Source organism: Filibacter tadaridae (genome assembly GCF_900609045.1).
Taxonomy (GTDB): Bacteria; Bacillota; Bacilli; order Bacillales_A; family Planococcaceae; genus Sporosarcina; species Sporosarcina tadaridae.
The window spans coordinates 576,715-622,891 of sequence record NZ_UXAV01000042.1 but is presented as its reverse complement, the minus strand read 5'-3'; the positions used below and the strand labels follow the sequence as shown (position 1 = coordinate 622,891).

General features: G+C 40.9%; 46 protein-coding genes (1 of these 46 cut by a window edge). 31 read left to right on the top strand and 15 right to left on the bottom strand.

Annotated features, from left to right (window positions below):
• Positions 1-472: 472 nt before the first annotated feature.
• From FILTAD_RS12480 to FILTAD_RS12455, 6 genes are all read left to right on the top strand, one after another.
• The gene (locus FILTAD_RS12480; RefSeq protein ID WP_124071151.1) at positions 473-2,047 is read left to right on the top strand and encodes a peptide chain release factor 3; all 1,575 of its coding nucleotides are present in this window, start codon (positions 473-475) and stop codon (positions 2,045-2,047) included.
• Between the two features lie 153 nt (positions 2,048-2,200).
• Complete coding sequence (locus FILTAD_RS12475; RefSeq protein ID WP_124071149.1) at positions 2,201-5,266, top strand: efflux RND transporter permease subunit; 3,066 nt, start codon at positions 2,201-2,203, stop codon at positions 5,264-5,266.
• Positions 5,267-5,615: 349 nt separating this feature from the next.
• Positions 5,616-6,368, top strand: a complete 753-nt coding sequence (locus tag FILTAD_RS12470; protein ID WP_124071147.1) for a TerC family protein — start codon at positions 5,616-5,618, stop codon at positions 6,366-6,368.
• Positions 6,369-6,503: 135 nt separating this feature from the next.
• The gene (locus FILTAD_RS12465) at positions 6,504-7,853 is read left to right on the top strand and encodes a TrkH family potassium uptake protein (protein WP_124071256.1); all 1,350 of its coding nucleotides are present in this window, start codon (positions 6,504-6,506) and stop codon (positions 7,851-7,853) included.
• Positions 7,854-8,252: 399 nt separating this feature from the next.
• On the top strand, positions 8,253-9,686 hold the full coding sequence (locus FILTAD_RS12460; protein WP_124071145.1) for an ATP-binding protein: 1,434 nt from the start codon (positions 8,253-8,255) through the stop codon (positions 9,684-9,686).
• An 89-nt stretch (positions 9,687-9,775) separates the two neighbouring features.
• A complete protein-coding gene (locus tag FILTAD_RS12455) occupies positions 9,776-10,216 on the top strand; it encodes a MarR family winged helix-turn-helix transcriptional regulator (protein ID WP_124071143.1) in 441 nt (146 codons plus the stop codon).
• Positions 10,217-10,282: 66 nt separating this feature from the next.
• Here the strand turns inward: FILTAD_RS12455 and FILTAD_RS12450 are convergent, their stop codons facing one another.
• Both FILTAD_RS12450 and FILTAD_RS12445 read right to left on the bottom strand, forming a co-directional pair.
• The gene (locus FILTAD_RS12450) at positions 10,283-10,912 is read right to left on the bottom strand and encodes a hypothetical protein (protein ID WP_124071141.1); all 630 of its coding nucleotides are present in this window, start codon (positions 10,910-10,912) and stop codon (positions 10,283-10,285) included.
• Positions 10,913-11,039: 127 nt separating this feature from the next.
• Positions 11,040-11,228 carry a YkvS family protein gene (locus FILTAD_RS12445; RefSeq protein ID WP_124071139.1) on the bottom strand — a complete coding sequence of 63 codons (189 nt, stop codon included), beginning with the start codon at positions 11,226-11,228 and terminating at the stop codon, positions 11,040-11,042.
• Positions 11,229-11,894: 666 nt separating this feature from the next.
• Here FILTAD_RS12445 and FILTAD_RS12440 point away from each other — a divergent pair.
• From FILTAD_RS12440 to FILTAD_RS12420, 5 genes are all read left to right on the top strand, one after another.
• A complete protein-coding gene (locus FILTAD_RS12440) occupies positions 11,895-12,065 on the top strand; it encodes an aspartyl-phosphate phosphatase Spo0E family protein (RefSeq protein ID WP_238988237.1) in 171 nt (56 codons plus the stop codon).
• Between the two features lie 57 nt (positions 12,066-12,122).
• On the top strand, positions 12,123-13,058 hold the full coding sequence (locus FILTAD_RS12435; protein WP_124071137.1) for an AAA family ATPase: 936 nt from the start codon (positions 12,123-12,125) through the stop codon (positions 13,056-13,058).
• The gene (locus FILTAD_RS12430; RefSeq protein WP_124071135.1) at positions 13,058-14,248 is read left to right on the top strand and encodes a DUF58 domain-containing protein; all 1,191 of its coding nucleotides are present in this window, start codon (positions 13,058-13,060) and stop codon (positions 14,246-14,248) included. The genes FILTAD_RS12435 and FILTAD_RS12430 overlap by 1 nt, the downstream gene beginning before the upstream one ends.
• Positions 14,209-15,471, top strand: coding sequence for a DUF4129 domain-containing protein (locus tag FILTAD_RS12425; RefSeq protein ID WP_124071134.1), 1,263 nt, complete (start codon positions 14,209-14,211; stop codon positions 15,469-15,471). The genes FILTAD_RS12430 and FILTAD_RS12425 overlap by 40 nt, the downstream gene beginning before the upstream one ends.
• Before the next feature lie 172 nt (positions 15,472-15,643).
• A complete protein-coding gene (locus FILTAD_RS12420) occupies positions 15,644-16,525 on the top strand; it encodes an NAD(P)-dependent oxidoreductase (RefSeq protein WP_124071132.1) in 882 nt (293 codons plus the stop codon).
• 212 nt (positions 16,526-16,737) lie between these two features.
• Here the strand turns inward: FILTAD_RS12420 and FILTAD_RS12415 are convergent, their stop codons facing one another.
• Positions 16,738-17,202 (bottom strand): YkyB family protein, encoded by a 465-nt coding sequence (locus tag FILTAD_RS12415; RefSeq protein WP_238988236.1) that lies wholly within the window; start codon positions 17,200-17,202, stop codon positions 16,738-16,740.
• Positions 17,203-17,682: 480 nt separating this feature from the next.
• On the opposite strand from FILTAD_RS12415, the gene fadH reads away from it, so the two are divergent.
• From fadH to ccpC, 5 genes are all read left to right on the top strand, one after another.
• Entirely contained in the window at positions 17,683-18,441 is a 759-nt protein-coding gene (gene fadH, locus FILTAD_RS12410; protein ID WP_124071129.1) for a 2,4-dienoyl-CoA reductase, read from the top strand.
• Between the two features lie 47 nt (positions 18,442-18,488).
• A complete protein-coding gene (locus tag FILTAD_RS12405) occupies positions 18,489-18,722 on the top strand; it encodes a hypothetical protein (RefSeq protein ID WP_238988235.1) in 234 nt (77 codons plus the stop codon).
• 106 nt (positions 18,723-18,828) lie between these two features.
• Positions 18,829-19,269: a cyclic-di-AMP-binding protein CbpB gene (gene cbpB / locus FILTAD_RS12400; RefSeq protein ID WP_124071125.1), complete on the top strand. Its 441-nt coding sequence runs from the start codon at positions 18,829-18,831 to the stop codon at positions 19,267-19,269.
• 73 nt (positions 19,270-19,342) lie between these two features.
• Positions 19,343-20,836 (top strand): MDR family MFS transporter, encoded by a 1,494-nt coding sequence (locus FILTAD_RS12395; protein WP_124071123.1) that lies wholly within the window; start codon positions 19,343-19,345, stop codon positions 20,834-20,836.
• Entirely contained in the window at positions 20,817-21,710 is an 894-nt protein-coding gene (gene ccpC, locus FILTAD_RS12390; protein WP_124071121.1) for a transcriptional regulator CcpC, read from the top strand. Before FILTAD_RS12395 ends, ccpC begins: the two co-directional genes overlap by 20 nt.
• A gap of 141 nt (positions 21,711-21,851) precedes the next feature.
• Here the strand turns inward: ccpC and FILTAD_RS12385 are convergent, their stop codons facing one another.
• The 7 genes from FILTAD_RS12385 to FILTAD_RS12355 form a co-directional block, all read right to left on the bottom strand.
• A complete protein-coding gene (locus FILTAD_RS12385) occupies positions 21,852-23,045 on the bottom strand; it encodes an MFS transporter (RefSeq protein ID WP_124071119.1) in 1,194 nt (397 codons plus the stop codon).
• A 129-nt stretch (positions 23,046-23,174) separates the two neighbouring features.
• On the bottom strand, positions 23,175-24,248 hold the full coding sequence (locus FILTAD_RS12380) for an ABC transporter substrate-binding protein (protein WP_124071117.1): 1,074 nt from the start codon (positions 24,246-24,248) through the stop codon (positions 23,175-23,177).
• The gene (locus tag FILTAD_RS12375) at positions 24,245-25,045 is read right to left on the bottom strand and encodes an ABC transporter permease (protein ID WP_124071115.1); all 801 of its coding nucleotides are present in this window, start codon (positions 25,043-25,045) and stop codon (positions 24,245-24,247) included. Before FILTAD_RS12375 ends, FILTAD_RS12380 begins: the two co-directional genes overlap by 4 nt.
• The gene (locus tag FILTAD_RS12370) at positions 25,029-25,853 is read right to left on the bottom strand and encodes an ABC transporter permease (protein ID WP_124071113.1); all 825 of its coding nucleotides are present in this window, start codon (positions 25,851-25,853) and stop codon (positions 25,029-25,031) included. The genes FILTAD_RS12375 and FILTAD_RS12370 overlap by 17 nt, the downstream gene beginning before the upstream one ends.
• Positions 25,843-26,949, bottom strand: a complete 1,107-nt coding sequence (locus tag FILTAD_RS12365) for an ABC transporter ATP-binding protein (RefSeq protein ID WP_124071111.1) — start codon at positions 26,947-26,949, stop codon at positions 25,843-25,845. Before FILTAD_RS12365 ends, FILTAD_RS12370 begins: the two co-directional genes overlap by 11 nt.
• A 29-nt stretch (positions 26,950-26,978) precedes the next feature.
• A complete protein-coding gene (locus tag FILTAD_RS12360) occupies positions 26,979-27,521 on the bottom strand; it encodes a helix-turn-helix domain-containing protein (protein ID WP_124071109.1) in 543 nt (180 codons plus the stop codon).
• Positions 27,522-27,727: 206 nt separating this feature from the next.
• On the bottom strand, positions 27,728-29,182 hold the full coding sequence (locus FILTAD_RS12355; protein ID WP_124071107.1) for a hypothetical protein: 1,455 nt from the start codon (positions 29,180-29,182) through the stop codon (positions 27,728-27,730).
• Between the two features lie 76 nt (positions 29,183-29,258).
• Between FILTAD_RS12355 and FILTAD_RS12350 the strand changes: the two genes are divergently transcribed.
• The 4 genes from FILTAD_RS12350 (at position 29,259) to FILTAD_RS12335 (ending at position 31,663) form a co-directional block, all read left to right on the top strand.
• A complete protein-coding gene (locus FILTAD_RS12350) occupies positions 29,259-29,582 on the top strand; it encodes a hypothetical protein (protein ID WP_124071106.1) in 324 nt (107 codons plus the stop codon).
• A gap of 205 nt (positions 29,583-29,787) precedes the next feature.
• Positions 29,788-30,330, top strand: a complete 543-nt coding sequence (locus FILTAD_RS12345) for a peroxiredoxin (RefSeq protein WP_124071104.1) — start codon at positions 29,788-29,790, stop codon at positions 30,328-30,330.
• Between the two features lie 75 nt (positions 30,331-30,405).
• On the top strand, positions 30,406-30,858 hold the full coding sequence (locus FILTAD_RS12340; protein ID WP_124071102.1) for a TlpA family protein disulfide reductase: 453 nt from the start codon (positions 30,406-30,408) through the stop codon (positions 30,856-30,858).
• A 145-nt stretch (positions 30,859-31,003) separates the two neighbouring features.
• Positions 31,004-31,663 (top strand): potassium channel family protein, encoded by a 660-nt coding sequence (locus FILTAD_RS12335; protein WP_124071100.1) that lies wholly within the window; start codon positions 31,004-31,006, stop codon positions 31,661-31,663.
• Between the two features lie 88 nt (positions 31,664-31,751).
• Here FILTAD_RS12335 and rnjA read toward each other — a convergent pair whose 3' ends face one another.
• From rnjA to def, 3 genes are all read right to left on the bottom strand, one after another.
• Entirely contained in the window at positions 31,752-33,419 is a 1,668-nt protein-coding gene (rnjA, locus tag FILTAD_RS12330; RefSeq protein WP_124071098.1) for a ribonuclease J1, read from the bottom strand.
• 3 nt (positions 33,420-33,422) lie between these two features.
• Positions 33,423-33,632 (bottom strand): DNA-dependent RNA polymerase subunit epsilon, encoded by a 210-nt coding sequence (locus tag FILTAD_RS12325; RefSeq protein WP_124071096.1) that lies wholly within the window; start codon positions 33,630-33,632, stop codon positions 33,423-33,425.
• A gap of 257 nt (positions 33,633-33,889) precedes the next feature.
• Entirely contained in the window at positions 33,890-34,447 is a 558-nt protein-coding gene (def, locus tag FILTAD_RS12320) for a peptide deformylase (RefSeq protein WP_124071094.1), read from the bottom strand.
• A 184-nt stretch (positions 34,448-34,631) separates the two neighbouring features.
• On the opposite strand from def, the gene FILTAD_RS12315 reads away from it, so the two are divergent.
• The 8 genes from FILTAD_RS12315 to FILTAD_RS12280 all read left to right on the top strand — a co-directional run bounded on the left by FILTAD_RS12315 (position 34,632) and on the right by FILTAD_RS12280 (position 42,833).
• A complete protein-coding gene (locus FILTAD_RS12315) occupies positions 34,632-35,273 on the top strand; it encodes a YkyA family protein (RefSeq protein WP_124071092.1) in 642 nt (213 codons plus the stop codon).
• A gap of 273 nt (positions 35,274-35,546) precedes the next feature.
• On the top strand, positions 35,547-36,662 hold the full coding sequence (gene pdhA, locus FILTAD_RS12310) for a pyruvate dehydrogenase (acetyl-transferring) E1 component subunit alpha (protein WP_124071090.1): 1,116 nt from the start codon (positions 35,547-35,549) through the stop codon (positions 36,660-36,662).
• 3 nt (positions 36,663-36,665) lie between these two features.
• Positions 36,666-37,643, top strand: coding sequence for an alpha-ketoacid dehydrogenase subunit beta (locus tag FILTAD_RS12305; RefSeq protein WP_124071088.1), 978 nt, complete (start codon positions 36,666-36,668; stop codon positions 37,641-37,643).
• A gap of 54 nt (positions 37,644-37,697) precedes the next feature.
• Complete coding sequence (locus FILTAD_RS12300) at positions 37,698-39,068, top strand: dihydrolipoamide acetyltransferase family protein (RefSeq protein ID WP_124071086.1); 1,371 nt, start codon at positions 37,698-37,700, stop codon at positions 39,066-39,068.
• Between the two features lie 4 nt (positions 39,069-39,072).
• Entirely contained in the window at positions 39,073-40,485 is a 1,413-nt protein-coding gene (gene lpdA, locus FILTAD_RS12295; protein WP_124071084.1) for a dihydrolipoyl dehydrogenase, read from the top strand.
• Between the two features lie 158 nt (positions 40,486-40,643).
• The gene (locus FILTAD_RS12290; RefSeq protein ID WP_124071082.1) at positions 40,644-41,465 is read left to right on the top strand and encodes a polysaccharide deacetylase family protein; all 822 of its coding nucleotides are present in this window, start codon (positions 40,644-40,646) and stop codon (positions 41,463-41,465) included.
• 108 nt (positions 41,466-41,573) lie between these two features.
• Positions 41,574-42,530 carry an NAD(P)H-dependent flavin oxidoreductase gene (locus FILTAD_RS12285; protein ID WP_124071080.1) on the top strand — a complete coding sequence of 319 codons (957 nt, stop codon included), beginning with the start codon at positions 41,574-41,576 and terminating at the stop codon, positions 42,528-42,530.
• Positions 42,531-42,554: 24 nt separating this feature from the next.
• Positions 42,555-42,833 carry a UPF0223 family protein gene (locus FILTAD_RS12280; RefSeq protein WP_124071078.1) on the top strand — a complete coding sequence of 93 codons (279 nt, stop codon included), beginning with the start codon at positions 42,555-42,557 and terminating at the stop codon, positions 42,831-42,833.
• Between the two features lie 82 nt (positions 42,834-42,915).
• Here the strand turns inward: FILTAD_RS12280 and FILTAD_RS12275 are convergent, their stop codons facing one another.
• A complete protein-coding gene (locus FILTAD_RS12275) occupies positions 42,916-43,542 on the bottom strand; it encodes a YktB family protein (protein WP_124071076.1) in 627 nt (208 codons plus the stop codon).
• Positions 43,543-43,701: 159 nt separating this feature from the next.
• On the opposite strand from FILTAD_RS12275, the gene FILTAD_RS12270 reads away from it, so the two are divergent.
• Positions 43,702-43,899: a hypothetical protein gene (locus FILTAD_RS12270; RefSeq protein ID WP_124071074.1), complete on the top strand. Its 198-nt coding sequence runs from the start codon at positions 43,702-43,704 to the stop codon at positions 43,897-43,899.
• 126 nt (positions 43,900-44,025) lie between these two features.
• Positions 44,026-44,817: an inositol monophosphatase family protein gene (locus tag FILTAD_RS12265; protein ID WP_124071072.1), complete on the top strand. Its 792-nt coding sequence runs from the start codon at positions 44,026-44,028 to the stop codon at positions 44,815-44,817.
• 57 nt (positions 44,818-44,874) lie between these two features.
• On the opposite strand, the gene FILTAD_RS12260 is transcribed toward FILTAD_RS12265, so the two are convergent.
• Complete coding sequence (locus tag FILTAD_RS12260; RefSeq protein ID WP_124071070.1) at positions 44,875-45,060, bottom strand: YlaF family protein; 186 nt, start codon at positions 45,058-45,060, stop codon at positions 44,875-44,877.
• A gap of 98 nt (positions 45,061-45,158) precedes the next feature.
• On the opposite strand from FILTAD_RS12260, the gene typA reads away from it, so the two are divergent.
• On the top strand, positions 45,159-46,177 hold the 5' portion of the coding sequence (gene typA, locus FILTAD_RS12255) for a translational GTPase TypA (RefSeq protein WP_124071067.1). The gene runs 811 nt beyond the window's last position; only the first 1,019 of its 1,830 coding nucleotides appear in the window; it begins with the start codon at positions 45,159-45,161; its stop codon lies off the right edge, out of view.

Here is a 46,177-nt window from a genome sequence, read left to right as displayed (position 1 = left end):
CCTCACAGTTTGGGCAATTGCCCTTACAGTTCCGCCGGGCCATGACAGTTTTCGAGATAGCCCTTACAGTTTGGGCAATTGCCCTTACAGTTCCGCCGGGCCGTGACAGTTTACAAGATTGCCCTCACAGTTCGAGCAATTGCCCTTACAGTTTCGCCGGGCCATGACAGTTTACGAGATTGCCCTTACAGTTTGGGCAATTGCCCTTACAGTTTCGCCGGGCCATGACAGTTTTCGGGATTGCCATGACAGTTTGGGAAATAGCCCTTACAGTTCCGCCGTGCCGTGACAGTTTACAAGATTGCCCTCACAGTTCGGGCAATTGCCCTTACAGTTCACCAATTCACCCTTACAATTTCTCCAATCGCCATGACAATTTTCCGAATCCCACCTTTTAATAAGAAAAAACTGTTGAAATCATCCTCTAATCTGTCTATGCTAAGAAAAGCAGAACAGAAGGAGACAACGTAACATGGATAAGCCTATAAATGAAGAAATTGCGGCACGGCGGACATTTGCAATCATTTCCCACCCGGATGCCGGGAAAACGACAATTACAGAAAAACTCTTGTATTTCGGAGGAGCAATCCGTGATGCAGGAACAGTAAAAGGTAAAAAATCAGGAAAGTACGCTACATCGGATTGGATGGAAATCGAGAAACAACGTGGGATTTCTGTAACATCATCTGTTATGCAATTCGATTATGATGGAAAACGTGTCAATATCCTCGATACACCCGGCCACGAAGATTTCAGTGAAGACACATACCGTACGCTAATGGCAGTTGACGCAGCAGTAATGATGATTGACTCTGCAAAAGGTATTGAACCACAAACTCTTAAGTTGTTTAAAGTGTGTAGCATGCGTGGAATCCCGATTTTTACGTTCATCAATAAGATGGATAGACAGGGTAAAGAACCGCTTGAACTGATGGCAGAATTGGAAGAAGTTCTCGGTATTCAATCTTATGCTATGAATTATCCTATCGGGATGGGTAAAGAATTCATCGGACTGTATGATCGGTTCAACAATCGGATTGAGCAAGTCAGGGTTGAGGAAGATAAACGATTTTTGAAATTGAATGATGAGGGTGAACTAGCTGAGCCGCATCCAATGACAGTGACATCGTATTATCAACAAGCAGTAGAAGACGTACTTTTATTAAACGAAGCGGGTAATGAGTTTGATGAAGAACGGATTGCCAAGGGTGAACTGACGCCTGTATTTTTTGGTAGCGCCTTAACGAATTTCGGTGTGCAGACGTTTTTGGAAACATTTTTACAATTCTCGCCACCACCACAGCCACGTATTACAAAAGATGAGACGGTTATCAATCCATATTCCGAAGAGTTTTCGGGTTTCATCTTCAAAATACAGGCCAATATGAATCCCGCGCACAGAGACCGTATTGCGTTCGTCCGAATTGTATCGGGAGAATTTGAGCGGGGCATGACTGTACGTGTACCGCGGATTTCGAAAACATTCAAACTTACACAGACGACTCAGTTTCTCGCAGATGATAGAGAAACAGTCGACGAAGCGGTTGCCGGCGACATTATCGGTTTATACGATACGGGAAATTATCAAATTGGTGATACGGTCATTGGTGGTAAATCTAACTTCCAATTCGATGCATTGCCTGTATTTACGCCAGAACTTTTTGTTCGAGTGACAGCGAAGAATGTCATGAAGTCGAAACACTTCCACAAAGGTATTCTGCAACTGGTGCAAGAAGGGGCCATTCAATATTACAGAACATTGCACACAGAAGAAGTGATACTCGGTGCAGTTGGGCAGCTTCAGTTTGAAGTGTTCGAGCATCGTATGAAAAACGAATATAATGTTGAAGTTCGCATGGAGCATATCGGTTCGAAAGTAGCCCGTTGGATTGAAAATGAAGAAGATGTAAAAGAGGCCATGGCGGGACAACGTGCGATGCTTGTAAAAGATCGCCATGACAATCTTGTATTTCTTTTCGAGAATGAATTTGCAATGCGTTGGTTCCATGATAAATATCCTGAGATCCAACTGTATAGTCTTTTATAAAGAATTACCCGGCAAATCGGTTCACCCGTTTGCCGGTTTTTTTCATATGGCTATTTAATAGTCGTTCATTAGGAGAAAAGTAGTCCCAATTGAAGTCGCGGCGTTATTTGCATATGATTGAGGTAACGTTTTTTGGAAGAAAGGGTCGTGTATATGAAAATTAGTGATTTTTCAATTAGAAGACCGGTTTTTACGATTGTTACGATGTTTCTCGTCATCATTCTGGGCGCAGTATCATTTTTTCGGATTCCTGTTACACTCATTCCAGAATTGAATCCACCGATTGCGGTTGTTGTATCAAGTTATCCAGGCGCATCGCCGATAGAGGTTAGTGAAAAAGTAACGAAACCGCTTGAAACGAGTCTATCGACAGCGCCAGGTTTGAAATCGATGCAATCCTCTTCACAAGAAGGTGCTAATTTCATCCTATTGATGTTCGACTGGTCTACAAATATTGACGAAGTCCAGCTCGACATTATGCAACGGATTGATCAAGTACCGGTTCCTGAAGGGGCGGAGAAGCCTCGCTTTATGAAGTTCGATCCGGCCCAATTCCCCGTTATTCAGCTGTCACTAAGAGCAACTACTGAGGATACCGATATCCGGCGAATTGCTGAACAGTTGGAAACGGAATTACGTCGGACAAAAGGTGTTGCAAGTGTAACTATTTCAGGACAACTTATGGAAGAAGTTCAAATTATACTGGATGCGAAAAAATTGGAGGACAATGGTCTCGTACAATCTGACGTTGTCCAAACAATCCAGTCGAATAACGTTTCAATGCCTGGTGAGCCGATTGAAACGAAAGACGGGAAGCAGTTGACAACCCGTATCGTCAGTACATTGACGACAATTTCAGATATACGGAGTATCACAATCGGGGTGAACCCCCTTACCGGTAAAAAAGTGAAAATTAGTGATGTAGCAGATGTGTCACTTGTTGAAGCCGATTCCACGACAAAGACGCGTGCAAATGAAGAGCAAGCGGTACTTATGTCTGTTTTACAAGAATCGGGTGCCAATACAGCTGACGTCTCCACTTCTTTCAAAGAAGCACTTGACAAGCTACTGGACAAAGAAGAGTTCGAAGGAATCGAATCCGATATCTTATTCGACCAAGGAGATTACGTGAAACTAGCCATTAACAATATCGGGCAATCGCTATTACTTGGTGGACTTTTTGCGATGATTGTCCTGTTTCTATTCCTACGTGGTATTAAGAGTCCTATTATTATTGGAATTGCAATCCCTTATTCAGTCATCGTTACATTTGTACTGATGTATTTTGCAAATTTCTCACTCAATATCATGACGCTCGGTGCCCTTGCACTAGGTATCGGCATGCTTGTCGATAATGCGATTGTCGTTATTGAAAATATCGAGCGGCATCTTGCGATGGGGAAAGAGCCTAAACAGGCCGCGCGGGAAGGGTCGAAAGAAGTGGGAGGCGCTATTACGGCATCCACTTTGACGACACTCGCTGTTTTTGTCCCAGTCATCTTCATCAGCGGGCTAATCGGTCAAATATTCACCGAGTTTGCGTTGACCATTTCCTTCAGCTTGTTTGCATCGCTCATCGTAGCTTTAACTGTAGTTCCGATGCTTGCCAGTCGACTCTTGAAAAAACCGAAAAAGAGTATGGAAGCACGCAGACGACGTTCGAAAACATTAAATGGCTTTGAACGATCTGTGAAATGGGCTTTGAAATATCGAGTTATCGTTTTATTATTTACTATTGTTCTATTAGTACTTAGCAGCTTGAGTTTATTTAAAGTAGGTACAGAATTCCTACCGGCCACTGACGAGGGCTTTGTAAGTATCTCTGTGACATTACCTAACGGATCTTCTCCGGCGGCCACTGACGACGTTGTGAAGCGTATTGAGGCAGAGTTGAAGACGCAAGAAGACGTGGAAGTGTATGTAAGTCTTGTGGGAGGCACACAACAAAGTTTGGCGCAAGGAAGCTCGGAAGCGAACGTTGCTGAACTGTATGTCAAACTTGTGCCACTGGATGATCGGAAACGCTCGGTTTTTGAATTTGTTGATGACGTGCAGCCGAATGTATTGAAGGCAGTTAAAGGTGATGCGGAAATCGGATTCAATTTGCAAACGGCATCCGGATCCACACCCAATACATTAACGTTTTCAATGAAAGATATTGATGAGAAAAGGTTGGATGAGGCGGTATCCAAGCTGAACAGTGAACTTGCGGAACTACCATCCGTTACTGAATTGACGAATACACTTAAAGATACAGTCGAAGAGATTCGAATTGAAGTTGACCGAAATCTAGCGCAAGAAAAAGGCCTGGTTCCCTATCAAATTGCGCAAACTGTTAACAACGTTACACGTGGTTCATTTGCGACCCAGATTATTAGCAAAGATGACAATGTATATGGCGTGTACGTCAAGTATGATAAAAAGTTCCGTAATAGTACGGATCAGTTGAAAAAACTGAAACTCCGCACACCTGCGGGCATATTTGTGACGTTAGGTGAAGTCGCTGCCATTAATGTGTCTGAAGGACCTGTATCGATTCAACGTGTTGACCAGGCACATTCGGTCACATTTGATGTGAAGTATAAATCTTCCCAGTCCTTGGGGGAAATGACTGCTAAAGTGAATGAGGCAATCGAAAAAATGGATTTATCAGATGAAATCGACATCACTTATAGCGGTGATCGGGAATTGTTTGAGAGTGCCATCGATGACATGATTATGGCATTGATTTTGGCTGTTGTGCTCGTCTATATCGTGATGGCAGCTCAGTTTGAGTCATTCAAATACCCATTTGTTATCATGTTCTCCGTACCGCTTATGGTAATTGGCGTAGCGATTGGGTTGTTCGCAACGAATACGCCGATCAGTGTAACAGCAATAATCGGTATTCTTGTTCTTGTAGGAATTGTCGTGAATAATGGAATCGTGCTCGTCGACTACATCAATCAACGGAAAGAGGCAGGGATGAGCTCATACGACGCGATTACCGTTTCCGTTAAAGATCGGGTACGGCCAATCTTAATGACAGCACTGACGACGATTCTAGGCTTATTACCGCTTGCGCTAGGCATCGGTGAAGGAACGGAAATGAACCAGCCGATGGGCATCGCAGTCATTGGCGGATTAATCAGTTCGACATTCTTAACACTTTACATCGTACCGGTTATTTACAGCTTTTTCGATAAAGAAACAAGAAAAAAAGCAGTACCAAAAAAGTAATAGGAAAGCCCTCTTGACGGAGGGCTTTTTCGATGTCAGGATTCGCATAACGTAAAGTAATTGTTTACTTATCCCACAAAGATGGTATACTGAACAGGAAGCAATAAAACCGAATAACTTTTGACTTTATGTCAAAGGGGAGTAGCTGTAGGGAAACCTATTTCATAGTCGTCAATACATGGCTTTTGCCATCGGTTATGATAGCTGGATTTTAGCAATTTAAATTCCGTCTTAGCGAGACCTTTGCCTTTTATTAGGCGACGGTCTCTTTTTGTGCGCCTAATTGATAAAGTCCACTGTTATATCGTTTTGCTTTAATGAACAAAGTATGAAATTGGGAGGAAATGGAATGGAAGCAATCTTATTGGAATACGCATGGGTACTCATTGTACTTATCGTATTAGAAGGACTTCTGGCAGCAGATAATGCTGTCGTCATGGCGGTTATGGTGAAACATTTACCGCGGCTTGAACAGAAAAAGGCATTGTTTTATGGTTTGCTCGGAGCCTTCGTTTTCCGTTTTGCAGCGTTATTCATGATTACAGTTCTTGTTAACTTCTGGCAAATACAAGCGATTGGGGCTGTCTACTTATTATTCATTGCCGTTAAGAGCATCATGGATCAGCGCAAGGACGATAATCCCGATGTAGAATCTAAGCCACGTAAGCAGTCGGGTTTCTGGATGACTGTGCTCAAAGTCGAATTGGCGGATATTGCATTTGCGCTTGACTCAATGCTTGCAGCGGTTGCACTTGCAGTGACACTTCCGGAATTAGGGGATTTCCATATTGGAGGCATTAATGGCGGTCAATTCATCGTCATGTTGTTGGGTGGAATCATTGGCCTGATCATTATGCGTTTTGCAGCTACACAATTTGTGAAACTGTTACAAAAGTATCCATCACTCGAAACAGCAGCATTCCTTATCGTTGGGTGGGTCGGTGTCAAGCTGGCGGTTCTTACACTTGCACATCCCAAGCTTCAAATTATTGATGAAGCATTCCCGCACTCAACAGTATGGAAATTGACATTCTGGATAGTACTCGTTTCGATTATCATCCTGGGTTACTTCTTAGGTGTACGAAGTAATAAAAAGAAATAACATAACAAAATGGAGTAGGTGAATTATCGCTTCATCACAACTTTTGATATTTGGGAAGTTTGTCCTTTCATTTTTACGTAGACTTCTCTAAAATGGGGTCAATAGCTCTTGCTTGTCGAAAGGAACGTGAAGCGATTGAAATTCACACGTGAAAGTTTTCGGAAATTCACGCCTGCACAAATCATTGTGTTCTATTATTTTCTGGCCATCGCCTTTTCGTTTTTTCTGCTGAACTTACCGGGTGTCTATTTACCAGGAGTTGATATCCGTTTTATCGACAGCCTTTTTACGGCAGTAAGTGCTGTTAGTGTGACTGGGCTAACACCCATCAGCATAGGAGGGACATACACGGTATTTGGCATTTGTATGCTTATGCTCGTTTTACAAATTGGCGGGATTGGTATTATGTCGATTGGAACGTTCTTTTGGCTAATCGTGAAAAAGAGAATTGGACTCCGTGAACGGCAATTGATTATGGTGGATCACAATCAATACAGCCTTGCCGGTGTAGTCCATCTAATTAGGCAGATTGTCAAAATTATTTTCTTGATCGAGTTAATAGGCGGTCTGATTTTCACGTTATATATTATGCGGTTTTACGAGTCATTTAGTGACGCGCTACTTAACGGTATGTTTATGTCAGTTTCAGCGACGACAAATGCAGGATTCGATTTAACAGGCGCTTCGCTTAAACCATATTTTGATGATTATTTCATTCAAACAATAACGATGATATTAATTATCCTCGGTGCTATCGGTTTCCCGGTTCTTATTGAGGTGAAAGGCTTTTTTTCAAAAAAGGTTCCAAACTTCCGATTTTCATTGTTCACAAAAATTACTGTAACAACTTTTGGAGGTTTGTTAGCCCTTGGTACGGTGATGATTCTTTTACTGGAATGGTCACATTCTTTCAAAGGAATGGCGTGGCATGAAAAAATTCTTACTTCGTTATTCCACTCTGTATCCTCTAGATCAGCAGGGCTTACTACATTTGATATAACCGGGTTTAGTGAAGCAACAGATATTATGATCAGTTCCCTTATGTTTATCGGTGCTTCGCCAAGTTCAGTGGGAGGCGGAATTAGAACGACAACTTTCGCCATTGCTATCCTTTTTTTGATTAACTTTGCTCGTGGAAACGAAGTGATTCATGTTTTTAATCGTCAAATTAAATTAGTAGACGTATTCCGTTCCTATGCGGTGATTCTTCTAGCTGCTGTAATGGTCATGACGGCGCTTCTTATCATGCTTATAACAGAACCGGGTGTACCGGTCGTTGCGCTTTTGTTTGAAATCACATCTGCTTTTGGAACATGCGGTATGTCGCTCGGCATCACAGCGGATCTGTCCATTGTTGGAAAATCGATTATCATGATACTTATGTTTATCGGTCGGGTGGGACTTATTTCGTTCCTTTTTACACTCGGTGGAAAAACGAAAAAACCACATTATCACTTCCCAAAAGAACGTGTCATAATTGGATGAAAAAGGACTGCTCCCGAATTTGAAGGGAGCAGTTTTATTTTTGTTGAAAGGAAATTTTCTAGACAGCATCGACTTTTAACTGAATATATACTATGATAAAAAGAATTGAAATTGTAAGCTACATAGAACAAGCAGAAAATCCGATTCACTAAAAAGAGCAATTGCATACCAGTCTAGCATGTTTATACGCAAGAACTTGAGACCACTTTGAATTTTTTTACAACGAATTATTCACATTGTATTTTTTGTCGAAACTTAATATGGTTCTAAAAGACTATATCAAGAATACTTAAAATATGGAATAATCCGAACTAGTGGTGATTTGCAAAAAATTGACCTTTCCGCATGAATCATTGTCATTTTTCATACTGTCTTTAAAAGAGTTCAGGGGGAATATACATGAATTTTAAAGAGGAAAAGGTAAGTCAGTACATATCCTTGCTATTGGATGACCCAAATAGGCCATGTGCTGTGTTTGGACTGGACGGGACTATATTGAAAAAAAACGAATCCTTTCGGGAAAAATTGGGTTCTGAACATACAAAGGCAATTCACGATTTTGTGGATGAAGATTCATTACATACCTGGAAAAACTTTTCTACCCAGGTTAGCCAATCGGAACAAACAACAGTGAATATGTGTGTTCAGTTAGCTTCGAAAAAAAAGACTATCGTGAAAGTGAATTTGCTGTATTTTAATGTCGGGCGAAAGATAGTTGCAGTCTTCAATCTTCCTGCAAGTTCTAATGGGACAGCTGGAAAAGCATATGTAAAGGCTTTTCGACATTCGGAAAGTTTTATGGCCGTCATAGATAATAAAGGGATTATCCATGACGTCAATGAAATGCATAGTGAATTTTTTAATTTGCCTCGTAGTTATTTTGTCGGGAGGAAGGCCCACGTTCTAACCCAATTATTAAATGTAGAAGCTGGCGACTTCATTAATTACTATAAGAAAATACAGGAGTACGGTTATGCGGAAGTGTTTAAACGTGTAGAGCTGTCACCAAACGAAGTGAAACAATTTTATATAACGACTTTTTTTGACGAAGAGACAGAAATGTATTTATTTCGGATAAAGGATCGAACAGAGAAGATGTTTTTGGAAGAGCGTTTAGCCCATAAAGCATCTTTGTCGACCGTTGGAGAACTTGCGGCAAGTATTGCACATGAAATTCGTAATCCGATGACAACGTTGAAAGGATTCACTCAATTATTAAGGGGATCTGCAACGGATGAGTCGATTCGGTATATTACGGTAATAGAAGACGAAATTGAAAGAATGGATTCTATATTAAACGAAATGTTAATACTCTCAAAACCAACACATAGTAAAAAATCCGTATTCTCGCTTGAAGCACTTGTTAGGGATATGGCAAGTGTTTTATATCCGAAAGCGATGATGGAAGGTATTAAAATTGTTCAAAACGATAATGGTTTAAAAAACACGTTGATTTCAGGCAGTTCCGATAAAATAAAGCAAGTGCTACTTAATCTATTCAAAAATGCGCTTGAATCAATGGAATCGGGTGGGACATTGACAATCGATATCAACCAAAACGACGCTAAACAACTCGTCGTTTCCATTACGGATACAGGTAAGGGAATGAATCTGCAACAGGTGAATCAAATTTTTATGCCCTTTTTCAGTTCAAAGAGAGAAGGAACAGGCCTGGGCCTTCCATTTGTTTTGAAAACGATTGAAGAACACAAAGGAACGATTACAGTTGAAAGTGAAGTGGGTGTGGGTACAACGTTCACCGTAACTCTACCTAAACTGATTGAGACTACAGAAGCCTTAAAAATTAACGCTGATAAATTATTATTAGGATAGGTTCAAACTTTTCGCCCTTTTGACAGGTAAGCCATGTCATCTATATAATGGAAATGACTGAACAGAGACTCAAAAGGTGGATTGTTACTATGGAAGATGATACGGAACGTGCATTGAAATTATTTATTGTCCTTTCTAGAGCAAGCAAAGTACTTTTGGAAGAGGCGCATAAACCGATTGAGAAACACGGACTTAACCCGACTGAATTTGCGGTCCTTGAATTGCTTTACCACAAAGGAAGACAGCCGATTCAAAAAATCGGACAAAAAATATTGCTTCGAAGTGGCTCTATGACCTACGTTGTGGATAAGCTCGCAGCAAGGGGATTATTGGAACGCGTCTATTGTGAAGAAGACAAACGAGTGACGTATATGTCAATTACAACAGCAGGCGTTGAGCTGATAACGTCCGTGTTTCCGAAACACCAAGAGAATATAAACCAATTACTATCTGCACTCTCAGTGGATGAACAAGAAACTGCAATCATATTACTTAAAAAGCTTGGTTTATCGATTAAAAACTTGTCATAATATTATCTTTATAAAAGAAAAAAGCCGTATGGGTGCATCCATACGGCTTTTCTAATTGGAACCTTTTTATTTTGTTGTAATTGTTTCGCCCATCCGAACGAAGTTTTCAGTATGTTCTTCTTTTGGCGAATCAAATAGTGTTAGTCTGACAATCATATCTCCTCGTTCAAAGACGATGCCTGTTACAGTACCCGTTTCGGTTTGAACTTTAGAAGCTTTGACCGTTGAAATGTCTTCACCAGATGGTAACTTTTCTTCATCTGTCAATTCAACAGGTGCATTACCGTCGCTTGCTGCCTTCAAAATTTCATTCATATTCTCAACGAGATAGTCGAATGTACCATCTTCCTTTTTCATTGTTTCAATGCGCATGAAGATTTCTTCTTCACCTTCGACATACAAGCTATCTCTTCCAGGTTCTTCACTCGTTAATGTATAGGTAGGAAGTAAATAGATAGAATAGTCCTGTTCGTCACTTTCCGTCAATATAGCATCTTTCAATACAACTTTTTGACTTTCAGGTACTGGATCTGTGCCATCGTCGACCGATTCAGTATCTGTTTCTACTTCCTGAGTTGTTCCTGCGGTTCCATTCGTTTTAACGTCCTTGTTTTCATTTTCAGTATCCGTTCCACACGCTGACAAAAGAATAGCGGTAGCGGCTGCTACGTATAAAAGATTCAATTTTCGTTTCATATTCAAAAAACTCCTTCTCTATAGTAGACGTCCAAAACGCAAAGATGTTTCAGCAATGCTGGATTTAAGAAGTGATTTCCTCACTACCGTCCCTCGCGATATCCACCCATTAGAGTACACTATTTTGCTAGTTTCCGCTACCGTGAATAATTGTATAGCGTTTGTGATTGATGACTGTCTTTTCTTCCACCTCAAGCTCGTCAAAGTTCTCCATATACGTTAAATCGACGATGACCGAGTTCTCATTCACTTTTTCCACTACACCTTGTAATCCGTCTTTGAATTCTACAATATTACCAACCTCTGCAATTGTCATTGTAAAATACCCCCCTTTTTAATACTCTACCAGTCCATTCTTTTTTACGTTTAAACTTGAATAAGACCTATAGTTTTCTACGAATCAACTACATTCTCTCTTAGAAAAGAGAGGACGTAAAGTCTTTTCTTTGTATTTTCAAAGAAGTTTCCAACTTGTCGGAATATGTCGCAAACTATTTTGTTATTTGTAAGATCAATCCTGTATAATAGTACCTATATGGGTTGAATTAAAGAATTCCATTGAACCCGTTACGGCGATCGTGGATGCCTCCGACCACAAACGAGGGCACTGAAAAAGCCCGATTTCTTTCAAAACCGTTGATTTCCGTTCCGAGCGGACGCTTTCTGCGGGTACGGCTTGGGCCTACAGGATGTAGGTCATGCAACCGTTGCGGCAGGACGCCGCGAACTTAGGTTGACTTCCTTAAATCAGTCCGGGGTCTTCAGCTCGTGCTGTTCCCGCAGGAGTCGCCGCTCTCCACTACAATCAACTAGTTTTCACTAAAAAAAAGAAATTTTTCAGTGCCTTCAGCGCAGCGACGAGAAGGCTAAGACGACGCCTGCGGAAAGCGAGTACAGGAACGAAAAAGCAACTAGCTTTTTTTGATGTTATAAAATTTCGTTTGTTCTTTATAACTAGGTTTATTCCCTAGGGGGTGTCAAGTTGAGATCGAAAGTAGAGACTGATATCGAGACTACACGAAAAAAGTTAATCGCAATGGCAGAAAAAGAAGGACTTTCTAGCCCTGAAACATTGAAACTTAGCCACAGACTTGATGAACTTATCAATCAATTTCAAACTGCTGAATCTAAACGTTTACCTAATGTTGACTAAATTATAAAACCATACGGTATAGAGTGTTAATGCATATAAGAAAATGGGGGAGTTCAAATGACGACAATACAAAACTTTAAGGATGAATTAAACCAGGCAATCATCGGTAGGGAAAAAGAGTTTGATTTCATGTTGATTGCTCTTTTGCAGCAAGGGCATGTTTTACTTGAAAGTGTTCCGGGATCAGGTAAAACAATGATGGCGAAAAGCTTTGCAAGTGCATTCCAAGGGGATTTCAAACGGGTACAGTTCACACCCGATGTTCTACCATCTGATGTGACAGGTATCCGGTACTTTAATCCACAATCACAGGAATTCGTACTTAAAGCAGGACCCGTTTCCACAAATATTCTGCTTGCGGATGAAATTAACCGTGCGACACCGAGGACACAATCAAGTCTTCTTGAATCGATGGAAGAAAAACAAGTGACAATAGACGGTGAGACACTCAAATTGCCCACCCCGTTTATGGTGATTGCCACTCAAAATCCGATTGAATCACAACAAGGGACATTTCCATTGCCAGCCGCACAACTGGATCGATTCTTATTTAAATTGAATATCGGGTACCCGTCTTTTGAAGAAGAGCATCTTATTTTGCAACAGTACGGAAAAAATCCTGGTGCCGTTACGACGTCATCTGTAATCGACCCTGAAGATGTGGCAAGATGGGCAAAAGGTGCAAGTGAAGTTTCTGTCCATGTAGATCTAGAACGATACATATTGAAAATTGTTCGGGCGACTAGGGAACACCCTTATTTGGAACTCGGTCTTAGTTCGCGTGCTGCGCTTGCTATTTTACAAGCGGCGAAATCATATGCATATATTTCAGGCAGAAGTTTCGCGACACCGGATGACGTGAAAGAAATCCTTGCACCTGCTGCATTACATCGTATGGAATTATCAACGGAAGGCATGTTGACAAAGAATTTGGAGGATGTGTTGAAAGAGATTATCGATTCAGTTCCGGCGCCACTTGAGGCGATTGTCTGATGAAGTGGACCCATTATGAGGAAGGGTTTAAAGAGGTTTATCAGGCAATGGGTATTACTCTTATGTTTTTCTTGGCATCATTGATAGCGAAACAAGCCTTGCTTGGTGCCTGCTTTGCAGCAGGTTTAGCAATTTTGGTTTTCCAAAATATGTACTACTCAAAGGTCGGTAAGGATTTGAAATTGTTGCCGCAACAACAACGTAGTCGATTTCTAATTGGTTCAGAAAATGATTTAGTTTTGGAATTCGAAAACGGTCAGACACCTATCTGGAATGGAATGCTGACACTGTCCATCCAAGATGCTGTCATGCCAGTAGTCGATAAAATGGATCATTTCAGCGGGATATTCGATTTTTCTGTTCCTTTTTCAGCGGGAAAAGGAGAAAAAGTAAAAGTGACGATTCCGTTGACTGGAAGAAAAAGGGGTCTTTCCAGAATTGTTCGATTGACGATTGAAATCCCTCATTTATTCGGCGGAGGATCTATATTGATGGAATTGGATGACTTTGTCAGACAAGAAAGTTTGGTGTATCCGAAAATTGTCCCTTTCACGGGGATTCTTCAACCCGCTGCTTTCAAACCGGGTGAAGTTGAACAACGGCATGCGCTTTTTCATGACGTATTTCAGCCGGTTGGCACAAGAGATTATGTTCCGTCTGACCGTTTCGACCAAATCCATTGGACGGCAAGTGCACGTATGCAGAAGTTGCAAACGAAAGAGTTCTTGCCTGTAACATCACAGTCCGTCATGTTTCTTGTAAACGGGGTGGAGAAATCGAATGCGTTGGACGACTTTGAGAAGAAAATTGAGCGCTTGGCATCTTATGCTGATTACTGTACAAGGAAGAACATTCCTTATTCAATTGCCTTGAATCTACTGGCTTTCGGTGAAACACTTTACATGTATGTTGAGACAGGAATAGGAAAAGCCCATTATCAAAAGACATTGGAAACTTTGGCACAACTGTCGGAAAGAAAAGCTAAGATTCCTTTTGAAAATATGATGCAACGTGTGGAGATGGCTGGGTTACTTCCGCCGACTATCGTGCTAATTACACATGAACCTGAAAGATATGACCAGGTTATAAAAAAGTGGTCAAAATTCAATCATGTAGTGGTAGATTGTTTTTATGAAGGGGGGAAGGGAAATTGGGACAGAATCGACTCGAAAGAAAACGTACTCAATTAGTCAATTCCGAACGATTTCTGCTTGAACTTCTTCTTATCATTTATGGATTTATATATATAGGTGCCAATGTATGGGGAAATCCACAATTTACATGGCTTATATTAATCTCCATCGGAGCAGTCCTTTCATATGTCATTTTTTCGAAAGTCGATTATTCAGTTGGCCCCAGCATTATGATTCCAGCACTTATCGCTGTACCGTTATATGTCATGGGATTACACTTTATCCCCGTATTAATCATTTTTGTGTATACATTTTGGCGATTCAAAGCCAATTTTGGAGATTCGAAAGTAAAAGGATGGCCGTTCATTTTTTTGAATACCCTCATCCTAGCATGCTCCTATCTATTTTCAATGTTCTTATTTGTGAATGATAGTCCCCATGAGGTATTCATGAATCATATCATTTTGTATTGTGCGACAACAGTCTTGTTTATCATTGTACGCTTTCTAGTCATTTGGAAGATGGGACGTATTTATCGCCAATTCAATTTTGTTGAAGCGACAAAGATTTTTGGTAGTCTGCTGGGAATAGGCGCTTTGACGTACATTGTCGTTTATTTTCTTCTTGTACCTGTACGAAATGGAATTATCGCCACTGTAGCATTCCTTTTCAGTGGTATTTTCATGATGTTTGGTAAAGCGGTTACGCCGCTCTTGGATTGGGTCATTGCCCGTTTTGATGCAGCACGGGAAGCTTTTCTGGCCGAAGCAGATCCCCAAAAAATTGCTCCTATGATTGAAATGCAAGAAGAAAGAAAAATTATGGCCACAGAAATGAAAGATATAGACTTGATGATAATGATTGTGATTGGTATTGTCGTTGTGATTGCATTTATTCTCATACTTCGAAATAGAAAAAAGGCGAAGGTTCAACATGAAGATTCCGCGTATACCGTTCGCACATATGGACGAAAAAAGAATCGAAAAAAACCGCAAAAAAGTGCTACATACGATTATTCCTCAGCAACAGATAGTATCCGTCAGGCTTATAGGGATTTTGAGCAACAAGCACACGACTTAAAGATGCCGCGTCTCGCTGGCGAAACAGTAAAGGAATGGTTTTCGAGAATGGGATGGGGACTTCAACAGGGAAATGAAGTGCTTTTCAATACGTATGATAAAGTGAGATACGGTTCTTTTATGATTACAGAAGAGGAAAGAAACCAATTCATCCACCAGCTCGAAAAGCTGAAAGAAAAAATCTTTTCAAAAGACGTTTAACTTTCAAGAATAACGGGTACATTATATATGAACACAGCAACATTCTCATTTCCCCCTTTTAGGACGGAGCCCATTATAGGGCCCCGTCCTCTTTTTTTAGGAAGAAATAATTGAAAATATATATTTGTTTGTTAAGATAATTCTATATACTTATTAATAAGGGGGAATTGGAATGGATATGCAAAGATTGGCGTTCATTGGGACTGGTGTTATGGGGAAAAGTATTGTTAAGCATTTGCTGAAAGCAGGATTCGAAGTTGCGATACATACTAGAACAAAGGAAAAAGCGGAATCACTTATTGAGGAAGGTGCTATTTGGGCAAGTTCAGTATCTGAAGCGGTGTCTGGTGCAAAAATCGTCTTTACAATGGTTGGCTATCCGTTAGATGTAGAATCAGTTTACTTTGGTGAAGAAGGAATCTTGTCTTATGGACAATCAGACCAGGTTGTTATCGATATGACGACTTCTAGTCCATTACTTGCAAAGCGTATTGCAAAAAAGGCTTCCGAGTTGAAAATGGCATCGATTGATGCACCAGTATCGGGCGGAGATGTGGGTGCCCAAAACGGGACATTATCAATTATGTGTGGAGGGGAAGAAAAGACGTTTAAAAAGATTTTGCCTATCCTTTCCCTATTCGGCAAGCAGATTGTCTATCAAGGTGCTGCGGGGGCAGGTCAACATACGAAAATGTGCAACCAGATTGCCATCGCGACAAATATGATTGGTGTTTGCGAAGCGATTGCTTATGCTGAACAAGCAGGATTGACGCCCGAAACCGTTCTGTCATCCATTTCTTCAGGGGCCGCAGGGTCGTGGTCATTATCGAATTTGGCACCACGGATGTTAAAAAAGGATTTTGAACCTGGATTTTATATCAAACACTTTTTGAAGGATATGGATATCGCACTTGCGGAAGCGGAAGCGATGGAACTACATTTACCAGGATTGGAGCTTGCGCGGGGGATGTATGACCAACTTATACAAAAAGGCTATGGGGAAAAAGGCACACAGGCACTCTATCTTACCTACAAACAAAACGGAATTCAATAAGTGGTTTTTTCCATCTCCTAAAGCTCGTTAATGTTGGACAAAGCTAAATAAAGAATTATGCCGAAAGAACGGTAGAGATGCTTATTTCAAAAGGTGGGAAAATATATGCTTTTCAACTTGGGTTTCTATTAAGCTCACAAGTCGCCTCAATTCAAGACACTGTTATTTTTCTTAAAACAAGCTGACTCGTGAATTACACGAGTCAGCTTGTTTTACTTTCCATCTAAATAGGAAGAACGGAATTTTTGGGTGTTTTTTATGGCGTGAATACTTTTTTTGGGTTTTGGTTTTGCCTTAACGGGGGTCTTAATGGACAATAAACCAACGTAATCGGATAGAAGTTCGCGAGCTGTTTTCAAGCTCATTCGCTCTTGGGGATTACGTGAGGAATGATCTTGTTGACCAAGATGTGGAAGTGATTTGAAGTCTTCTTTCTCCGGTATCGAATGGAAGAGGAATTCGCCGCATCGTACTAGTACGGTGGAATGTTGTTTACTGAACTTTGGGTTATCAACGAAATGTAAACCGACTTTTTCTGCATGTGCGCAACGGATAAGTTTGTCGAGTGCCATTTTCTTTAGTGAATACAACTGCCTATTGTCCGGCGCAGTTTTTGCATGCCGATTTACAGTGTAAATGGCGACTGCCAACTGGCGTATTGATTGATTTTTTTCCAAAGTAAACCTCCTTCGTGAGCTACAAAAAGTGATTGCATATATTTCCATGTTACCAAATAGGGGAAGAGTTGTCTAATAGTTTACACAATAATTTGACCGGTCGTTCTACCCACACTCGCATGAATTAATAGATAGAACAGTTTAGGCAGGAAGTAGTGCATGTCTAACTGGATTTTTCGAGAGCAACTAAGGCGACTGCACAAATAATGAAAGTACTCATGGTAAATACTGAATTACCTAACCGACTACATTCAACTATCGGGTCGTATATTCTGGATCATCCATTTCATATGTTTGTTCATATCAAGAAAAATGGTCCAAATGATTTTGATATACTATACACAAATTCTTTGGCAAAGGATTACTTTTCAAGTGAAACGCTTGAGGGGCAACTGAGGATTGTTTTTCCTTATCGTCAAGAAGGATCTTACATGATACAATTATGAGTGATTATTCATTCATTTAGGAGGGGGAATTGGCATGTTTGATGAAAAAGTAATCATTGTAACCGGTGGCTCGAACGGAATGGGGAAATATATGGCGAAAAAGTTTGCTGCGGAAGGTGCACAAGTCGTTATTACGGGTAGAGACGAAGAGCGATTGAAAGCGACACAAGAAGAACTTGGTAAAGGTATTCACATTTTCCAAATGGATGTGCGTAACGTCGAATCTGTTGCAGCACTTATTGCTTTTACAGATGAAAAATTTGGACGTATAGACGGCCTAGTTAATAATGCGGCTGGAAACTTCATTGTCCACGCAGAGGAGCTGTCACCGAATGGATGGAAGTCTGTTATTGATATTGTACTGAATGGGACTTTTTATTGTTCAAGTGCAGTAGGGAAGTACTGGATTGAAAAGGGACAAAAAGGGTCTATTTTAAATATGCTTGCAACGTATGCGTGGAATGCAGGTGCAGGGGTAATTCACTCCGCGGCGGCTAAAGCCGGCGTCATGTCGCTTACACGGACGCTAGCCGTCGAGTGGGGGACGCAGTATGGAATACGCGTGAATGGTATTGCGCCGGGTCCTATTGAGCGTACAGGCGGCGCAGATAAGTTATGGGAATCAGAAGATGCTGCAAAACGTACCTTGGCATCTATTCCGCTTGGTCGTCTTGGTCGGCCTGAAGAGATTTCAGAGCTTGCTGCTTTCATTATGTCCGATAAAGCCTCATATATGAATGGTGAAATTGTAACACTCGATGGTGGACAATGGTTAAACAAATTTCCATTTTGATGATTAAGATTACCACATACGCGCATCCTTTATAAAAGGAGGGATGTATGTTGGATATTTGGACAATCCCGCTAATTATTGTTATCTTCCTCATTTGTGCAATCGGAATAGTAGCGGCACGAAAATCGAGTAAGGCAAACGTTGCGGGCAGTGGACAAGATAGTGCAATTCCGGAAATGGTGGAAGATCATCCTTTTGCATTAAATCCTATTTTGTGGATTTTGCTCGTCGCAACCGCATTTATAGGAATCGTTATTTTTTACTATGCAGCCTCTTCGTAACTGAAGAGGTTTTCTTTTTTGAGTGCGGTTAGAAATGTCTACATATGATATGATAGTAGGGTAGTTTGGAGATAAGGTATAAAGCTACCAGAAGGAGCTGAATCATATGGTTTCTGTGAATAACAGGGATTTTCTTTTCACACCCATTGAGAATTATATTATTTCATCTGAAAAGGTTGCACACGTTCAAATTGGTAACAACGCAGAGCATGCTTTGCTTGTGTTAACGAAAACAGGCTATTCTGCTTTACCAGTTCTTGACTCGAAATATCATTTAAAAGGACTTCTTGGTATTGGTATGATAACAGACTCGATTTTGGGACTTGAACATATTGAATATGAGCGTTTAGGTGATTTAAAAGTGGATGAAATAATGCAAACAGATATTCCTACTGTGAAGACGACTGATCGTTTTCAAAAAGGCTTGGACCTTCTTATCAACCATACATTTCTTTGTGTAACTGAAGAGGATGGTACATTTGCAGGTATTTTAACACGAAGAGTCATATTAAAAGAATTTAAAAAGTATATTTATTCCGCTCAATAAGGGTACGAAATGAAAAAAGGCTCCGTAATGGAGCTTTTTCTATTTGAGAAAAATGAAGAAGGTGAAATGAATAATGAAAAAAAGTAAAGTGACGAACCGTCCGCTTGTCCTCATCTCCGTTATGCTGGCAATGTTCGTTGGGGCAGTTGAAGCGACGATTGTAACGACCGCGATGCCTTCGATTGCATCCGATTTGGGGGGCTTTTCACGCTATAGTTGGATTTTTTCCTCCTACTTATTAATGAGTACGGTGACGGTCCTGATTTATGGTAAACTGTCGGATATATTTGGCCGAAAGCCAGTCTTCTTTGTTGGCCTGTCCATTTTCCTGCTTGGCTCAATCCTTTGCGGCTTTGCCGTGTCAATGGAACAGTTGATTGGATTCCGACTCATTCAGGGATTCGGAGCTGGAGCGGTTATGCCAATCGCATCGACAATCATCGGAGATATTTACTCAACGGAAGAGCGGGCGAAAATCCAAGGTTATTTATCAAGTGTGTGGGGAATTTCAGCTGTTTCGGGTCCTGTAATTGGTGGATTAATCGTCCAATATACTAGTTGGGAATACGTTTTTTGGGTCAACGTTCCTTTGGGATTACTGGCAATGGTTGGTGTATTCTTATTTCTACATGAACCATTACGCGAGAAGAAGGTTTCCATCGATTATAAAGGTGCTATATTGCTTACCTTATCACTGTCAGCCATTCTCCTTTGGTTAGTTGAAGGTGGACAATCATTCGAACGACTTTCGTTCTACAGCATTGCATTGATAGCCTTTGGGATAGGGTTACTCCTCCTTTTTGTAAATACGGAGCGCAAAGTTGAAAATCCTATCATGCCATTTTCTATTTGGAAAAACCCAGTCATATTATATGCCAATCTTGTTTCGTTGACGACAGGTGTAATATTGATCGGTGTCTCCTCCTATTTACCGACTTTTGTATCGGGAGTAATGGAACAGCCTGCCATTATTGCTGGTTTTACACTATCCGCAATGTCGATTGGTTGGCCAATTGCTTCATCCTTTGCGGGTCATTTACTCCTCCGTTACGGAACATTTCGTGTCTCGTTTGTCGGGGGCTTATCACTTGTTGTCGGCGGGCTGTTGTTTGTTATGATGGATGCAGGTTCGAGTCCTTGGTGGGCGGCGATGTCTAGCTTCTTCATCGGCGTTGGTATGGGACTGACAAGTACGTCGTTTATCGTCACGATTCAAAGTGCTGTGCCACGTGAAATGCGGGGGAGTGCAACTGCTGCCAATATGTTCATGCGGAATTTGGGTAATACTGTTGGAGCTGCATTATTTGGTGCAATATTAAATAGTTCGTTGCTTATGCGTTTAAATAAGGAACAGATTGATTTTAAATTGGATGATATCAATCTCCTCTTAACGCAGGAGAAAAGACAAACGCTATCCACGGAACATGCACATTTGCTGCAAACTGCGCTGGACGTCTCTTTACAATGGGTGTATGTGGGTGTATTTGTATTCGCTTTTATTAGCTTACTTCTTATATTAAAGATTCCACGTGGAAAGGGGATACTTTATGACGACGACAGAACTTGAAATACTGAAAGCGTTAGCTGAAGAGGGAAATATGCGAAAAGCGTCTGAACAATTATTTCTTTCACAACCAGCTCTTTCTCAAAGGTTGCAATCGATTGAGAAGGAATGGGGAACGTTGTTATTCATCCGTTCACAAAAAGGGCTTGAACCTACTCCTGCTGGGGAACTTGTTATTGCTTACGCACGTGAGGCCATTCTGAAAAGGGAAGAAACATTTGAGATGATTGCCTCTATGGCGGAGAAAGTGCATGGTACCTTGAAAATCGCTTGTGCGTCCATTGTTGGTCAGACATGGCTACCTCAAGTGCTAAAGGAATATGTCCAGCTCTATCCTGACGCGAAGATTTCACTGATGACCGGATGGAGCTCGGAAATCGTCAAAGCGCTTTATGAAGGAGATGCGCATGTAGGGATTGTGCGGGGACAGGTTGACTGGAAAAGCAGTAAAAAGTATTTGTTCAGGGACCGTCTCTATCTGGTTGACCGTGAAATTATGTCCATTGATGAATTAAAAGATACAAACCGTCCTTTTATTCAATTCAAGAGTGACTCAAATTATCATATGGAAATACAGCGATGGTGGCAACGTCATTTCGATCAAAATCCGGGTAGGCAAATTACAGTGGATCAAATCGAAACATGTAAGCAGCTTGCGCTAAATGGAATTGGTTACGCTATTTTGCCATCAATCACATTGACTGGCGAGGAAAAGATTAATAAACTGCCCTTATTAAACAGTGAGGAGGAGTTTGAATTGACACGTGATACATGGTTGATAGGCTATGAGTCTTCTTTCGAGCTAAAACAGGTGGAGGCTTTTATAGAGATTGTGCAAAAGCATGCGGACCGTTTGCAAAAAGAGCAGGATTATTAAGAATGAAAACCACCATTCCAACGGCTAGTAACCGTTGGAATGGTGGTTTTTTGTGTAGGATACAACCCGGTGCCAGTTACTGACACCATTTGTGCCCTTCAAATTGTGGCAGCAGCTGGCACCGACTTCAAGCGTATTCCTTTATAATCCCGTTAACAATTCTCCGTTACGCTTTGACCAAAATGATGCGATGGTAAAGCAGATGAGCAGGATAATCGTTCCGATGATATATGGGTAGGCGATATTAATATCGAACATGATACCAGCGAGCGCAGGGCCTACCATATTGCCAAGGCTCATGTAAGCGGTCATCATACCTGCTGCAAAGCCTTGCTCGCTACCAGCAAGCTTCGAGACTAGCGTGTTGACTGCGGGTCGCAGGAGAGACGTCGCCGTAAAGAAGAGGGTTGCAACTAAAAGAATTGTCCAGAATGAATCGACAGCTAAAATACCGATCATCGCAATCGCCGCAACGACAAGGTTTACTAAAATAACACGCATTTCTCCGAACCGTTTAAACAACCGATTGATGACGAATGTCTGGGCTATGACGCCGACAAATCCACCAACCGTAATAAGAACGGCAATTTGCGAGGGAGTATAGCCGTATTTCTGATCGACGTAAAGTGAAATGGTAGCTTGGAAATTTGCTAATCCAAATGAAAATACAAACATGACAATCAGCATTATAAAATAGGGTTTTGTTGCTGAACGTTTCAATTGCATAAGTAAGTTTTCCCGCTTTTTCTCTGTTCCCGGTTCTGCTTTAATATGCGGAGCCGGATTAGGCAAAGCGAAAAAGGAAATAGTAGCAGCCGTCAGTGCCGCTGTAGTTGCGACGTAGAAAGGGAACTCAAGACTAATCTTTGATAGGAATCCGCCAATTGCAGGTCCAATCATAAAACCAAGTGACATGGAAGCACCGAGGAGCCCCATGCCTCTTCCGCGTTCCTCGTACGTTGTGACGTCTACGACAAACGCCATCATCGGCGGCACAAGAAAGGCTGATCCGAGTCCGGAGAAGAAACGTGATGCATACAACATCCACAGTTCAGTGGAGAGTCCGAAAGTGAGTTGTGATAAACCGAAAATGATTAAGCCAAAAATAATTAATTTTTTTCGACCATGCTTATCTGATAGATCACCGGCAATCGGTGAAAAGATGAATTGAGAAAAAGAAAACATCGCAATCATAAAGCCCAGCGCCTGGCCAGCGACGCCGAATGTCCCTAAATACTCTGGCATGATTGGAATGATAAGACCGATACCTGACATAGTGATGAACATATTGAACATTAAAATATATAAAGCGAAATTATTTGATTTAGCTGCCACTCTTATCCCAACCTTCTAACTATTTCGTGCCACTAAAGTATAATAGCATAGAAAACTAGATGATTGCACCTTTCGTTAACCTATTTTGTGGAGAAAAAATATCCCTGCACATGTACAGGGATAAATCCTTCATTTCATATCCATTTTGAATTCTAGGAATAATTCATTGTAATGCCCCAACATTTCAAGTCCTAGATTTTTATAGACCTCCAAATGGTCGCGTGCTTCCTCATCGGGATAGAAACGCTCGTCGGAAGTAACTTCGGGGTCCATAAGGTCCAAAGCCGTTTTATTTGGCGTGGAATAGCCAACGTAATCAGCATTTTGTGCAGCGACTTCTGGATCCAGCATGAAGTTGATAAATGCATAGGCCCCTTCGAGATTTGAGGCTGTACGTGGAATGACCATATTGTCGAACCAAAGATTTGAACCTTCTTCAGGAACGATATAATCAATATTTTCATTCTCGTACATCATATCTGCTGCTTGCCCGGACCAAGTGAGTGCAACTGCAGCTTCTTCATTGACCATTAGCTGTGTTACTTCATCTCCAATGACCGCTTTAACATTCGGGCTCATTTTCTTCAATTTGTCTGTCGCTTCCCGTAATTCATCCAAATCAGTCGAGTTTAAAGAATTGCCTAGCGAATTTAATCCCATACCAATTACTTCACGAGCACTATCGACTAAGACAACTTCGTTTTTTAGTGAAGAATTCCATAAATTATCCCAACTTTCGAACGTTTGGCCTTCCAGTAAACTGGGATTATAGGCGATTCCGAGAGTTCCCCAGAAGTAAGGGATTGAATATTTATTGTTAGGGTCAAACGCTAAATCCAGAAAATAAGGATCGATATGTTTTATATTCGGTATTTTTTCAAGATCGATTGGCAAGAGTAAGTCTTTTTCCGCCATCATTGCAATCGCATACTCTGACGGCATCGTAATATCGTAGGATGTTCCGCCTTGCTCGATTTTCCCCATCATCCCTTCATTCGAATCAAACGTTTCGTAAATCACTTTAATTCCAGTTTCCTTTTCAAATTGTTTTAAAAGATCAGGGTCAATATATTCACCCCAGTTATAGACGGAAATGGTACCTTTTGCGGAAGGGCCGCCACTTGCATTTAGTTTTGCATTAACGAACATAAGAATAGCCGAGACGACAACTATCAATGCTGCTACACGTATAATGTCTTTCATTTTCTCACCCCTGCAATCGGTGTTTTTGCCTTTCGACTAATGAAGTAATAACCGATGACGAGCGTTACTGTAACAATGAAAATTAGCCCGGTTAATGCATTGATTGTCAATGTAATTCCTGCACGAGCCATTGAATAGATTTCAACGGATAGCGTAGAGAATCCGTTTCCTGTTACAAAAAAAGTAACTGCGAAATCATCAAGTGAATACGTTAGTGCAAGAAAGAATCCAGCGAATATCCCCGGTTTTATAAACGGAATGATAACACGTGTAAGGATGTCACGTTTTGAGGCACCCAAGTCAAGCGCAGCGTCAATAAGCGATGGACTCATTTCCTGCAGCTTTGGTAATACCATAATGACAACAATCGGGATACTAAACGCGATATGAGAAATAAGGACGGAAGCAAATCCGAGTTTAATACCAACCAGTGTAAATAAAATTAGGAAAGATGCACCGATTATAACGTCTGGACTTACGATTAAAATATTATTTAGCGATAGCACGGCATTGCGCATCGCTTTGTTTCGCATAAATACAATAGCCAATGCTCCAAGTACTCCAATCGTAGTTGAGACAAGGGCAGAGAGAAGGGCAACAACAACTGTATTGATCAATATTACGATGAGTCGCGTGTCTTCAAAAACAGCTTTATAATGGTCCAGTGTGAATGACTCGAAATTCGACATCGAACCGCCCGAGTTAAACGAGTAAAAAATCAAATAAAAAATCGGCGCGTAAAGAATGATGAATATGATTATCAAATAGATTTTCGGTAGCTTACTTAACTTTCCCATTTCCTGTTTTCCCCCTTTCGCTGCCACTTGTGACGAGCATGATGATGAACATGAAAAGAATTAGGAACACAGCAATCGTGGAGCCCATACCCCAGTTTTGAGTGACTAGGAATTGCTGTTCGATTGCAGTTCCTAGTGTGATCACTTTGTTACCTGCAATAAGGCGAGTGATCATGAATAGGGATAATGCAGGGATAAAGACCACTTGAATCCCTGATTTCACACCGTTTAAAGTCAGTGGGAAAATAACCCGTCGGAATGTCGTCCAAGTATTTGCACCCAAGTCATAGGATGCATCTATTAACGCTGGACTCAATTTGTCTAGTGAATTGAATATCGGCAAAATCATGAAAGGAATGAATATATAAACCGCAACAAATACGAAGCTGAAATCTGTGAACAGAAGTTGCTGTTTACCAAGACCTGTCATTTCCAAAAATGCATTGACGGGACCATACAAACCAAGCAGTCCGATGAATGCATAAGTTTTAAGCAATAGATTAATCCATGAAGGAATAATGATTAGGAGTAACCAAAGTTGCTTGTGCGTTGTCTTCGTTAAAAAATAGGCAGTTGGATAAGCAAAAAGTAACGAGAAGAACGTAATAAGAAATGCATACCAAAATGAACTGATTGTCAGTTTGAAATAAACGGAAGTAAAAAAGTTTTGATAGTTCTCAAATGTAAAGTTACCCGACAAATCGAAGAACGAATAGTAAACGATAAGTGCAATTGGTGCAATTACAAAAAACAGGATCCATGCGCCATAAGGAATAATATAAAGCGGACGTAATGGTTTATTGTTCATCGACCGTTACCCCATATGATTCGAGTCTCGCATCGAATTCTTCTTCAGTTTCATTTAAACGCATAACGTGGATGTCTTCAGGATTGAAGTCGAGCCCGACAAGCGTGCCTACTTCTGCCTTTTTCGTTGAATGGACAAGCCACTCATTTCCATCTGTATCATATGTCGAAAGTTCATAGTGGACTCCACGGAATAGCTGTGTGTCGACCGTTACGTTCAATTTTCCTTTATCGACAGTTGTCAAATCAAGATCTTCCGGTCGGATAACGACATCAACTTTCTCATTCGGATTCAAACCTTGGTCGACACATTCAAATGTTTTTCCTGCAAATCGAACGACATAATCTTCTACCATCACGCCTGATACAATATTCGATTCACCAATGAAGTCTGCAACAAAGCGGTTTATGGGTTCGTCGTAGATATCCAGTGGTGTTCCTGATTGTTGGACTTCTCCTGTATTCATAACGAAAATCTCATCTGACATTGCGAGTGCTTCTTCTTGATCATGTGTAACGAAAACAAATGTTTTACCAAGTCGTTGTTGCAATTCCCTTAGCTCATATTGCATTTCAGTACGCAGTTTCAAGTCTAAAGCGGATAATGGCTCATCTAGTAGAATCACCTCTGGATCATTGATGATAGCGCGTGCAATTGCGACACGTTGTCGTTGCCCACCGGACATTTCCGAAATTTCACGTCTTTCGTATCCATCCAGATTTACGAATTTCAACGCTTCCCGAACGCGTCGATCAATTTCATCTTTTTTCACTTTTTTAATACGAAGTCCAAAAGCGATGTTTTCGTAGACATTTAAATGGGGAAATAATGCGTAGTCTTGGAAAACAGTATTAACTTGACGCTCATTTGCAGGCATCGTATTGACTTTCTTTTCATTGATGTATATCGATCCTTCAGTTGGTTCGGTAAACCCTGCAATCAGTCGTAAAATTGTTGTTTTCCCACAACCGGAAGGTCCTAGAAGCGTATAAAACTTTCCACGCTCCATTTCAAAAGAAACGCCATTCAAGACAGTCGTATCTTCACTATATTTTTTTGTTACATTTTCAAAACGGATTATCGGTTGAGGCGTCATTGTGACACTCCTTTTCTGTTGGTTGGATTTCAGAGATAAGATTCTGTAGCAACTAATAAAAGTTCGGTTGTTCCTTCAAACGCATTTAATAAGCGGTGATGTTCAGACGCATCATAATAAACAGCATTCCCAATAGATGCGAGATAGTATCTGTCCCCAATTTCAATTTTCACTTTCCCTTTTAAAACGTATATGAATGTCTCAGCAAGCGAGGGTTCAAACCTCTTGAATTCTCCTTTTTCCCGGAAAGTAATATAAACTGGTTCCATATCATTTTCATTGGACCGTGGAACAAGCCAGCGGATACTGTATTTCGAATCATCATCTTGGAATATCGTTTGATCTTCATCTGAATACACGACGTTCAAATTTTTTTTCGAATCATCAAAGAAGTCTTTTGGTGTGGTGCCAAGAACTTCTAATAATGCAAATAACGTTTCGATTGAAGGGGAGCTGAGGTCACGTTCCAGTTGTGAAATATGACCTTTTGTTAAATCGGTCCGTTCACCAAGCTCCTCTTGTGTCAGTCCTTTTTTTAAACGAAGGCTTTTAATTTTGCTTCCTATTTCCATGACGATCCCTCATTTATTTAAAATGGGTAAGTTTATTAATACTGAACTTGAAGTTTACTGTAAACCTTTTCTATTATACAAAATATCTGCTGAAAATCAATAATAAATTTCAAAAAACGTAGGATGAACTAAAGATCCGAATCAAAACCGCTCCGGCTACCCCTTTTAAGGCGCCTTCGCTGGTTTGCATCACGCCGGATTAATTGTTACATTGTGGAGCCCTGTTTTCTTTTCCGCCATTTTTGATAGAGAAGCCGACCTAATGTAGTCACGATCATGTATGCGGATAAGGCAATTCCACTAATAGCGGTGAACAGTGAAATCCATTCAAGGAACGTGTAAGACGTTGCTGTTTTCCATGCAAATGGGGATTTCCAATCCTCAATGACAAGGTTCATGCCGTAAATACCTGAAACGACTGTGAAAATAGTCAATACAAAGAGAAGCATATTCATTTTTCCGGAGGCATTATTTTCTTGGCTTTTGTATAGTTCCTGCAAGGAATTATTTACGTCCTTATACAATATATCCAGATTATATGATTGCCTGAAAAGATCTGAAAGCTCTTTCCCCTCCGAACGTGTACTTATTTCTTGGAAGTAGTACATAGATGAAAATAATGTAATGAGTTTGATAAGTGATTTGACGAATTCTTCATCCTGTTTCCAATTAATCTCGCTATATTCATATGCCACCCGTAGCAGCATAATTTTATAGAAGTAATGCAAAAGACAGTTATAATAGTGCGTACTCATAAACTGGGAAATTTCACGTTGCATTTCCGAGGGGGAACGATTCGTCACAGTTATGAAAGCTTTTTCAGTTGCAACAGTGTATGTATCGGTTGCCCATCTATCGTGAACAGATTTGTCGAGTATGCGCTTAATATAATTTGGGTTATGGGTAGATATGAATTCATGGCCTTCCGGTGTTCTGCCATCTATAGAACCCATACGGTATAATTGATCTTCGGTAATTTCGGAACCTTCCTGTGCGAAAAAGAAAGCAGCCGCATACATTCGCTCATCCTTATAATAAGGGAGAGAGCCGAAATAGCCGCTTAACTTTTCATCCTGCATCATATAGGGATTAAGGTATGGATATAGATAGTCGAATAAAAAATCGTGAACGGATAGATTTATGGCTTCATTTTTGTGGGTGATTTTTGCACCTTGTTCTTCTTTTAACTTGGAGTCTACAGCCCTGAAATGATTCATAAAATCAAGTACATCTGATAGTTCATGTGCTTTCTTATCAAGCTCGACTTTTATGACAAGAAAAGCAATGCCAAAAGGTCCTAAAAGAACATCAGTACTCTTTATCGTGAAAGGTTGTTGGTCGTCTCTTAACTCGAGAAGGAATTCCCTGTTCATAACTTGTGTGAAACGATGGAAACCATTTTCTTTCAAAGAACGTGGGAAAAGTTTATGCTCGATGTAGGGAAGAAAATATTGTTCCAGTTCGCTGTCGATGACTGTAATCTGTGTTCCATAGTATTTCTCGTCATTTGTAGCATCGCCCAATCGAAAAGGAATATAGTCATGTTTTTTTAATGTACGGGCGAATGAGTGAAGTTCCTTTTTTTTATAACCGAAAGGAAGTACAAATGACATATGCATACGCGTAATAGTAAGATGTGTGAGTGAGATCTTTTTTTTCATTGGAAATTCACCTTTTTCATAATTGAAATTTAGCGTTTTAATGGTACAATATAGCGAATAAACGGGGGGCTTACGATTGGGAAATAAGAAGGTTTTTTACTTGGATCCGGATGACCGGAAATGGACAATGGAGGACCTAGGACTTAGTTGGGAAGCCATCGAAAATCCTAGGGCCGGTAAAAAAGAAATTGAAGGTACTTTTTATGTGAAAAACGGCAAAATCTGCGAATGGTCGGAGCTGCCGAATCACTGTAAAAAATGCCTTGATCCACTAGATTATAATGATGAATTCGATTCGGTTTTTTGCCCGTCTTGTAATGAATGGCGAGAAGCCTCGTGCAGCGACCCAACTTGTGAGTACTGTTTAGCAAGACCCGCTAAACCATCTGATTGTCAGTAAAGCTTTTCATAACTCTTCCCTTAAAGAGAAGAAGGTTAAACATTCATTGGTAAGAAGGGTCTTGGAACTGTCACATATCAAACAGGATAGCTTGCCGACCGAGTCACCCTAATTGAATTTGGGCAGACTGTTTGATATTCTGGGTAAGTAGAGTACGGGAAAGTAGAACATCTTCGTGCTAATGATTTTTTGGAGGGATTATATAATGATTGAACGTATGGTAGGTAAACAAGCTCCAGATTTTACAATGGAAGCAGTCTTGGCTGATAAGTCTTTCGGTAAAGTAAGTCTTGCAGAAAACATGAAAAATGATAAATGGACAGTATTGTTCTTCTACCCAATGGACTTCACATTCGTGTGTCCAACTGAAATCACAGCAATGTCTGACCGTTATGACGAATTTGAAGACCTTGACGCTGAAGTCATCGGTGTCTCAACTGATACAATCCATACGCACCTTGCTTGGATCAACACGAATCGCAAAGACAATGGTCTTGAACAGTTGAAGTATCCACTAGCTGCAGATACGAACCATACAACTGCTCGCGACTACGGTGTATTGATCGAAGAAGAGGGCATTGCATTGCGTGGTCTATTCATCGTCAATCCTGAAGGTGAACTACAATATCAAACGGTATTCCACAACAATATCGGTCGCGATGTAGACGAAACGTTGCGCGTTCTTCAAGCGCTACAAACTGGTGGACTTTGCCCGGCAAACTGGAGACCAGGTCAAAAAACACTATAATAGTTACCTACACCTATGAAGCCCCACGCATTTACAGAGCTGTGGGGCTTTTTGAAAATTAAGGAGGATAATCATATGAAATTACGGGATCAAATGCCTGAACTTGAAGGGGCAACAGCTTGGTTGAACGGAGAAAAAACAAAAACGGAATTGGTCGGGGAAAAACCGACACTTATCCATTTTTGGTCTGTTAGCTGTCATCTATGTAAAGAAGCGATGCCTGAAGTAAATGAATTCAGAGATCGTTACAAAGAGGATTTAAACGTTGTTGCGGTCCATATGCCGCGCTCGGAGGATGACTTGGACCTCGAACAGATTAAGTCTATTGGTGCCGAACACGACATCTCTCAACCTATTTTCGTTGATAGTGAAGCGAAATTGACTGACGCATTCGATAACCAGTATGTACCTGCTTATTATGTGTTCGACAAAGATGGACAGCTTCGTCACTTCCAAGCAGGAGGCGGAGGCATGAAAATGCTTGAAAAACGTGTCAACCGTGTATTGGATGAAATGAAAAGAGACTGACCTTTTTAGTGCCTGATAACGCTGTAAGTGCGTTGTCAGGTTTTTTGAATGTAAAAAAGTTAAAAAATAATAAGGGCTCGTTGTGAGAAACTGTGCGATTATGGTACACTTGTCGCATTCAATAGCGGATAGGGGAGACTGTTGTATGAAAAAAGAATTTGTCGTAATTGGCCTAGGACGTTTTGGTGGAAGTATCGTCAAGGAGCTTATTGACCTTGAGGCTGATGTTATGGCAATAGATATTTCACCCGAACGAGTAGATGAATATGCGCCTATTGCCACACAGGCGGTAGTAGCTGATACAACCGACGAATCAGTTCTTAGATCGCTGGGCATTCGAAACTTTGAACATGTCATCGTAGCAATTGGTGAAAACATCCAGTCAAGTATTTTGACAACACTCATGTTAAAAGAAATTGGCGTACCTAAAATTACGGTGAAAGCCCAAAATGATTATCATGCAAAAGTGTTGCAGAAAATTGGAGCTGATAATGTTGTTCATCCTGAGCGGGACATGGGGATCCGAATTGCAAATAATATGGTGTCAAACAATATTCTCGATTACTTAGAGTTGTCCGATGAGTATTCGATTGCAGAAATAAAAGCGAGTGATAAGCTTGTAGGGTTCACGTTAATCGACCTTGATATACGGGCAAAATACGGTGTCAATATTGTAGCAATTAAAAGAGGTAAACAAATATTAGTTTCACCTCAAGCTATTGAAAAAATCCAATTGGAAGACATTTTAATCGTTATTGGTTCCGATAAGGATATCCATAGTTTTGAAAAAAAAGCACTTCATTAAAAAAAACCGCCAATGTTTGCATACATTGGCGGTTTTTTTTATGAGAAGAGAGTATATGATTTTCAACTTTTCTCAATGGAAAGTAACCTCAAACTTCCATTATAACCGGAAGCACCATTGGTTTACGTTTTGTTTTATCGTAAAGATAAGGTCCTAATACATCGACAATTTCTGTTTTAAGTGCAGCAATTTCTGTCGGGGAGTTACCCAATTTACGTTGCATCTGCTTGTACAACATATGCTGAGCTTCGTGAATCATCGTTCCGGATTCACGCATGTAAACGAAACCACGTGAGATGATATCTGGTCCTGAAACGACACGGTTTTTCTTTTTGTCAACAGTCGCGACAACGATAACTAAACCGTCTTCTGAAAGCATTTTCCGGTCGCGTAGGACCACGTTTCCAATATCACCGATTCCACTGCCATCAATGTAAACATCACCCGATGGGATACGTCCTGCAAGCCTTGCTTCATCTGGCGTTAAAGCAAGTACATCGCCGTTGCCCATAATGAAAGTATTCTCACGCGGGACATCACAAGATACAGCGAGATTCGTATGCATTTTTTGCATCCGGTATTCGCCATGAATCGGCATGAAGAATTTTGGTTTGATCAATCGTAGCATCAATTTTTGTTCTTCCTGTGATCCATGTCCAGAAGTATGAATATTGTTAAGGGAGCCGTGTAGAACATCAGCGCCTGCTCGGAACAATGCGTTAATCGTTTTATTAATACTTAGCGTATTTCCTGGAATTGGTGAAGAGGAGAAAATAACCGTATCCCCAGGATGAATTTGTACTTGTCGATGTGTACCATTTGCAATACGCGAAAGCGCAGCCATCGGTTCCCCTTGACTACCTGTACATAGAATCATAACTTCACTTGCAGGTAGGCGATTCAACGATTGTGTATCAAGAAACAATTCTTTAGGGGCGTTAATATACCCAAGTTCTCGCCCGATGGTAATCGCGTTATCCATACTACGTCCGAACACAGCGATCTTACGTCCGAGCAGTTGCGCAGCTTCGATAACTTGTTGGAGACGGTGAATATTGGATGCAAATGTTGCGAAAATGATTCGGCCTTCAACTTTCCTGAAAATATCATTTAGGCTATCGCCGACTTTGCGCTCGGACATTGTAAAGTTAGGAACTTCGGCATTCGTACTATCAGAGAGTAAACAAAGAACACCCTCACTGCCGATTTTAGCCATTTTTGTTATGTTAGCCGGTTCGCCAACAGGTGTGAAATCGAATTTGAAATCCCCTGTATGAACGATATTACCAGATGGCGTTTTCACAACAACACCGAATGCATCTGGAATACTATGAGTTGTCCGAAAAAAAGACACGGCTGTTTTTCGGAATTTGATGACATCATCTTCACCGATAGGAATCATTTCCGTTGTTCGTAATAAGCCATGCTCCTCCAGTTTGTTTCGCAGGAGACCCAAGGCAAGCTTTCCGCCGTAGACAGGTATATTAATTTTTTTCAGAAGATAAGGAATTCCACCGATATGATCTTCATGACCGTGGGTGATGAAAAGACCTTTAATCTTGTCGACATTCCTTTCGAGATAGGTGTAATCAGGAATGACGTAATCGATACCTAGTAATTCATCATCTGGGAATTTAATACCGGCATCAATTAAGATGATTTCATCTTGAAATTGCACACCGTATGTGTTTTTGCCGATTTCACCTAGTCCGCCTAGTGCGAATACAGCTGTTTCATTGTTCTTAATCGACTTCATTAGTTAGACCTGCTCAATCTCGAAATAGGGTGCAGCCTGTTCGTGTTCGAGATATTGCCCATCTAGATGCTGGATGAATTCAATGTTGTACCCACGTTTTTTTAACTTTTCACGGACTGCCCTTTCCGAATCCGCTTCGATGTACATGCTTTTAGTATTCTCGCGGACAGGTATTTGTAGCATGCTTTCTTGATAATAGACTTTGAAAATCATCGTATGCTCTCCTTTTTTACGTTCGTTTAAATTGATTCTCTTTATATTAGCATGTCACTTGCTTAAAATAAAGAAAAGCCCACCAATAAAACAGTGGGCTACTATGACTAAGCAATCGTTTTTTTTCCGAGGATGCCATTCAGCCGCTTCAACAGTTTTCGTTTCAGACGTTTATACATGGCTTTATCACTCCTTGGACCTATTATACTATTTTCTGAACTATCCGTCAAGCAAATTTGGTTGACAGATAGTTTCTGTTAAGTACGTTCAAATGGAATTGCTCCTGGAATTTCTTTAAGAGGTGCTCTCTTATCTATATGATCGTAGAACATAACGCCGTTCAAGTGATCCAGTTCATGTTGGAAAGCAATTGCGGCAAAACCTTTTAAACGTTTTTTATATTCCTTGCCATCAATATCGTATGCTTTAAAAGTGATTCGTGCATAACGGGGAACATATCCCTCAACATCCCGATCAACTGAAAGACAACCTTCACCCGGTACAAGGTATGTCTTTTCAACTGAATGACTAACGATTTTGGGATTAATGGCAACAAAACTTAACGGCTTGTTATCCTCTTCTTCTATATGAATGGCGAACATTCTTTTCAGTTTATTCACTTGTGGGGCAGCAAGTCCAATACCCGGTCTTAAGCCGTAGCGATCACACGTTTCTGTTTCTTGGCTGTTGACTACATATTCGATTAAATCGGCAGCAAGTTCCTGGTCTGCGTCGGATAAAGGAAACACGACTTCCTTGGCTTGCTTACGAAGTGCGGGATGTCCTTCGCGGACGATATCTTTCATAAGAATCATTTGTTAAACTTCCTTTCGGGGAATCATTACACCTTATTATAAACCAATGTGAATAGAGGGGAAAGAAATTTAGCGCAAACTTGAAATCATTAATGTGGTCCGCTATAGTTTAACAAACACAATTCAAAATCTGGACGCAATTATACCGTGGCGTGATTGATAAAATAATCGGAGGGATTAGACCGTGAAGAAATGTGTAATGGGATTAGCGTTATCGGTATCATTAATTCTTTCGGGGTGTAGTTTCGGTTCGACAACTGAAAAACAACTGTCAGATGCTCTGAATAACATGAATAGCGCTGAAAAACAGTACCGCAGCGAACAATCTAAACTTGTAGAACTTGAAAAGTCGGAACAGCAATTATTTGATGAAGTGATGAAACTGACACAAGAACAAAAAGAAGAACTTGGAAAGAAAGTTTCTGAACTTGATGAGCTGCTTCTAGAACGAATTAGCCATCTTGAAAAAGAAGAGGAGTCGATGGCTACAGCGAGGAAAGCGGTAGAGGATTTCAATCCTATTATTGAAAAGGCGGAAGACGCTGAAAAAAAACGGATTGAAGAGTTGAAAAAAGTAGTTAGCAATCGTTATGAACTTCATTCCGCATTCGTGGAGGAATATGAAAAACTGACAGAACTGCAAAAAGAATTGTATGACATGCTAATTGCTGAAGGGACGGAATTACCCGATTTGAAAGAGTTAGTAGCTCGTGTGAATACGCAAAACGAAAAAGTTCAAGCGGCAATCACTGAATTCAACGAAGCAACGGGGACAGTGAATGATAAGAAAGACGAGTTATTTGCGAGTTTAGAAGAAGCTGAATAGGTGTAAAGGAAGAGTGGGATTCCAATTCCTACTCTTTTTTTATTGCCATAATCGGATTTTCGAAATAATCGCCAATCTATTATAATACAGTTGAAACATTGTGCTAATACAGACTTATATTTTCAGTGAATTTCGGTAACTGAATAAGCTTCATCCTTGTGAGAATGCTATGTTTGACCATCCGGTTTCATTTCAGTATACTGAAAAAGAAAGAAATTGTATCAATGAAAATCCCTTTGATTCATAATACAGATATAAAGGAGAGTTGCCGAAATGGCTGCCAAAAAAGATAAGCAGTTCGATCCGGTGAAGACACTTCACGAGATTGAAGAGAAATTTGAAATGTTCCAGATTTTAAACGAAGAGGGCGAAATTGTTAATAAGGATGCAGATCCTAAAATGTCCGACGAAGATTTAATTGAATTGATGACGCGTATGGTTTACACACGTATTTTAGACCAACGTTCAATTTCGTTGAACCGTCAAGGACGTCTAGGTTTCTACGCGCCGACAGCGGGGCAGGAAGCTTCACAACTAGCGTCCCATTTTGCATTAGAAAAAGAAGATTTCATCATGCCGGGTTATCGTGATGTCCCTCAACTAATCTTCCACGGGTTACCGTTATCAATGGCATTCTTATGGTCACGTGGCCATTTCCAAGGTAGTGCGTTGCCAGAAGGTTTGAATATCTTCCCACCGCAAATTATTATCGGTGCGCAATATATCCAAGCTGCTGGAGTCGCACTAGGCTTCCAAAAACGTGGAACAAAAGCAGTTGCAATGACATATACAGGTGATGGCGGAACTTCACAGGGAGACTTCTATGAAGGCATTAACTTTGCAGGAGCTTTCCGTGCGCCGGCCATTTTCATTGTACAAAACAACCAATATGCTATTTCAACACCACGCGAAGCGCAGACTGCCGCGAAGACGCTTGCACAAAAAGGAATTGCCGCAGGTATCCCGAGTATTTTAATCGATGGAATGGATCCTCTTGCGGTCTATTCAGTTACACGTGATGCTCGTGAACGTGCTATCAACGGAGAAGGGCCAACACTGATTGAAGCATTATGCTACCGTTACGGACCTCATACGATGGCAGGTGATGACCCAACACGTTACCGTACTTCTGATACGGACAGTGAATGGGAAAAACGTGATCCACTTATCCGTTTCCGGAAATACCTCGGAACAAAAGGGATATGGAATGAAGAAAAAGAAAATGAAGTAATTGAACGTGCGAAAGAGGAAATTAAAGAGGCAATTAAAATTGCTGATGCGGCTCCAAAACAAAAAGTGAGCGATTTCCTTAAGATTATGTATAAGGGTGACCTTCCTTATAACGTAAAAGAACAGCTAGATATCTACACTGAGAAGGAGTCGAAATAACCGATGGCACAAATGACGATGATTCAAGCGATAAACGATGCGATGCGTTCGCAACTTAATAATGATGAAAACGTCCTCGTCTTCGGTGAAGACGTAGGGAATAACGGAGGCGTATTCCGTGCAACGGAAGGCTTGCAAAAAGAATTCGGTGAAGAACGTGTATTTGACACGCCACTTGCTGAATCGGGTATTGGCGGTCTTGCAATCGGACTTGCTCTAACGGGTTTTCGTCCAGTCATGGAAATTCAATTCTTTGGATTCCTTTTTGAAGTATTAGATTCTGTAAGCGGTCAGCTTGCACGGATGAGTTTCCGTTCAGCAGGTCACTATAACGCACCAGTTACAATTCGTTCACCATTCGGCGGCGGTGTTGCCACGCCTGAAATGCATGCTGACAGCTTGGAAGGAATTGTTGCTTCTCAGCCTGGTTTGACAGTAGTCATTCCTTCAACACCGTATGATGCGAAAGGCCTTCTCATCTCTGCTATCAAAGACGAGAACCCCGTTATTTTCCTTGAGCATATGAAACTTTATCGGTCATTTAGACAAGAAGTGCCGGAAGAAGAATATACAATTCCGTTGGGTAAAGCGGATGTTAAACGTGAAGGGAAAGACCTTTCCATTATTACTTATGGTGCGATGGTTCAAGAAAGTTTGAAAGCGGCTGAAGAACTTGAAAAAGTAGGCTATTCAGTTGAGGTAGTCGACCTTCGTACAATACAGCCGATGGATATTGAAACAATTATTGCTTCTATTGAAAAAACAAACCGTGCAATGGTTGTCCAAGAAGCACAAAAACAAGCTGGTGTAGCTGCGAATATTGTAGCTGAAATTACAGAGCGCGCAATTCTTAGCTTGGAAGCGCCGGTATTGCGAGTAACGTCTCCGGATACTATCTACCCATATGCACAAGGTGAGAATACATGGCTTCCTAATGCCAAAGACATCATCGAAACGGCTAAAAAAGTATTAACGTTCTAATCCAACTAGTTATAAACTGAACGTCCTTAATTGATAATGGAAAGGGTGAATCGCGTGGCATATGAATTCCGTTTACCAGATATCGGAGAAGGTATCCATGAGGGTGAAATCGTAAAATGGTTCGTCGCTGTTGGCGATACAATCAATGAAGATGATACACTTTTAGAAATTCAAAATGATAAAGCAGTTGTAGAAATACCCTCACCTGTTACGGGAACTGTTGAAGAAATCCTTGTTTCAGAAGGAACAGTTTCTGTTGTAGGTGATGTATTAATACGTCTAGATGCACCTGGTTATGAACAACCACAGAGTAAACATGATGAAGAGGTCCCAGAAGCGAGCACGAAAACGGAGTCACAAGTTCAAGCGACTGCTGAATCGGGTCAAGCAATTGAGAAAAATGAAGCACCAAAAGATGAAGTAAAAGAAGTGGCTAGTGAACAATCACCGCAAAAAACAGCACAATCAGAAGTTGATCCGAATCGTCGTGTTATCGCAATGCCTTCGATTCGCAAATTCGCACGTGAAAAAGATGTAGATATACGTCTTGTAGCAGGTACGGGTAAAAATGGTCGTGTCATGAAAGAAGATATCGAATCATTCCTTAACGGCGGTCAAGCACAAGATAAGCCATCTGAAGCTGAAGATGCTAAAGAAGCTGTTCAGTCTGAAAATGCAACGCAAGCAGAAACAAGTGCTGCTCCTGTTTATCTTGAAGGCGATTTCCCGGAAACGCGCGAAAAAATGTCTGGAATCAGAAAAGCGATTGCAAAAGCGATGGTCCATTCAAAACAAACGGCACCGCATGTTACATTGCTTGACGAAGTCGATGTGACAGAATTAGTTGCACACCGTAAGAAATTTAAAGATATCGCTGCTGAAAAAGACATCAAACTAACATACTTGCCATATGTCGTTAAAGCACTCGTATCTACATTACGCGAGTTCCCTGAATTTAACAGATCTCTTGACGACGCTACACAAGAAGTTGTTCAGAAGCATTACTTTAACATCGGCATAGCAGCAGATACGGATCGAGGACTCCTTGTTCCCGTCATTAAACACGCTGACCGCAAATCGGTCTTTGCAATTTCTGATGAAATCAATAACCTTGCGGTAAAAGCACGTGATGGTAAACTTGCGCCAGCAGAAATGAAAGGTGCATCTTGTTCAATTACAAATATCGGTTCTGCAGGTGGGCAGTGGTTCACACCGATTATTAACCATCCTGAAGTTGCGATTCTTGGAATAGGTCGTATCGCAGAGAAACCTGTTGTAAAAAATGGTGAAATTGTGGCAGCACCTATGTTAGCATTATCACTAGTGTTCGATCACCGAATGATTGATGGTGCAACTGCACAACATGCGTTGAATCATTTGAAGAAATTACTCGGTAATCCAGAACTTTTATTAATGGAGGCGTGAGAAAATGGTAGTAGGAGACTTTCCAATCGAAGTAGATACACTTGTCGTAGGATCAGGGCCTGGAGGGTATGTTGCAGCAATCCGTGCTGCGCAATTGGGTCAAAAAGTAACAATCGTTGAAAAAGAAAATATCGGTGGTGTGTGCTTAAACGTTGGATGTATTCCTTCCAAAGCGCTTATCTCTGTAGGACATCGTTTTGCAAGTGTCCAAAATTCCGATTCAATGGGGATTACAACAACTGGTGCGAAATTAGACTTTTCAAAAGCACAAGAATTTAAAGACAGTGTTGTAAACAAATTGGTTGGCGGTGTCAGCGGACTTCTTAAGGGCAACAAAATAGACGTTATTCAAGGTGAAGCCTATTTCGTTGACGGCAACACAGCGCGTGTAATGGATGAAAAATCTGCACAGACATATAAATTTAACAATGTCATCATTGCAACAGGATCACGTCCGGTTGAAATTCCGACATTTAAATATTCGAAACGCGTCATCAATTCAACAGGCGCTTTGAATCTTGAAGAGGTACCATCTAAACTTGTCGTAATTGGCGGCGGATATATCGGAACTGAATTAGGTTCTGCATATGCTAACCTTGGTTCTGAAGTAACAATCATCGAAGGCGCTAATGACATTCTTGCAGGCTTTGAAAAACAAATGACACAAATCGTTAAAAAAGGCTTGAAGAAAAAAGGTGTTGAAATCGTTCTTAAAGCATCTGCTAAAGGTGTGGAAGAAACGGAAACCGGCGTTACAGTCACATATGAAGTTGGCGGAGAAGAGAAAAAAGTTGAAGCTGACTATGTTCTAGTAACAGTTGGTCGCCGTCCAAATACGGATGAAATTGGACTTGAAGAGATGGGCGTAAAATTCCTTGAACGCGGTATCATTGATGTCGATAAACAATGCCGTACAAGCCTTCCGCATGTCTATGCAATCGGTGACATCGTTTCAGGTCCCCAACTTGCACATAAAGCTTCATATGAAGCAAAAGTTGCAGCAGAAGCAATTTCTGGCCATAAATCTGAAGTAGACTATTTGGCAATTCCAGCTGTATGTTTCACAGATCCCGAACTTGCAACTGTCGGCTTAAACGAGCAACAGGCGAAAGACGAAGGCTATGAAGTGGCAGTCGGTAAATTCCCATTTGGCGCTAATGGGCGTGCACTCGCTCTTGACGCAACTGATGGGTTTGTTAAACTTGTTGCACGTAAAGAAGATGGACTTCTACTTGGAGCGCAAATTGTCGGTGAAAACGCGTCAGATATGATTGCTGAACTCGCTCTTGCAGTGGAAACAGGCATGACACTTGAAGACGTTTCAATGACAATCCATGCACATCCTACATTGGGTGAAATTTCTATGGAAGCAGCGGAAGTTGCACTAGGAACACCAATCCATATTATGACGAAATAAGAACTGAACCAATAATCGCCTATGAAGCAGCTAGTTGCTTTATAGGCGTTTTTTGTTTGCATTATGCTGTACTAGGTAATAGAAGGATTGAATACGAGTCGTTGTTTGGGATACTTGAATCATGCTACTATTATTGTGCTGGAAGGATTGGTGATTAGATGAAAAAACAAATCGTATACGTAATGGCAATGCTTATTTTACTCTTGGCAGCCTGTGCGAAAGAAGAACCGGAAGATGAGAAGGAACCGATTGAAAATAATGATTCAGTTGAAGAAAGGGGCGGGGAAACAGAGGAACCGGTAGAAGAACCGCCGGCAGAAGAAATTGTAGAAGAAGTAGCAGAACCTTTATATGCATTAAATCCAGTAACCTACTCTGTTGAGCCAATTGGGGATGCGAACGCTAAGGTAGTCCTGTTGACAATTGATGATGCACCGGATAAGCGAGCCCTTGATATGGCGAAAACACTAAAGCGTCTGGATGCCCCGGCAATCTTCTTCGTGAATGGGCATTTTCTAGCAACGGATGAGAAAAAAGAAGTGTTAAAAGAGATTCACGATATGGGCTTTATGATTGGTAACCATACAAAAACACATGCCAACTTGAAAGGGATTACAGAACAACAACAACAGGAAGAAATCCTTACAGTGAGTGATACTGTTGAAAGAGTAATTGGGGAACGCCCGAAATTTTTCCGGGCACCATTTGGTATTAATACTGATTTCAGTAGAGCACTTGCAGAAAAAGAGGGAATGACTCTCATGAACTGGTCTTTCGGTTATGATTGGGAAAAGCAATATATGGATGCAGAAGCGATTGCGGATATAATGGTCAATACAGAACTGTTACATAACGGATCGAATCTTTTAATGCATGACCGTGAATGGACGGCGGATGCATTAGAAGAAATCGTACTTGGTCTGCGCGCGAAAGGCTACGACCTAGTTGATCCTGCAACAATAAAGGTTGCAAAAGAATAATGTGGGACAGTTGAGTAAGTCGTATGTGACTTTCTTATCCGCCTTTTGCAGGTGAATCGAGTGAAGACGAAGAAGTGTATTGATAGTGATTAAAGGGGAGGGCTAATTATGGAATGGAAAACAAAAGTGACAGAACTGCTTGGAATTCAATATCCGATTATACAAGGTGGACTTGCATATCTTGCGTATGCTAATCTTGCGGCTGCTGTATCTGAGGCGGGTGGTCTCGGACAAATTACAGCGATGAGTCTGAATTCACCCGAAGCACTTCGGGCTGAAATCCGCAAAGTCAAGGAACTGACCAATAAACCGTTTGGTGTAAACTTTGCAATTGGTCAACATGGCCGTCCATATGCCCATATGGTGGAAGAAGCTCTTGAAGAAAACGTTAAAATAATGTCTGTGACGGGTGGAAATCCTGCCCCCTTCTTTGAACAATTAAAACAGACGAATGTCAAAACGCTTGTACTTGTCGCGGCAAAAAGACAGGCTCAAAAAGCGGAAACACTTGGGGCGGATGCTGTAATGGTTGTAGGACAAGAGGGAGGCGGCCATTTAGGGCGTGATGACGTTGGTACGATGGTGCTTGTACCACAAGTCGTTGACGCTGTTACGATTCCCGTTATTGCATCGGGAGGCATTGGTGACGGCCGAGGTTGGATGGCGGCGCACTCTCTTGGTGCAGAAGGAATCGAGATGGGTACACGGTTTATCGCCACAAAGGAGTGTATACATGCTTCAAAGGCCTATAAAGATGCCCTTCTGACTAGTAGCGAGACGGATACAACGGTCATTAAGCGAACACTAGGCTCTCCTGCACGTGCACTAACGGGAACTTGGACAGAGAAGATACTGGGACTAGAAGCCGAGAACGCCAATTACGAACAATTGAAGGCGTATATAAGTGGTGAAGCAAACCAACGCTATATACATGATGGAGAGTTAGACAATGGCTATGGATGGGCTGGGCAAGTCGCGGGTATGATCGATGACGTTCCGACTGTTGCTGAACTGTTTGAGCGAATGGTAGAAGAAGCTGAAGGTATACGTTGCCGATGGAGTTAAAGTATATGAAAGGAGATTTTAGTAATGGACTATAACTACCCCATTCGACATGATTGGTCGACAGCAGAAATCATTGCTGTCGCAGCATTTTATGAAGCAGTAGAGAAGGCGTATGAATCAGGGATCCAGAGGGAAAGGTTAATGGAGAGCTACCGTGATTTTAAAAAAGTGGTTCCCTCCATGGCTGAAGAAAAAACGCTTCTAAAAGAATTCGAAGAAGCAAGCGGTTACGTTTGTTACCGTGTAATAAAGGCGGCAAAAGAAGGGATGGATAATGAACTAATAAAAGGGGTGCAGCGTTAAGCTGCATCCCTTTTTTCAAAACGGTATTAATTTTCAACCTGAACTATGCCTGTCGCCCCTAACCAAGGCGCTTTCGCTTTTCTTATTTCCCGATAACGATGTCATACACTGGAAGCAATTTATCGAATGCCTCTTCTGCAAAGGCTATGAAGTCTTCATTTGACAAGTTAACTGCATCTTCTGCAGACAAATGACGCCCGACAAGAAACTCAGCTTTTTTAACAGAATGTAATCGTTCCAAAAGGTTCTCAAGTTCCACCGCGTCTATTTCGCTGATTTTTGTAGCCTCCGGTTTCATATGATCACCCGAAACAATATAGGAATCGGGCAAGGTGGTGAGAGCGGAAAGATTTTTCTTTAATCGCTCAGCAATTCCTTTTTTATCGGGATTTTCATAAATAACCGCTAAAATTATGAATAAATGTGTTCCCCAAAGACCAATCTGAAAGTGTGGCAATGCTTTATAACCTCTTTTTGCCGGTGCAAATGCAACCCAACTGTCTTTTGGCGGGTTGACAGTTCTTCTAGCATGTTTTGCTATATGTGGAAAGAATTCATCTGTTCCGTGGGCGGACAAACGATCCGCAAAATGTCTGCCTAGAATTGCGAACTTTGGTTGAATTTTATTTTGAAGCCCTTCCATTCTTTTTTCTAAACCATTAATCGAAAATACTTCAAAATCATCTTTTATCCAGAAATGATTGTCCATTTTCATTCCTCCTAAATACTTTTACACGTTTATCGTAACAGAAAAAAGGGAACAATCTTATACAACAAGGCTTATAACTAGAGATTATTTCTGGCAAGACATATTTTAATTATAAGTACCTGAAAATTAAGACTATATTAAAATGAAGGGGTGTCAATCATGAAACAAGTCGTCCATATTATCCGGAAAGCGGATGTAGAGAAGGAGTACGTGAAGTTGCTCACTCTAGAACTTGATTACGAACTTGCTACCTTATTTGAAGCAGTGCAAGAAGAGGATTCAAAACAAAAAATGAAAAGCAAGCACAGACTTATGGAAATTCACCGTGAGCTGGAGATATTGAATGGTTTCGCGTAAACAAGGAAAGGTGACCTAAAAGGGTATCCACACACGCTTCTGAATCGGAAGATGTGTATTAGGGTACCTTTTTCGTTATACTGAAAAGAGAAAAATAATTCAGTGTAGAAAAAAGGGGGAGACGTCTTGAATTGGGGATTAATTGACCGGTATGCAAAATCATTAATAAAAGAAGCAGGACATAAAATTCGTGTCTCTTTTTTCAATAATATCGATATTGACTCGAAATCGGATGCAAATGACCTCGTCACAAATATTGATCGTGAAGTGGAACAGTTTTTCATCAGTCGTATTAAACGTGATTTCCCAGACCATAAAATACTTGGAGAAGAAGGTTTCGGTGATGATGTACAGTCATTGGATGGGGTGATTTGGATACTTGATCCAATTGATGGAACGATGAATTTCATTCACCAGAAACGAAATTTTGCTATTTCCCTTGGAATCTATGCAGAAGGTGTAGGTATGTTGGGGTACATATACGATGTTATGGGCAATGATTTTTACCATGCCGCTAAAGATGAAGGCGCTTATTTCAATGATGAACGACTACCGCAATTGGAAGTCACAGCTCTTAGTGAAGCGGTCATAGGCGTTAACGCAAGCTGGGTAGCCCCAAACCGATATATGGATCACGAAGGTATCATCCAACTCGTACAAGCTTGCAGAGGGACACGTTCTTACGGTTCTGCCGCTATGGAACTTGCGTATGTTTCTTCAGGAAGGTTAGACGCTTACATGTCGATGCGCCTATCGCCATGGGATATAGCAGGAGGAATGATCATCGCACAGGAGGTTGGTGCGATTGCGACGAATATGAAAGGCGAGACGCCACATCTTCTCGGTCAAGATACATTCATAGTGGCAAGACCTGGCTTACATGAAACCATGTTGAAAGACCATATTAGATTAAAATAAAAAGAACCGTTTAGCGCAACGGCTCTTTTCAATAAAGTGGGATGGTGAAATCAATTTTTAGAGGGTTCCTAGCTCGCGCATTTTCTTTTTTGTCTTAAAACCATTTCCCATAATAAGAACGAGGGCCACAACTGCAATGACACCGAATGGTATGCTGTGCATGCCTACTGCGAAGCCGATTAAGCACATTGAAGCGACAGCTGCAAGTGAGTAAAAGACAAATATCCATTTAATGTTTTTCAAAAAAATCCCTCCATCTATATAAAATGTTTTTCTATCTGCTCTTCATGTGCTATAATAACACAGTTAATCAACGGAAAAAAGAATAATGGAGTGAGAACATGACAATATATCGTGATGATTTACGTAACATAGCTATTATCGCCCACGTCGATCACGGAAAAACGACACTAGTGGACCAACTATTAAAACAATCGGGTATCTTCCGTTCCAACGAACAAGTTGATGAACGTGCAATGGACTCGAATGATATTGAACGCGAACGCGGAATTACAATTTTAGCAAAAACAACTGCTATTGAATACCATGACAAAAAAATCAATATCCTGGATACACCTGGTCACGCAGATTTCGGTGGCGAAGTAGAACGGATTTTGAAAATGGTAGACGGTGTAATTCTTGTTGTTGATGCTTACGAAGGTTGTATGCCACAAACACGTTTCGTTCTCAAGAAGGCACTAGAAGAAAACTTGAAACCAATCGTTGTAGTAAATAAGATTGACCGTGAATTTGCACGCCCTGAAGAAGTTGTCGATGAAGTACTTGAATTGTTCATCGAGCTAGATGCGAATGATGAACAACTTGAATTCCCAGTCGTATACGCTTCTGGATATAATGGGACAGCAAGTCTATCACCAGATCCTTCTACACAAGAAGATACACTTCGCGTACTTTACGATGCGATTCTTGAAAATATTCCTGCACCAGTAGATAATCGTGACGAACCGTTACAATTCCAAGTGTCACTTCTTGACTACAGTGATTATGTTGGGCGTATAGGAATCGGACGTATCTTCCGTGGAACGATGAAGGTAGGCCAACAAGTATCAGTTTTGAAACGTGATGGCTCTGTAAAAAACTACCGCGTTACAAAAATGTCTGGATTCCTTGGGTTAAAACGCATTGATATCCAGGAAGCTTTTGCAGGTGACCTTGTTGCAGTCTCAGGAATGGAAAATATTGACGTCGGCGAAACAATTTGCCCGGTCGATCACCAAGAAGCACTTCCTGAATTATTCGTGGATGAACCGACTTTGCAAATGACATTCCTCGTTAATAATAGTCCATTCGCAGGTAAAGAAGGTAAATGGGTAACATCTAGAAAAATTGATGAGCGTTT

Bases quoted from the DNA above. Each gene is read 5' to 3' on its own strand.
- FILTAD_RS12285 (WP_124071080.1), top strand. From the start codon at position 41,574: ATGGAATGGAAAACAAAAGTGACAGAACTGCTTGGAATTCAATATCCG.
- FILTAD_RS12470 (WP_124071147.1), top strand. From the start codon at position 5,616: ATGGAAGCAATCTTATTGGAATACGCATGGGTACTCATTGTACTTATC.
- FILTAD_RS12430 (WP_124071135.1), top strand. From the start codon at position 13,058: ATGAAGTGGACCCATTATGAGGAAGGGTTTAAAGAGGTTTATCAGGCA.
- FILTAD_RS12460 (WP_124071145.1), top strand. From the start codon at position 8,253: ATGAATTTTAAAGAGGAAAAGGTAAGTCAGTACATATCCTTGCTATTG.
- FILTAD_RS12280 (WP_124071078.1), top strand. From the start codon at position 42,555: ATGGACTATAACTACCCCATTCGACATGATTGGTCGACAGCAGAAATC.
- FILTAD_RS12475 (WP_124071149.1), top strand. From the start codon at position 2,201: ATGAAAATTAGTGATTTTTCAATTAGAAGACCGGTTTTTACGATTGTT.
- FILTAD_RS12360 (WP_124071109.1), bottom strand. From the start codon at position 27,521: ATGGAAATAGGAAGCAAAATTAAAAGCCTTCGTTTAAAAAAAGGACTG.
- FILTAD_RS12335 (WP_124071100.1), top strand. From the start codon at position 31,004: ATGAAAAAAGAATTTGTCGTAATTGGCCTAGGACGTTTTGGTGGAAGT.
- pdhA (WP_124071090.1), top strand. From the start codon at position 35,547: ATGGCTGCCAAAAAAGATAAGCAGTTCGATCCGGTGAAGACACTTCAC.
- FILTAD_RS12395 (WP_124071123.1), top strand. From the start codon at position 19,343: ATGAAAAAAAGTAAAGTGACGAACCGTCCGCTTGTCCTCATCTCCGTT.
- cbpB (WP_124071125.1), top strand. From the start codon at position 18,829: ATGGTTTCTGTGAATAACAGGGATTTTCTTTTCACACCCATTGAGAAT.
- ccpC (WP_124071121.1), top strand. From the start codon at position 20,817: ATGACGACGACAGAACTTGAAATACTGAAAGCGTTAGCTGAAGAGGGA.
- FILTAD_RS12380 (WP_124071117.1), bottom strand. From the start codon at position 24,248: ATGAAAGACATTATACGTGTAGCAGCATTGATAGTTGTCGTCTCGGCT.
- FILTAD_RS12305 (WP_124071088.1), top strand. From the start codon at position 36,666: ATGGCACAAATGACGATGATTCAAGCGATAAACGATGCGATGCGTTCG.
- FILTAD_RS12450 (WP_124071141.1), bottom strand. From the start codon at position 10,912: ATGAAACGAAAATTGAATCTTTTATACGTAGCAGCCGCTACCGCTATT.
- FILTAD_RS12435 (WP_124071137.1), top strand. From the start codon at position 12,123: ATGACGACAATACAAAACTTTAAGGATGAATTAAACCAGGCAATCATC.
- fadH (WP_124071129.1), top strand. From the start codon at position 17,683: ATGTTTGATGAAAAAGTAATCATTGTAACCGGTGGCTCGAACGGAATG.
- FILTAD_RS12405 (WP_238988235.1), top strand. From the start codon at position 18,489: ATGTTGGATATTTGGACAATCCCGCTAATTATTGTTATCTTCCTCATT.
- FILTAD_RS12365 (WP_124071111.1), bottom strand. From the start codon at position 26,949: ATGACGCCTCAACCGATAATCCGTTTTGAAAATGTAACAAAAAAATAT.
- FILTAD_RS12355 (WP_124071107.1), bottom strand. From the start codon at position 29,182: ATGAAAAAAAAGATCTCACTCACACATCTTACTATTACGCGTATGCAT.
- def (WP_124071094.1), bottom strand. From the start codon at position 34,447: ATGATTCTTATGAAAGATATCGTCCGCGAAGGACATCCCGCACTTCGT.
- FILTAD_RS12480 (WP_124071151.1), top strand. From the start codon at position 473: ATGGATAAGCCTATAAATGAAGAAATTGCGGCACGGCGGACATTTGCA.
- FILTAD_RS12325 (WP_124071096.1), bottom strand. From the start codon at position 33,632: ATGATTTTCAAAGTCTATTATCAAGAAAGCATGCTACAAATACCTGTC.
- FILTAD_RS12345 (WP_124071104.1), top strand. From the start codon at position 29,788: ATGATTGAACGTATGGTAGGTAAACAAGCTCCAGATTTTACAATGGAA.
- FILTAD_RS12290 (WP_124071082.1), top strand. From the start codon at position 40,644: ATGAAAAAACAAATCGTATACGTAATGGCAATGCTTATTTTACTCTTG.
- FILTAD_RS12420 (WP_124071132.1), top strand. From the start codon at position 15,644: ATGGATATGCAAAGATTGGCGTTCATTGGGACTGGTGTTATGGGGAAA.
- lpdA (WP_124071084.1), top strand. From the start codon at position 39,073: ATGGTAGTAGGAGACTTTCCAATCGAAGTAGATACACTTGTCGTAGGA.
- FILTAD_RS12340 (WP_124071102.1), top strand. From the start codon at position 30,406: ATGAAATTACGGGATCAAATGCCTGAACTTGAAGGGGCAACAGCTTGG.
- rnjA (WP_124071098.1), bottom strand. From the start codon at position 33,419: ATGAAGTCGATTAAGAACAATGAAACAGCTGTATTCGCACTAGGCGGA.
- FILTAD_RS12375 (WP_124071115.1), bottom strand. From the start codon at position 25,045: ATGGGAAAGTTAAGTAAGCTACCGAAAATCTATTTGATAATCATATTC.
- FILTAD_RS12445 (WP_124071139.1), bottom strand. From the start codon at position 11,228: ATGACAATTGCAGAGGTTGGTAATATTGTAGAATTCAAAGACGGATTA.
- FILTAD_RS12270 (WP_124071074.1), top strand. From the start codon at position 43,702: ATGAAACAAGTCGTCCATATTATCCGGAAAGCGGATGTAGAGAAGGAG.
- FILTAD_RS12455 (WP_124071143.1), top strand. From the start codon at position 9,776: ATGGAAGATGATACGGAACGTGCATTGAAATTATTTATTGTCCTTTCT.
- FILTAD_RS12370 (WP_124071113.1), bottom strand. From the start codon at position 25,853: ATGAACAATAAACCATTACGTCCGCTTTATATTATTCCTTATGGCGCA.
- FILTAD_RS12275 (WP_124071076.1), bottom strand. From the start codon at position 43,542: ATGGACAATCATTTCTGGATAAAAGATGATTTTGAAGTATTTTCGATT.